The sequence below is a fragment of the Gelidimonas diazotrophica genome, assembly GCF_055694025.1.
Window position 1 is genome coordinate 3,738,887 of record NZ_CM146349.1, and the last position, 57,671, is coordinate 3,796,557.

Sequence of the window (57,671 nt, forward strand, 5' to 3'; positions counted from 1 at the left end):
CTCTGGCTCAAGCCGCGATTAAGCGGTCAAGGCGGCTTGCATCTGCTGCAGCTTTGCGCGTACTGAGGTGTCCAGCACTTCATCTCCGACCATCACCCGCACGCCGCCGATCAACGATGAATCCACCGTGACGGTCGGGCGCAGCTTGCGGCCGAACTTCTTCTCCAGCGTCGCAGTCAATTCCTGCACCTGGGCATTCGTCAATTCAAATGCACTGGTGATTTCGACGTCGGCAGTGCCTTCATCGGCGTTTTTGAGGTCATCGAATTGGACTGCAATTTCCGGCAACAGAGTCAGACGTCCGTTATCGGTCAATGCACCGATAAAATTTCTGGCTTCCTCATTAACGGGAGATTTCAGCACGGACAAGAACGTGGCAGCGATTTGTTTTGCTGAAACATTCGGGTTGTGCGCAAGAGCCTGAACATCAGCGATAGCCGCAACTTGCGCCATCTCGGAAAGACGCTCCGACCAGGCCGGCAGATTGCCGTCTTTCGCGACGCGAAACAGCGCCACTGCATAAGGACGAGCGATGGTTGCGAGTTCAGCCATGATTACAGCTCGGTTTTCAATTGGTTCAACAAATCAGCATGTACCGACGCATTAACCTCGCGCTTGAGGATTTGCTCGGCACCCTGAATCGCAAGAGTCGCAACTTGGCCGCGCAATTCTTCGCGTGCTTTCGTAGCCTGCTGGTCAGCATCAGCTTTGGCTGCCGCGATGATCCGCGCAGCTTCGTCAGAGGCAGTTTTTTTGGCTTCTTCGATGATCAGTTGGCCGCGCTTTTCTGCTTCTGAAATGCGTTTTTGGCCCTCATCACGTGCGGCAGCAAGCTCTATTTGCACATGCTTTTCTGCCGCTTGCATCTCAGCCTTGCCGCGTTCTGCAGCTGCCAAGCCGTCCGCGATTTTCTTTGCGCGCTCATCGAGCGCTTTCATCAGTGGCGGCCACACGAATTTCATCGTGAAGAACGACAGGATGAAGAAAACCACGAACTGAGCAAACAATGTTGCATTAATGTTCACGGTTAATCCCTTATCTAAATGATTCTTTCCAACAGCATGATGCTATCGGCAGGAAAAGGACGTCGGTTATTTAACGAACGGATTTGCAAAAGCGAACAACATGGCGATACCAACACCGATCAGGAACGCAGCATCGATAAGACCAGCCAGCAGGAACATTTTAGTTTGCAAAGTATTCATCAGTTCAGGTTGGCGAGCAGATGCTTCCAGATATTTACCACCCATGATGCCAATACCGATACAGGCGCCGATAGCACCCAAACCAATGATCAAACCGCAAGCCAGTGCAACCAAAGCGACGTCAGTCATGACAATTCCTTCAAAGTTAAAGTTAATTCAAAAATTTTCAAAGCGAAAAAACGGACTTACTCATTACAACAATTTCAATGTTTCTCATGCGCCTGACCGATATACACCAGCGTCAACATCATGAAAATGAAAGCCTGCAATAGAACAATCAGAATATGGAAAATAGCCCAGATCGAGCCGGCAACCACCTGCCCCAAGAAACCGAACGCAGTTGCCATTCCACCCAGCAGAGCAATCAGCAGGAACAATAATTCGCCTGCATACATGTTGCCGAACAGCCGCATGCCTAAGGATAGGAATTTGGCGGCGAACTCAATCAGATTGAGCAACAGATTGAACGGCGCCAGCCAGATACCGAACGGCGCAGCAAACAATTCGTGAATGAAGCCACCCAGGCCCTTGATTTTCAGGTTATAGAAAAGCATCAATACCAGCACGCCCAGTGCAATGCCCAAGGTCCCATTCAGGTCAGCGGTTGGCACTACACGGTGATAAGGAATGACGCTATCGAGACCGACCAACTTGAATAAACTGGAGAACAGGTCAACCGGTAGGAAATCGAGTGAATTCATCAGCAAGACCCAGACGAACACTGTCAAGGCCAGCGGCGCAATGAAGGAGCGGTCACCGTGCACGATGGCCTTGGCCTGATCGTCGACCATCTCGACCACCATTTCGACAAAGGCCTGAAAACGTCCCGGCACGCCGGAACTGGCCTTGCGTGCCGCCAGGTACATAAGCAAACTACCAGCTATGCCGGCAAATATGGACCAGAAGAGGGTATCCATATTAATGATGGAAAAATCAACGATTTTTTCTTGGTGCTGCGTGGAGAAGTGGCCCAAATGGTGGACGATGTACTCTTTTGCGGTAGGCACATGCCCTGCTTGTTCTGCTACGCTCATGGTCGATGTCTAAATAGTAGGATAAAGTAACTTTTAAGCACCACGATGAAGCCGCCTAAAAAAGCGGGCCAGTTGACATCACGGTACAACCAGACGACGGCCCCGAACAGCGCCATCGTTGAAGCAATTTTGATAAACTCGCCGATAAAGAACGCCATCGGATCTGTCCCGCCTGGTCTGCGTGCTGCCAGGAACAGGCGTAGCGCGAACAAGCCGTTTGGAACAACACAACAAATGCCACCCAATAGCGCAGAAAAAGCTGCTGAGATACCGCCCAGCAAACCCGCTATGAGTGCAACCAGGGCTGTTGCCATTATTTGCAGCATCACAATGCGCGCCATGCTTACCTCGATCCTGCCTTCACATTATGCATTTGCCGCAATGCCGAAGCAGTGAAACGGTTGGGCGCAATTGCTTCCGGTGTTATACCTTCCAAAGCCACGGAATTATAAGTGCTACTACGTAACGCGTCAAACTTTGATGGTACGGAATTGCGATTTGGTTTTATATTATTTTGGTGAATAGTGCTTTATTCACGAGGTTAATACTCAATATATTTACGTATTTTGTAGTATTTGACCCGATATATTTTGAGTATTTTTTTAAATTAATAATTCCCGCACGACAGTTGCAAATAAATAAAAATATTTTTATTATTATAAATTGGCAGGGTATATCAAATAACATCCAACTTTTCGCTTTTATCTAGTGAGCTTATATAAATACAGTTACCAGTATTAAATAATTACGGATAATGCCCGAGCCGCCAATAGCGACTACTGCTCAACTGCGCAAGCGTGCCAGCAAGCCATCCAACGCATCCAAATCGGCAAAATCGATAATAAGCTGACCGTGGTTTTTAACGCTGCTCTTGATCGTGACCGCCATCGCCAGCAGATCGGACAACTCCTCTTCCAGCCGGATAATATCACGCGATTTTTCCCGAGTTTTTCCATTCCCTTGCTGGACTTCAGATTGCGCCAATACCGTGCGTTGCACCAGTTTTTCTGCCTCTCGTACCGACATGCGCTTGGCCACGATAGCGTTTGCCAGTGTGATCTGGGTCGCAGCGTCGACTGCCAGCAAAGCGCGCGCATGGCCCATATCGATATCGCCGGCCATCAACATGGTTTGCGCCGCTTGCGCCAGATTCAACAAGCGCAACAGATTTGAAACTGCACTGCGCGAACGCCCCACCGCACCAGCCGCCTGTTCGTGGGTGAAATCGAATTCGGTAATCAGGCGATGAATTCCTTGCGCCTCTTCCAGCGGATTGAGGTCTTCGCGCTGGATGTTTTCAATCAGCGCCATAGCCGCGGCAGCCTGATCGTCGACTTCCTTGATCAGTACCGGGATGGTGTCGAGCCCGGCCAGCTGCACCGCACGAAAACGCCGTTCACCAGCGATAATTTCAAATTTTTCGGCTCCGTTTTCGCGCCCGATTCGACGCACTAAAATCGGCTGCAGAACGCCCTGCTCTCTGATCGAGGCGGCAAGTTCATCCAGTGCGCCCTCATCCATGCGAGTGCGCGGCTGATATTTTCCGACCTGCAATTGCGTTACAGATAGAACGGAAGGGATTCCGACCGCAGAGGATTGTGGATCAGGATCATTCAAGCCGCCCAGCAAGGCGTCGAGGCCCCGCCCCAAGCCTTTTTGTTTTTTCGTCGCCATAATTGCTCTTTACATTGATTTTATGCGTTCAACCAGCTCTGTGCCAAAAGCGATATACGCTTGCGCCCCTTTCGAGGCGGGATCGAAGTTGACCCCGGGCACCCCGTAGGAAGGCGCTTCAGCCAACCGTACGTTGCGCGGGATAATGCTTTTGAAAACCTTGTCGCCGAAATGCTGCTCAAGCTGGGTCGAAACCTGTTGCGACAAGGTCATGCGCGGATCGAACATCACCCGCAGCAGACCGATGATGCTGAGGTCGGGATTGAGATTTGCATGTACTTTTTTGATGGTATTAACCAAATCTGACAAGCCCTCCAGTGCATAATATTCGCACTGCATCGGGATGATCACGCCATGCGCGGCACACAGCCCGTTCAAGGTCAACATCGACAGTGCCGGCGGGCAATCGATCAGGATGAAATCATATTCTGCAGCGACCAGCGCCAGTGCAGCCTTCAGACGTTTTTCTCGGTTTTCCAGTTCGACCATTTCTACTTCGGCCCCCGCCAACTCCCGGTTGGCAGGCAGCACGTCGAATTTACCAGTTTCGGAAACCAGCCTTGCCGCAGCCACATCGGCCATGCCAAGCAGCACTTCATAGACCGAGGTGCGCAACTTGGCTTTGTTGATGCCGGCACCCATGGTTGCATTGCCCTGTGGATCGAGGTCGACCAACAACACGCGCTGACCGATTTTTGCCAGGCCGGCAGACAAATTGACCGTGGTGGTGGTTTTACCGACCCCGCCCTTTTGATTCGCGATACAGAAAATTTTTGCCATGGGGTCGCTTTAGTTAATCGTCAATTTGACGCCGAAACCGGTCAGGGCCAGAGTGGCCACGAACAGCCGCAGCACAAGGATAAAACCGGAGTATTGCGTTACGCCGCACATAAATCTTTTAATCCAGTATTTTTGGGGACGGCCCTGCAATGCCAGCTCAATCGGTACTGCGCTCAATAAAAACCAGATGCCGCTGCGCCTGCAAGCTTGGCACGGTCAGTGCACGCACTTCCCGCACTACCCAACCGACCGGCAAACGCGACAATTCCTGTTGCGGATTTACGCCTTTCATAGCGATGAAACGGCCGCCCGGCGCCAGTAAGTGGCTCGACCAGTTGATGAAGTCAGCCAACTCGGCGAAGGCGCGTGAAGTGATTACCTCGAATTTGTGCGCCACCTGTAGTTGCTCCACCCTTGCAGTATGAACGGTTACGTTGTCTAAACCGAGTTCAACCTTGGCTTGCGTCAGGAAAGCGGTTTTTTTGTGTACTGTATCGATCAGTGCGACCTGCATGTCGGGGCGCACAATTGCCAGCACCATGCCCGGCAGGCCGCCGCCGGCGCCAACATCCAGAACATTTTTTACGCCGTCAAAAGCTGCAACGGCAGCGAGCGAATCAAGCACATGCTGGATCACCATCTGAGCGGGGTCGCGCACCGCAGTCAGGTTATAGACGGCATTCCATTTGATTAATAGCGCCAGATAATCCATCAGCAAGTCGATTTGTCGCTCGCTCAAGTCACATTGCAGGGTAGCCGCTCCTTGGGATAGCGTCTTTGTCAAGGCGATACGATTGAATACTTGCATGCCGTCCTCAAGCGCCTGGCTGGATATCTGTTGCCAGTGCGGCAAACTGGTTGTGGCCGCGCTTTTTCAGATGGACTAGCAACAGCGATATCGCGGCCGGCGTGATGCCGGAAATACGCGAAGCCTGGCCTAGTGTTTCCGGGCGCTGCTGATTGAGTTTTTGTTTGACTTCGATCGACAATCCATTGACTTCCAGATAATCGAATTGTGGTGGCAAGATTAAATGCTCAAAATGGGCGTGACGCGTCACCTCTTTGGCTTGACGTTCGATATAGCCGGCATACTTGAGCTGAATTTCAACCTGTTCCTTGAGTTCTGCCTGATCTTCCTGCAGCGCCCCGAGCGCAGCCAAGCCCTGCCCTTCCAGCCCGACCAGAGTCATCAACCTGTCGTAGCTAATGTCTGGGCGTCGCAGCAGGTCGGCCAGCGAATATTCGCGCTCTATCACCTTGCCAATTACGCGCACGGCTTCTTCATCGGCCAGCATGCGTGGGCTGATCCAGGTTGACTTCAGCCTTTGCAATTCCCGCGTGATTGTTTCGCGTTTTTGTTCAAACTGCGCCCATTGGGCGTCGCTGACGCAACCCAGCGTGCGACCGATTTCCGTCAAACGCATGTCGGCGTTATCCTCGCGCAAGCTCAGGCGATATTCGGCACGACTGGTAAACATCCGGTATGGCTCTTGCACGCCCTTGGTAATCAGGTCGTCCACCAGAACACCCAGGTAAGCTTGATCGCGGCCCGGAGTCCAGGCTGCTTTTTCCTGCACTTGCAAGGCAGCATTCAAGCCGGCCAACATGCCTTGCGCTGCGGCCTCTTCGTAGCCGGTGGTGCCATTGATCTGGCCGGCAAAGAACAAACCTTGAATCAACTTGGTTTCCAGCGAGGCCTTCAGGCCGCGCGGATCAAAATAATCGTATTCAATTGCATAGCCGGGACGCAGGATGTGGGCGTTTTCCATTCCGCGCATCGATTGCACCAGCGCTAGCTGGACGTCAAATGGCAGGCTGGTTGAAATACCGTTTGGATAAAACTCGTTGGTGGTCAAGCCTTCCGGCTCCAGAAAAATTTGGTGCGATGTCTTGTCGGCGAAGCGATGTATCTTGTCTTCGATCGAGGGACAATAACGCGGTCCGACGCCTTCGATAACGCCGGTATACATCGGACTGCGGTCCAGCCCGGCACGGACGATGTCATGCGTGCGCTCGTTGGTGTGTGTAATCCAGCACGACAATTGGGCCGGATGCATGGCAACTGCACCCATCACGGAAAAAACCGGGATCGGATTCAAATCACCAGCCTGTTCCTGCATCATGGAAAAATCGATGGTACGGCCATCAATGCGCGGCGGCGTGCCGGTTTTCAGACGCCCTTGCGGCAGTTTCAATTCTTTCAGCCGGGCCGACAGCGAAATTGCCGGCGGGTCACCGGCACGCCCGGCCGCATAATTATTCAGCCCAACGTGAATTTTCCCGTCCAGGAAAGTGCCTGCGGTCAGCACCACAGCACGGCTACGGAAGCGGATGCCAATCTGCGTTACTGCGCCAACCACGCGATCACCCTCCACCATCAAGTCGTCAACCGCTTGCTGGAACAGCCACAAATTGGGCTGATTCTCCAGTCTGGAGCGAATTGCCTGCTTGTATAAAATCCGGTCGGCCTGAGCTCGGGTGGCTCTAACTGCCGGGCCTTTGGATGAATTCAGGATGCGAAACTGGATACCGGCCTCATCGGTTGCGATCGCCATCGCACCGCCCATCGCATCGATTTCGCGCACCAGATGGCCCTTGCCAATGCCGCCAATGGATGGATTACAAGACATCTGACCCAGGGTTTCGATATTATGGGTCAGCAATAATGTCTTTTGCCCCATGCGGGCCGAGGCAAGCGCCGCCTCGGTGCCGGCATGACCACCACCGACGACAATGACATCAAATTCTTTGGGAAAATACATAATGCACTTCAAGGAGACGTGAGCAGAAGCAGAATTATAAGGTTTTTCAGTCACCAGCATTACCGCATTTAAATTTTTTACAGAAATTGGCATATCCTGTTTCACGTGGAACAATGTATATCTGCTTGTGATATTGATTGATGGTATGTTTCACGTGGAACGAAGCACCTGTTTATATCTTGTCGGATCAATGCTTAAGAAGAGGCATTGCGCAATTAAACCAATAATGGGGATTAAATTATGTCTTTCGAATTTAGCACCGTACCGCACATCATCAGCGAACTGGGTGCCGCCACACGGCTCGGTGCCATCGTGGCCGAATATTTCCCGCAGGTGCGGCACGCTTTAATTGTTACCGATGCAGGCTTTGCCCGCACTGGCCTGATTGATGCACCGGCAGCCAGCTTACGTGACGCAAATATTTCAGTGCAGCTATACACCGATGTGTTGGCCGATCCACCGGAAGCGTTGATCTTACAAGCGGTAGCGCAGGTGCAGCAGCACCCGGTCGACATCGTCATCGGCTTGGGCGGCGGCAGTTCGATGGATGTCGCCAAACTGATTGCGGCGCTGTACTGCGGCGAGCAAGCTCTGTCCGGCATGTATGGGATTGGCAACATCAAATCCAGGCGTCTGCCTTTGATTCAAATACCGACCACTGCCGGCACTGGTTCGGAAGTCACCCCGATCTCGATCGTCACTACCGGCGCAACCACCAAGATGGGCGTCGTCTCGCCCATCCTGTATGCAGATCTGGCTATCCTGGATGCGACATTAACGGTGGGATTACCGGCCAAGGCAACCGCCGCCACCGGAATAGACGCAATGGTGCATGCGATAGAAGCCTATACCAGCAAGCACAAGAAGAATCCCCTGTCGGATATGCTGGCACGCCAGGCACTGGCCTTGTTGTCACGCAATATCATTGCCGCCTGCACCAACGGCAATAATCTGGCCGCGAGGCAGAACATGTTGTTGGGTGCGATGCTGGCCGGACAAGCGTTCGCCAACGCGCCGGTAGCTGCCGTACATGCATTGGCATATCCGATTGGCGGCATCTTTCACGTACCACACGGACTGTCCAACGCGCTGGTTTTGCCGCATGTACTGCGCTTCAATGCAGCCGCAGCAGCGGCCGAATATGCGGAACTGGCTGACATCGTCACGCCGGGAATACAAGGCAGCCAGCAAGCGCGCGCGCAAGGCCTGATTGCTGCGATGCAGCAAATTGCTTCCGGCACCGGTATCGAGACCCGCCTGCAACAGGTCGGCATCAGTAAAAATGATCTCGATCGGCTGGCCGATGACGCGATGCTGCAAACCCGCCTGCTGTTGAACAATCCGCGCGAAGTTACGCGGCAGGATGCCTACGCAATTTATTCGGCCGCCTTCTGAATCCGTATAAGCGATAAAAAAAGGGGCTTGCGCCCCTTTTTGGTAGTCATTAGACAAAAATATCAGGATGCAGGGGAACGGCCGAAACGGGCCAATATTTCACCCACAATGCCACGCCGGAACGCCAGCACGCAAATGATGAAAATCAGGCCGGTGACAATCGTCACCGAATCGCCGAGCGTCTGAAACCATTCGATCCCGGTTACCGATGACAAGTAATAACCCAGGCTGCCGAGCTTGTTTTCCAGTGCAATGATGATGATGGCGCCCACGATCGGTCCGATAATGGTGCCCAGGCCGCCCACCAGAGTCATCAGAACCACCAGCCCGGACATGGTCCAATGGACATTGGTCAGGGTTTCAAAGCCCAGCACCATGGTCTTGGTGGCGCCGGCCAGACCGGCCAGTGCTGCCGACAATACGAATGCCAGCAGTTTGTAGCGATCCACATCGTAACCGAGTGAAATCGCCCGCGGCTCATTTTCCTTGATGGCCCGCAGCACCTGGCCGAAAGGCGAATGGACGATCCTGACGATCAACGCAAAGCCGGCAATCGAAATGGCCAGAACCACGTAATACAGAATCAGATCGTTACCAAGGTCCAGCAAGCCCAGCAAAGAGCCGCGTGGCACTCCCTGCAAGCCATCTTCGCCGCCGGTAAAAGGTGCTTGCAGATAGAAAAAATAAAACATCTGCGCCAGCGCCAGCGTAATCATCGTGAAATAAATACCCTGGCGACGAATCGCCAGCGCACCCATCAGCAAGCCGGTTGCGGCCGCTACCAGTACGCCGAACAGTATTCCTAACTCCATCGGTAAACCCCACACCTTTAACGCGTAGCCGGCGGCATAACCGGCCCCGCCGAAAAATGCCGCATGGCCAAAGGACAGCAGCCCCGTATAGCCAACCAACAAATTGAAGGCACAGGCAAATAGTGCAAAACACAACACCTTCATCAGGAAGATCGGATACAGCACCAGCGGTGCGATACACGCCAGGACCAGCACTATTCCATAGCCAATTTTTTTGTTCATATCATTTCTCTTTCCCGAACAGTCCAGCAGGGCGAATCACCAGCACGATAGCCATAATTACAAACACCACGGTGGCAGAAGCTTCCGGATAAAACACCCGCGTCATGCCTTCGATCACACCCAGGCCCAAGCCGGTCAGAATGGAGCCGAGGATGGAACCCATGCCGCCGATCACCACCACGGCAAACACGATGATGATCAGGTTGGAGCCCATCAGCGGCGAGACCTGTATCACCGGCGCCGCCAACACCCCGGCAAAGGCCGCCAGAGCGACGCCAAAGCCGTAAGTAAGCGTTACCATCAGAGGCACGTTGATGCCAAAAGCTTCCACCAGCTTGGGGTTTTCAGTACCGGCGCGCAAATAAGCGCCGAGCTTGGTCTTTTCGATCACAAACCAGGTCGCAAAGCATACGACCAGCGAAGCCAGCACCACCCAGGCCCGGTAATTCGGCAAGTACATGAAGCCCAGGTCAGTGCCGCCAGCCAGCGCGTCCGGCACCGGATACGACTGGCCGGAAACACCGTAAAACGACCGAAAAATCCCTTCTGCCAGCAGCGTGATGCCAAACGTCAGCAACAGGCCGTACAGATGATCGAGCTGGTACAGCCAGCGCAGCATGGTGCGCTCGATTACGATGCCGATTGCACCCACCAGCAATGGTGACAGCACCAGCATCAGCCAGTAATTCAGGCCAAAATAAGTCATCCCCATCCAGGCGAAAAATGCTCCCATCATGTACAGGGCGCCGTGGGCAAAATTGATTACATTGAGCAAACCGAAAATGACTGCCAGACCGAGTGACAGCATCGCGTAAAACGAACCATTGACCAAGCCTAACAACAGCTGGCTCAACATCGCCTGCATGGGAATGCCAAAAATATCCATGTCAATAGAAAATAAAAGTCATCCCGAGGGATAGTGGAAGAAAAACGGCGCACCAGACCACCATGCGCCGTCCGAATTACAACTACATCACACTGCGTTAGGAGTTATTTCCAGAGCGCGCACTTCGATTCGGCCTTGGTGGTGAAAGCCTGGTCGCCAGGAATGGTTTGCGCAACCTTGTAATAATCCCACGGATATTTCGATTCGGCCGTGGTTTTGACTTGCATCAGGAACATGTCATGCACCATCCGTCCATCCGGGCGGATGGTGCCGTTTTTGGCATACATGTCATTGACCTTGGTGGCCTTCATTTTAGCGATCACCTTGTCGGCGTCGTCGGTGCCGGCAGCTTTTACCGCATTCAAATATTGCATCGCCACCGAGTAGTCGCCAGCCTGCAGGCTGGATGGCATTTTCTTCATTTTTTCGAAATAGCGCTTGGCCCATTTGCGCGACTCAGGACTTTGATCCCAATACCAGCTATCGGTCAAATACATGCCCTGCGTCAGATTCAGGCCCAGTGAATGGACATCGTTGATGAACATCAGCAAGCCGGCCAGCTTCATGGTTTTGTTGATGCCAAACTCGTTGGCGGCCTTGATCGCATTGATGGTATCGCCGCCGGCGTTAGCCAAACCGAGAATTTGTGCTTTCGAGGTTTGCGCCTGCAGCAGGAACGATGAAAAATCGGAGGCTGACAGCGGATGCCTGACCGCGCCAGATACCGTGCCGCCGGATGCCTTGACGACATTGGCAGTGTCGCTTTCCAGCGAATGGCCGAACGCGTAATCGGCGGTCAGGAAGAACCAGGACTTGCCGCCCTGCTTGACGACGGCCGAACCGGTGCCCTTGGCCAGCGCCACGGTGTCGTAAGCGTAATGTATGGTGTACGGCGAACATGCTTCATTGGTCAAACGCGCGCTGCCGGCGCCAATTGCCAGGAACGGCTTTTTCTTTTCCTGCGCGATCTTCGCCATCGCCAGGCTGGTGCCTGAATTGGTGCCGCCGATCAGCGCATCGACGCCTTGCTGGTCGAACCACTCGCGCGCCTTGCTGGCTGCAATATCCGCCTTGTTTTGATGATCTGCGCTCACCAATTCGATTTTTTTGCCGAGCACCGTGCCGCCGAAGTCGGCAATCGCCATCTTGATCGCTTCCACGCCGCCATTGCCGTCGATGTCGGAATACAGGCCGGAAATGTCGGTAATAAAACCAATCTTGACAGTGTCGCCTGACACCTGCGCGCTGGCGCTGCCAGCAAAACCAACTGTCATGACTGCTGAAACTGCCAGTGCTAACGTTTTAATTTTAATTTTCATGTCTTCTCCAGTGATTAAAAACTACTACCATCAAACCAACATAACAACCTTTCAACCTGCCAACCTACACTCCCAGCAACGCGTTCAGTACAGGCATTTTCGCGCTCAATTCGCTGGCGGCAAAAGCCTCGACAATCTGGCCATGTTCCACCACATAAAACCGATCGGCCAGCGGCGCGGCGAAACGGAAGTTCTGTTCCACCATCACGATCGTATAGCCTTTCGATTTCAGCATCTTGATCATGCGCGCCAAGGCCTGCACGATAACCGGTGCCAATCCTTCGGAAATCTCGTCGAGCAGCAGCAAGCGCGCGCCGGTGCGCAAAATCCTCGCCACCGCCAGCATTTGCTGCTCGCCGCCCGACAGCCGCGTTCCTTGGCTGGACTTGCGTTCTTCCAGATTTGGGAACATTGCGTAAATCTCACCCAGCGACATGGCTTGCTCGGTTTTCGAGAGCAGCGGCGGCAGCAGCAGATTTTCCTCGGCCGACAGGGAAGAAAAAATCCCGCGCTCTTCCGGGCAATAACCGATGCCGCAGTGCGCGATGCGATGGGTCGGCATGCCGATAGTTTCAACCCCGCCGACTTTGATCGAGCCTTTTCGCGTGCCGGTCAAGCCCATGATCGCGCGCAGAGTGGTGGTGCGGCCGGCGCCGTTGCGCCCGAGTAAGGTGACCACTTCACCCTGCTGGACCGATAAATTGATGTCGTGCAAAATGTGCGATTCGCCATACCAGGCGTGCAAGCCGGTGATTTCCAGTGCGCTTTGGCTCATCAGTGCGCTCCCGCCAACTCTTCGCTGTCTGAACCCATGTAGGCCTCCATTACTTCAGGATTGTTCGATACCTCGGCATACGTCCCTTCGGCCAGAATCGCGCCGCGCTGCAGCACCGAAATCCGGTCGCAAATACCGGACACCACATTCATATTGTGTTCGACCATCAGGATGGTGCGGCCGCTGGAAACTTTCTTGATCAGTTCGGTGACGCGGCTGACATCTTCGTGCCCCATGCCCTGGGTCGGCTCATCGAGCAGCATCAACTCCGGTTCCATCGCCAGCGTGGTGGCGATTTCAAGCGCACGCTTGCGGCCGTAAGGCAAATCGACCGTCACGGTAGCGGCGAATTCGCCCAGATCGACCTGTTCCAGCAAGGCCATCGCCCGTTCATTGAGTTGTGCCAGACTGGCTTGGCTTTTCCAGAAATAATAGGAAGTGCCAAGCTCGCGCTGCAGGCCGATGCGCACGTTTTCCAGCACCGTCAGATGCGGAAATACTGCGGAAATCTGGAACGAGCGGATGATGCCCTGACGCGCAATCTGGGCCGGCCTGGCGGCCGTGATGTCGCGTCCATTGAACAGAATATGTCCGGTGGTCGGAATCAGAAATTTGGTCAGCAAATTGAAACAGGTGGTCTTGCCGGCGCCGTTCGGCCCGATCAGCGCATGGATATGGCCGCGCTGCACCTGCAGATTCACATTATCAACGGCAGTAAAGCCCTTGAACTCCTTGGTCAAGCCTCTCGTTTCCAAGATAACGTCGCCCATTTTGTCTCCTCGCTGCCGGGTTTTTCCGGCTTTATTTGTATACTTTTTTTAATATACAACATTATTTGGCGTGCGGTAATACCGTATAAATACGTATCAAGATCGATCAAGGGTTACGGCTGGCGCGTATCCACGCTGCTGCTTTTTCGGCAATCATGATGGTGGGAGAATTGGTATTGCCGGAGGTGATGGTCGGCATCACCGAAGCGTCCGCTACCCGCAACCCGGCGATGCCCCGAACCCGTAACTGACTGTCGACCACGGCCAGCGGATCATCGCTGCGGCCCATCTTGCAGGTGCCGACTGGATGGAAGATGGTGGTGCCGATATCACCGGCTGCACGCGCCAGCTCTTCTTCGCTGCGAAACTGCGCGCCGGGCTTCAATTCTTCTGGCGCGTATTTACGCAGTGCCGGTGCGGAGACGATATTACGCGTCAACGTCAGCGAATTTGCCGCTATCTTGCGGTCTTCCGGCGTATTCAGGTAATTCGGAGAAATTTTTGGGGCATCCTGTGCCAGGCCGGACGCGATGCGCACATGGCCGCGTGAAGTCGGACGCAGATTGCACACGCTGGCAGTAAAGGCCGGAAACGGATGCAAGGGTTCGCCGAATTTTTCCAGCGACAGCGGCTGCACGTGGTATTCCAGATTGGCGCTGGGCTGCGCTGGATCGGACTTGGTAAATGCGCCCAGTTGCGACGGCGCCATCGACATTGGGCCACGCTGGAACAGCGCATATTCGAGGCCGATTTTCATCTTGCCGAACCAGTTGCCGGCCATTATGTTCAGCGTTTTCGCGCCCTGTATCCTAAAAGCGGTGCGGATCTGCAAATGGTCTTGCAAGTTTTCGCCGACGCCCGGCAGGTCCAGCACCAGCGGCACATCATGCTGCTGCAGCAAAGCGGCTGGGCCAATCCCCGACAGTTGCAGTATCTGCGGGCTGCCGATAGCGCCGGCGGCCAGAATCGTTTCGCCAGCGGATTCGGCAAACCATTCGCGGCCGCCGCCGACGAATTCCACCCCGCTGCACACCACGCCCTGCGGCCCGTTATGAGTGCGCAAGCGGCGCACCTGGCAGCCGGTCATGATTTCCAGATTGGGACGACCGGCAGCCGGTTTCAGGAAGGCTTTCGCGGTATTCCAGCGCACCCCGCGCTTTTGATTGACGTCGAAATAGCCGCAACCGGCATTGTCGCCGCGGTTGAAATCGTCGGTATTGGGAATTCCGCATTCCAGGGCGGCAGCCCGGAATGCATCCAGGATTTCCCACGACAAGCGCTGCTTTTCAACCCGCCATTCACCGCCGGCGCCGTGCGACAGATCGGCGCCCTTGTAATGGTCTTCACTTTTCTTGAAAAACGGCAAGACATTGTCCCAGCGCCAACTCTCGTCCCCGGTCAAATCAGCCCAGTGCTCGTAATCGCGGGCCTGCCCGCGCATGTAAATCATGCCGTTGATCGAGGAACAGCCGCCCAGCACCTTGCCGCGCGGATAAATCAGGCTGCGCCCGTTCAGGCCGGCATCCGGTTCGGTGCGGTACATCCAGTCGGTGCGCGGATTATTGATGCAATACAGATAGCCGACCGGAATATGAATCCACAGATAATCATCCTTGCCGCCAGCCTCGATCAGCAACACTGAATTTTGACTGTCGGCACTGAGCCGGTTGGCCAGCACGCAACCGGCCGAGCCGGCGCCGATGATGATGTAATCGTATTTACCTGCAGACTCCATGGCATGCCCCGCTTTAGTGTTTGATCAAATACTATCTATTGTATTTTTTAATACCGCTTATGAATAATGCGGTAAAGCATTGCTTTTACAGCATACCCCCTAATAAATAATTATCCAAAAACAATGCAAACAACGTTATTGGGTCGCTGCCGATACCGTTCGGATTGCGCTGCGCGAAGCCCGCGCGCACTGCATTGTAATTGCCCGCGCAGTCGCGCTGGAGCCCGAACTGTCGTTGATTGCCAGCACCAAACGCCGGCAAAAACCTGTCATCACAACGCTTTTTGCACTACAGCATGAAATCTGAAAAAATTAAAAAATCAGGCAGTATGCTAAAAAACATATTATTTTCTGCATACAAGTAAAGCGGATTTAAAAATACTGATTATCAGTATAAATAAGTATGAATAAATAGTAAGTTTCTGCCAATTGTGGATAAGTCTGTGGATATCTGGCCTATCCATTGTGTGTAAGCGCATCCGGCGCAATCGACATTTTTCTTATCCAGAATCCATCCTGTTAACATACCGCGCTTATGCAGACTTTATGAAATCGCCAATCGCTTGAAATCATTCGGTTTTACGCACTTATCCACAGGCAAGTGCGACCGTTAACTATTACTACTATTTATATATATAAAACATTAAATAAAACCGAAAAAAAAATCAAAACCATCTTCGCCAGCAGCGTGATATCAAAAACCGCCTTGCCCAACTTTTCAAATAATGCAGGATTGCCTTGCCGAATAAGCCAGGCGCTTTGCCTTTGCAGTCGCCATCAATGACGAAACGTAAATGACCATGTCATGGCGCTACTTTCGCAGCCACTTTTACGGAAAGTAATGCTGCACGTTTTTTGCAAGCTTTATTTAAAAATCGATTTTTCCGGCAACTTCAAATTTTTCCAGCGCAAATGCGACTGCCATAAACGCATGAATGCCGCTACAAAGCCTTGAATCCATCGCTGAAGACGCTGGCAGACGATTTAGCGAAGGCAGGGGCCAAAAGTATTTTTAAGCTCGCCAGCCCGCCTGAAAATACTTTTGCAGCTTAAATAAAAATCGAAAATGTGGATAACCCAGGCAAAAATAGGCAAAAAATTGCTAAAACAGATATTTTTTACGCTTTACCCTGTGGATAACCTTAGGGATATCCACAGGGTGTTTTTGTGCATAAGTGATGTATACACGTGCGGCTAAAATCTTGTCCAGAATCTATCCTGTATACATACCGCGTTTATGCAGACTTTATGAAATCGCCAACTGCTTGAAATCATTCGGTTTTAATACCTTATCCACAGATTAGACCGACCGTTAACTATTACTACTATTTATATATATAAACAAAGTATTAAAAACCCAGTAAACGCCCGGCAACCAGATCAAGGCAGGCAATGACAGACAAAAAAATCCGTTTGGGGCTTATCAGCGCCCTGCATCAAGAACAAACCGGCTTGATAGATCAAATGCAGCGCAAACACAGCATTCAGCGCGGCATGCGCGACTACACCAGCGGTTCCTTATGGGGAATTGACTGCGTTTGCGTTTTATCCAGAATTGGAAAGGTTGCTGCTGCGGCAACGGCAGCGACGTTGATTGAACGTTTTAACGTGACCCATATCGTGTTTACCGGTGTGGCCGGCAGCGCTGCGCACCAGGTGCAGGTTGGCGATATCGTGCTGGCGGAGAATCTGGTGCAGCACGATATGGATGCAACGCCGCTGGCACCGCGTTTCGAAGTTCCGCTGACGGGCATCAGCGCTTTTGCTTCCGATGTGGATTTAAGCGCCCTGGTCGGCCAGGCCGCTTACGATTTTCTGGGCTTGGATTGGGGCGATGCGATTGAAAGCCAGGATAAGGCTGCGTTCAGGCTGAAAACGCCGCGCCTGCATCGCGGCCTGGTTGCCAGCGGCGACGAATTCATCACTAGCAGCGCTAAAATCACCGCCTTGAAACTGGCGCTGCCGGAAGTGCTGGCAGTCGAAATGGAAGGTGCGGCGGTGGCGCAAGTCTGCTTCGAATTCGGCATCCCGTTTGCGGTGGTGCGGACCATTTCAGACAAGGCGAATGAAAACGCCAGCATCGACTTCAACAGTTTTTTGGAGCGGGTGGCGCAGCGTTACGCGTTCAATATAGTGAAGAGAATATGCGCCGGAATGCATGCGCAAGATAGTCATTCAATACTGTAAATTACATTAATGTCTTTTAATTGCTGTTAAATTACATTATTTAACAGCAATCAAAAAATCATGAAACACCAAATGATTGCATTTTTTCGTGCTTTTCTGCCTTTCGTGGACCAGATTTTCTCTGGAAAAACGCCTGTTCAATGTGAAAAAAAGCCACCGGATAAGATGCAACCCGGTGGCTTTTTTTAAGGAAAAACTGTCTGAATTAGCCTGGCAATTACCCTTCCAGCGTCATCAAACTGGCATTGCCGCCGGCAGCCGTGGTGTTGATGCAGAGTGCGCGTTCGGCCACCAGCCGCCATAAGGCAATCGCGCCGGTTTCAGTGGTTTCCACGGTGGCAATCAATGCACCTTCGCGGGCGGCCAGCAGCGGCAATAGCTGCGCCATTTGCGCGCCATCCACCAAGGCAATCGCGAAACCGGCATCCTGCGCCGGATTGTCGATGACATGGATCTGCGCGCGCACCTGCTTTGGCAAGCCGGATGGAATCAGGTTGGCGGATTGCGCGGCGACCAGCACCGTATTGCCGGTGGCCAGCGCAGCAGCGATCTGATTCAGCAAAGCGCTGGTGCCGGAGGCGGCGCACAGCACGCCGCCGCGCGGCGCAAAACTGAGGGTATTGCGCTCGCCGGTCGGGCCCGGCAAGACCAGCGTGGTGCCCAGCGGCGTCGTGTGTGCATATTGCTCGCCCAATGCGGCGATGCGTTCGTGGCCGTGGGTTTTGGCCCAAATCAACAGGTTGCTGAAAGCGTCGGTAGCCGCCAGCGCGGCCGGTTCATGGATCGTGTGTGCGCCTAGCGCGTTATCCGGATTGTGCTGCAGGCGCTTGATGTACAAAGGTCCGCCGGCCTTGGGGCCGGTGCCGGACTTGCCTTCGCCGCCGAACGGTTGCACCCCGACCACTGCGCCGACGATATTGCGGTTGACGTAAATATTGCCGACATGGGCGCGGCTGGCGATGAAATCGATGGTTTCATCGATGCGCGAATGCACGCCCAAGGTCAAGCCGTAGCCGGTGGCATTGATCGCATCGATCAATTGCGGCAGCGCGCTGCGCTGATAACGCAATACGTGCAATACCGGCCCGAACACTTCATTGTGCAATTCGGACAGGGAAGCAATTTCGATCACGGTCGGCGCCACGAAAGTGCCGTGCTGGCACTGTGCCGGCAACGGCAATTGATAAAAATCTTTCGCGCTAACTTTCATTTTAGCGATATGCGCCAGCAGGTTTTGCTGCGCTTCGGGATCGATCACCGGGCCGATGTCGGTTGCCAGCCGATCCGGATTACCCACGCGCAATTCCTGCATCGCGCCTTTCAGCATCGCGATGGTGTTGTCGGCGATATCGGCTTGCAGGCACAGTACGCGCAATGCCGAGCAGCGCTGGCCGGCGCTGTCGAAGGCGGACGCGATGGCGTCTTGCACCACTTGTTCCGGCAGCGATGAAGAATCGACGATCAACACATTCTGGCCGCCGGTTTCCGCGATCAATGGGATATCGCAGGCTTCGGCGACAGAGCGCTGCGCCAGCGTGCGGTTGATCAGCTGCGCCACATCGGTGGAACCGGTAAAAATCACGCCGCGGGTGCGGGCATCGGCGGTCAGCGTGGCGCCGACGGTTTCGCCGCGACCCGGCAGGAATTGCAATGCTCCACGTGGAACACCGGCTTCATGCAATAGTTGCACTGCGCGGTGCGCGATCAACGGGGTTTGTTCCGCCGCTTTCGCCAGCACCACGTTGCCGGCCGCAAGTGCAGCGCTGACTTGGCCGATAAAAATTGCCAATGGGAAGTTCCACGGGCTGATGCAGACTACCGGCCCGAGCGCCAAGCTGTTGACGCTGGTGGAAACCTGGGTGCCGTAATAACGCAGAAAGTCGACCGCTTCGCGCACTTCGGCAATCGCGTTCGGCAACGATTTTCCGGCTTCACGGATCGCTAGCGCCATCAGTTCGAGGTGATGGGTTTCCAGTAAATCGGCGGCTCGCCACAACACGGCGGCGCGCTCGGATGGCGGCACGGTTTGCCAGTCCAGCGCAAAGGCGCTGGCTGCCGCCAATGCGGTTTCAACATCGTCAACATTGGCTTCGATTACAGTGCCGACGGCGTCGCGATGATCGGCCGGATTCAAGATCGCTTGCGCCTGCGTGGCCGCGACCGCGCATGCCAGCAGCGGCGCTGCTTGCCATTTACTGTTGCCAAATTGAGCTAGTGTTGCGCTAATCTCGCGCAGTACGTTTTCATCGCTGAAATCGATGCCGGCGGAATTTTTGCGCGCAGAGCCAAACAATTCCAGCGGCAATCCGATCTTCGGATGGGGCGCGCCGGCTAATTGTTGCGACAGCGCCAGCGGGTCGGTGATGAGCGAATCGATCGATACTTTTTCGTCCACGATTTGATTGACGAACGATGAATTCGCGCCATTTTCCAGCAGGCGGCGCACCAGATACGCGAGCAAGGTTTCGTGCGAGCCGACCGGCGCGTAAATGCGGCACGGCTGGTCCAGATACTCTTTGCCGACCACTTGGTCGTACAGCGTTTCGCCCATGCCGTGCAGGCACTGGAATTCGTAATCGGTGACGTTTTGTTCCTGGGCCCAGGTGTAGATGGTGGCGAGTGAGAGTGCATTGTGGGTCGCGAATTGCGGGTACACCACATCGGCTGCTGTCAGCAAACGCTGCGCGCACGCCAGGTAGGAAACATCGGTGTACACCTTGCGGGTATATACCGGATAGCCATGCATGCCATCGACTTGCGCGCGCTTGATTTCGGCGTCCCAGTACGCGCCCTTGACCAGACGCACCATGAATTTGCGGCCGCTGCGGCGCGCCAGATCGACCAGATAATCAATCACGAACGGGCAGCGTTTTTGGTACGCCTGCACCACGTAACCCAAGCCGTCAAAATCCGCTAGATCGGGGTCGAACGCCAGCGCTTCCATCAAGTCCAGCGACAGTTCCAGCCGATCGGTTTCTTCGGCGTCGATGTTCAGGCCGATATCGTATTTTTTCGCCAGCAGCAGCAGGCTTTTCAGGCGCGGCAACAGTTCAAGCATGGTGCGTTCGCGCTGGGCGCGCGCATAACGTGGATGCAGCGCCGACAGTTTGACCGAGATGCCGGGGCCGTCCTTGATGCCGCGGCCGTTCGAGGCGCGGCCGATGGCGTGAATCGCGGTTTCGTAGGAAACGTAATAAGCGGCCGCGTCTTTTTCAGTCAAGGCCGCTTCGCCCAGCATGTCGTAGGAATAGCGGTAGCCGCGCTTTTCATTGTCGCGACCGTTTTTCAGTGCTTCTTCTATGGTTTGGCCGGTGACGAACTGGTTGCCCAGCATGCGCATCGCCAGATCGACGCCCTTGCGAATCAACGGCTCGCCGCCTTTGGTAATCAGTTTGGTCAGGGCGGAACCGAGACCCTGCTCGCTGCTGGTGCCGACCAGTTTGCCGGTCACCAGCAAGCCCCAGGTGGCGGCATTGACGAACAGCGACGGCGATTCGCCCAGATGGCGGCGCCAGTCGCCTTTGCTGATCTTGTCGGCGATCAGGCGGTCGGCGGTGTGGCTGTCGGGAATGCGCAATAGCGCTTCGGCCAGGCACATCAGCGCCACACCCTCTTCCGACGACAGCGAAAATTCATGCATCAGTGCATCTACGCCGGAGGCGCGGGTACGTTTTTCACGCACCGATTGCACCAGTGTGCGCGCCAGCGTTTGCACCTTGGCCTGCGTTTCATTGCTGATATGCACTTGCGACAACAGCCATTGCACAGCGGCGCTTTCCTCTTTGCGGTAAGCGGCCGTAATGGCGGCGCGCAGCGGCGTTGGATCGCGCAGAATTTCATTCTGCAATGCGGTAAAGGGAGCGGCAGTGGAAGGGGATAAATTGGTCATATTCTGGCGCAATCGAATAAGGGAAAGATGGAAGCCGTCAGCCGGAGGCAGCGGCTACGGAAGTTAATTTGATTGTAGGTGGGATTGACATGCATTTATTCTGGTAATTGTCGTCACTATCAAAATTATCTATTTGATGGGAAAATTAAACCGAATAAAATTTATCCACGGATGATTGGGAACGTGCGCGAAATAATGTGCGCATTGGTTCCGCGTCCAAATCCTCAACTTATTCCTTACACGTTTCTTATGCTCGACAAAATCAGTAAAAAAATTCTATCAGAATTGCAAAATGACGGCCGCATCAGTAATGTTGAATTGGCATCAAAGATCAACTTGTCGCCGGCAGCCTGTCTGGAACGCGTGCGCAAGCTGCAGGAAACCGGTTATATCCTCGGTTACACCGCGCAACTCAATCCTGAATTGCTCGATGTGGCGCTGTTGGTGTTCATTGAAGTGGTGCTGGACCGCACCACGCCGGACGTGTTTGAAGCCTTCAAGCGCGGGGTGCAAGTGATACCGGAAGTGCAGGAATGCCACATGGTCGCCGGCGGTTTCGATTACCTGGTCAAGGTGCGCGTCAAGGATATGAACGCTTACCGCGACTTTCTCGGCAAATCGTTATTGCAGCTCAAGGGCGTGCGGGAAACCCATACCTATGCGGTCATGGAAGAAGTCAAAAACTCCACCAAGCTTCCTATAAAATAAGTGGAGTATTTTTTAAATAGCGCTGAATAAGTGCGGGAATACTTGTTTTTTAATTCATACTAATCCTGAGTATCGATGCAGTACCGGCGCCCGGCCGGCACTGCTGCCACTATTTCAGATTGCCGGAATTGAATGCATGCCGGCTCATGGTGGTCAAGTGTTCACGCAACCATTTATGCGCCAGATTGCGCGCATCGCGTTCGTGCCACAGCATGTCGACGTGGACCGCCGGGGTTTCGATCGGCAAATCCTTGGTAATCAGCTCGTTGCCCATCCCGGTCGACACCACCAGGTGGCGCGGCAGCACCGTGATCAGGTCGGAATTGGCAACGATCCGGCCGGCCGTGAAAAACTGATTTACCGTCAGCAAAATATGCCGTTTGCGTCCAATTTTGGTCAGCTCTTCATCAATCAAGCCGTGTGCGCGGCCGGAAAAACTCACTAGCAAGTGGTTGGCCGCGCAGTAAGCGTCCAGCGTCAGTTCGGATTTTGCCAGCGGATGGTCGCGCCGCATCACACAGACGTAGGAGCCGGAATGCAGGCGCTGGTGCAAAATCGGCGAGTCGCTGCCCTGCCCGCCTTCCAATTGCGCCACCACACCGGGAAAAAATCCCACTGCCAGATCGATATCGCCGCGCATCAGCATCGGGCGCGGCTCGCGCGTCGTCAGCGGCACCATGCGGGCGCTCAAACCGGGCGCCTCGCGCTCGAACGAGCGCACCAGAGACGGCAGCCAGAGCGCCGCCGTCGCATCGGCCATCGCCATGTGGAAAGTCTGGTGCGCGGTCTTGACGTCGAATGCTTCCGGAATCAGCGCTGCTTCCAGGTCCGATAAGGCGCGCCGCACCGCCGGCCACAGCGCTTCGGCACGCGGCGTCGGCTTGACGCCGTACGCGGTACGAATCAGCAAATCATCGCCGACGGTTTCGCGCAGGCGCTTGAGGGCATTCGACACCGCCGGCTGCGTGACCGACAGCCGGTTGGCGGCGCGGGTCAGGTTCTGCTCGGTCATCACCACATCGAAGACGCGCAACAAATTCAGATCCAGAGAGAGAAAGCGCATGATTTTTTAAAGGTACCGTAAGTGAATCGGCGCCGGATAAAAATCCGGCGTCTTGCAATCAGCCTTGGCCTGATTGTTATTTAACTAATAAATATAGTAACTATTGGCCATTCAGTAAAAGTATAACTGATATGAGAATTTGAAATTTGATTTATATATTGCAGCGCAATATAGTGCGCTTAAGAAAAAATTTCATATACATTGATTTGGAACAAAACATGTCCCTCGTTTCCCTACTACAAATTTTAGTCAGTTTCGCTCTGTTGGCTGCTTTGGCAATCATATTCAAGCCTTTGCTGACAGGCATTTACCGCGCGCTGAAAATGGTGGTCAAGCCTAACATGAGCAGGGAGCAACGTCTTGCACGTGCTTATTATCGCAATGCAATGACTTTGCATTCGATGACCAGTTCAAGCGATGCACTGCCGCCTAACCTGGTGGCTGAATTACGCGCCCTTTCGTGCCGCAGCTAATTTCATTAAAAAATAACCAGCAGTTTCGTAACCAAGAATGACCATCATGCATAACAACACCAGCGCCTACAACGACCATATGGCGCCTGCGGCTGCGTACTACCTCAATTGCACGCCGGTTGCGACCACTCCCCGTTCGCGAACCGCGCGCAAAGCGCCGCGGCGTTCGAACAGTCTGGCGTCGATGTTGCCATCGTTATTGATGACGGGTCTGATCACCCTGGTGATGGCGGCGGTTCTGCGCCTGGTTTGGGTCGGCTTTTCGCCTGATTTCATGGCTGCCTGGATGGAAGCCTGGCTGACTTCCTGGCCGATCGTATTTCCGTTTGCGTATTTGCTGAGTGCGCCGGTTTCCCGTCTGGCCGCGCTGATCGCCGCTCCGGCTGTGACGCTTGATGCCGGTCGCGACGCCAGTCTGTCGCTGGCGCACATCGCCGATGCATCGGCGAACGCCACCGTAATAAACGGTCTTTCTGTGCAACGTCAATCGCACGTCGCCAGCTAACGCGCAACACTCTATATCGGATGTCTCCCCCTTCCCGTTCGGGAAGGGTTCAAACCTCGTCAGGCGCTGCCTACGGGGTTTTTTTTATTTGTTGCAGTGCAAAAAAACGGCCGAATTATTGATTTTTTATGGCCGTGCTGCATCGCGTCAAATTAAAATCAGGTTGACAGAGCCTGTTCCAGCGCGATCCTGTTTGCCTCCAGTTCCTTTGGCAAATGGTATTGCAGTTTTTCGAACAGTTGCGCGTGCAGCTTGAGTTCCTCGCGCCAGGCATTCTTGTCGATCGAGGTAATGGTGTCGAACTGGGCTTGCGTGAAGTCGAGTCCATCCCATTGCAGATCGGTAAAACGCGGGCTGATGCCGAACAGGTGATCGATGCCGCCGCTGACGCCATTCTTGTCCTCGATGCGCTCCAGTATCCATTTCAGCACCCGCATGTTGTCGCCGAATCCGGGCCAGACGAATTTGCCGTCGGCATCGGTGCGGAACCAGTTGACGCAGTAAATTTTGGGTAATTGCGCCGCGCCGTTGCCAGATGACGCGGCAATCCTTTGGCCGATATCCAGCCAGTGCTGGAAATAGTCGCTCATGTTGTAACCGGCAAATGGCAGCATGGCGAACGGATCGCGCCGCACCACGCCCATCTGGCCGGCGGCGGCGGCGGTGGTTTCGGAGCCCATGGTGGCCGCCATGTACACGCCTTCGACCCAGTTGCGCGCCTCGGTCACCAGCGGCACCGTGGTGGAGCGGCGTCCGCCGAAGATGAAGGCGGAAATCGGCACTCCGGCCGGATCGTCCCAGGCGGTGTCGAAGACCGGATTTTGCGTTGCGGCGACGGTGAAACGCGCGTTCGGATGCGCGGCCTTGGCGCCGGTGTCACGGGCGATTTCCGGCGTCCAGTCGTGGCCTTGCCAGTCGATCAGATGCGCCGGCGCGACCGAACTCAAGCCCTCCCACCAGACATCGCCATCATCGGTCAATGCGACGTTGGTGAAAATGGTGTTTTCGCGCATCGAGGCCATGCAGTTGTAATTGGTCTTTTCATTGGTGCCGGGCGCCACGCCGAAATAGCCGGCTTCCGGATTGATCGCGTACAGACGGACGTCGCCGGTTTTTGCGTCAACCTGCGGCTTGATCCAGGCGATATCGTCGCCGACGGTGGTGACTTTCCAGCCCTCGAAACCGGCCGGCGGAATCATCATCGCGAAGTTGGTCTTGCCGCAGGCCGACGGGAACGCCGCCGCCACGTAATGTTTTTTGCCGGCAGGCGATTCGACGCCCAGGATCAGCATGTGTTCGGCCAGCCAGCCCGGGCCATCAGAGGGCCCCTGCGCTGCCTCGCGTCCCATGGTGGAAGCGATCCGTAGCGCAAAGCATTTCTTGCCCAGCAGCGCATTGCCGCCATAGCCGGAACCATACGACCAGATTTCGCGGCTTTGCGGGAAGTGGACGATATATTTGGTCTGGTTGCAAGGCCACGCAGCATCCTGCTGGCCGGTTGCCAGCGGCGCACCGACGCTATGCACGCAAGGCACGAACTCGCCATCGGTGCCGAGCACGTCATACACCGCGCGCCCCATGCGGGTCATGATGCGCATGTTGACCACCACATACGGCGAATCGGACAATTCGACCCCGATATGCGCGATCGGCGAGCCTAACGGACCCATCGAAAACGGCACCACATACATGGTGCGGCCCTGCATGCAGCCGTCGAACAGGGCGGACAGCGTATTGCGCATTTCGGCCGGTTCCATCCAGTTGTTGGTGGGGCCGGCATCTTCCTTGCTGGCCGAACAAATGAAGGTGCGGTCTTCGACCCGCGCCACGTCGGAAGGGTCCGAACACGCCAGAAAGCTGTTCGGGCGCTTGGCCGGATTGAGTTTTTTCAGGGTGCCGGCGGCGACCATGGCTTCGCACAGACGGTCATACTCTTGTTGCGAACCGTCGCACCAGACGATATTGGCAGGTTTGGTCAGAGCCGCGATTTCGGCCACCCAGTTTATGAGTTTTTGCTGGTGCACAAAAGCGGGCGCATTGACTGCAGCTACGCCTTTCATGATGGGTTGATTCATCAAAACATCCTCCAAAGAGTAAATGGAATTAATTGTGCCGCGTTTCGGCGCATTAGGGGTATCGTCAGCTTGATGCTTGCGCTGGATCAGTTGAAGCCAAAACGCGCACTGACGCCGGTGCGAGGAAGGCCGTTGGTACGGCCTTCGAACCCGTGAAATATTATAAATGTTACATAGGGGCCAACGGCGCTCACGAAGTGTAAAAGAGCAATGGTGCGGCTTGTTTGTGATTTTCCATAAAACGTAAAACGCTGCAAAAACCCCGTTTAAAAGGCGAAATTTGATGAAAATTGCCATCCTCGATGATTACCAGGATTGTGTACGCAAGCTCGATTGCTTCGCATTGCTAGCCGGCCATGAGGTCAAGGTATTCAACAATAGTGCGCGCGGCGCCGGACAACTGGCGGCGCGTCTGGCGCCTTTCGACGCGCTGGTATTGATTCGAGAACGTACTGGATTCAACCAAGCGTTGCTGGCCCGGCTGCCGAACCTGAAGCTGATCTCGCAAACTGGAAAAGTCAGCGGCCATATCGATGTCGCCGCCGCCACCGCGTGCGGCATTGTCATCGCGGAAGGCGTGGGCGATCCGAGTGCGCCGGCTGAACTGACGTGGGCTTTGATCATGGCGGCACGCCGCAAGATTCCCCAATACGCATCCCATCTGAAAGCCGGCAGATGGCAGACCGCAGCGCTAACGCCGCAATACAATCGGCTCGGCATGTTGCTGCAGGGGCAGACTCTGGGTATTTGGGGCTATGGCAAAATCGGGCGTCGGATCGCGGCCTATGGCAAGGCATTCGGCATGACGGTGCAAATTTGGGGCCGTGCCGCCAGCCGCCTCGGCGCCGTCCAGGACGGCTATCTGGCGGCCGAATCAAAAGAAGCCTTTTTCGCCTCCTCCGACGTCATCAGCCTGCATCTGCGCTTGAATGATGCAACCGTAGCCTGTGTTTCCGAAGCCGATCTGGCGCTGATGCAGCCCGACGCCCTATTCGTCAACACCAGCCGCGCCGAACTGGTCGCGCCCGGTGCGTTGCTGGCAGCCCTGCAGGCGGGGCGGCCCGGCGCGGCTGCACTGGATGTATTTGAAAGCGAGCCGCTGCCGCCCGACTCGCCGTTGCTGCGAATGGAAAACGTACTGGCCACGCCGCATCTCGGTTATGTCGAACAGAACAGTTATGAGTTGTACTTCCGCGCCGCGTTTCAGAATCTGGCCGATTTCGCCCAGGGCAAGCCGAACAACCTCATCAATCCGCAAGCGCTGATCCTGCAAAATTCATTTGAATCACACAGAACTCCATGAAAAAAATATCCATAATCGACTCCCACACCGGCGGCGAACCTACCCGTCTGGTGCTGGCCGGCGGCCCCGACCTGGGTGTCGGCCCCTTATTCGAACGTTTGGCGCGCTTCCAGCGCAGTCATGACCAGTTGCGCTCGGCCGTGGTGTGCGAACCGCGCGGCTCGGACGTGATGGTGGGTGCATTATTCTGCGCGCCGCACGACAGCAGTTGCGCGGCGGGCGTGATCTTCTTCAATAACGTCGGCTATCTGGGCATGTGCGGTCACGGCATGATCGGCTTCATCGTGTCGCTGGCGCATCTGGGGCGGATTCAGCCTGGCCGCCACCGGATCGAAACGCCGGTCGGCGTCGTCGAAACAGAATTGCACGCCGACGGCAGCGTCACCGTTCATAACGTGCCCGCGTATCGGGCCCGGAAAGCGCTTGCCATCGAGGTGGAAGGATACGGCCGCGTTTATGGCGACGTGGCCTGGGGCGGCAACTGGTTTTTCCTGGTCGGCGAGCACGGCTTGCAACTGACGCTGCAGAATATCGAAGCCCTGACCGATTTTGCCTGGCGGGTGCGTCAGGCGCTGGAGCGCGAAGGCGTCACCAGCAGCGACGGCGCGGCAATCGACCATATCGAATTATTCGCGCCCTCCGCCACTGCCGGCATCGACAGCCGCAACTTCGTGCTATGCCCGGGCAAAGCCTACGACCGCTCGCCGTGCGGCACCGGCACCAGCGCCAAAGTCGCCTGTCTGGCGGCAGACCGCGCATTGGCGGAAGGCGCAATCTGGCGTCAGGAAAGCATCATCGGCAGCGTGTTTGAAGCGTCTTACCGGATCGAAGACGGGCAGATCCGGCCCAGCATTCGGGGCCGCGCTTATGTGAATGCCGAAGCCACTTTGCTGCTGGATGAAAGCGATCCTTTGGTCTGGGGCATTCGGGTTTGACGGCAGGTTTGCGCGTGGCTCGTATATTCGTCAAAAAGAACGCGCTCAAGATACTCCTGTGTAAATTTTAAAAATAGGGCAATTGCCGCATGTATTCATTGCGGTAAGTAAATATACCTGATTCAGTATGTTGAATTTTAAATAGTGCCGGCGCGCAGGCCGGCACTATTTACATCATTTCGCGGCCTGTTTCCGGCCGCTTTCGCGGCGCCGGCATGGCCCGATTACGGGCCTTCGCAACATCGATTGGATATATTGTAAATATATTAGCCGAATGGTATTCTCGCTTTTCAGAAAAGCCGGGCATCGCAATTTGATGCGCATTCCAGGCGCATTGCAGTGCCGGTTGATGGCGTGCAGTGCATCGGGTATAACTGCGCATGCATGCATCAGTTTTGCATCTGGAACCAGAGACGGCGCAGACCGTAGCGTATGGCAGGTCAATTGCGTATCACTTAATCACTGCTGTTCAATTCGCTGCTATTCAATTTAATTTACCGCTGTTCAATTCTCAAGAGGATGACAATATGCAATTCAAACTAAAAATGATTCCAATCGCAGGCGCGATTGCTTTGGCTTTGGCCGGCAGCGCTTTCGCCCAGCAGCAAGTGGTCAAGATCGGCCACACCGGTCCGCTCTCGGGCGCCAATGCTTTTGCCGGCAAGGACGATGAAAACGGGGTGCGCCTGGCGGTGGAAGAATTGAACGCCAGAAAATTGACGATAGGCGGCAAGCAGATCAAATTCGAACTGCAATCCGAAGACGACCAGTGCGACCCCAAATCCGGCGTCAACGCGGCCCAGAAGCTGGTCGATGGCGGCGCCAAGTTTGTGCTCGGCCCGTATTGTTCCGGCGTCGCCATTCCAGCATCGCGCATTTATAACGAGGCTGGCGTGATGATGTCGACGGTGGGCACCAATCCCAAAGTCACCGAGGGCGGCTACAAGAACCTGTTTCGCATCGTCGCCAGCGATTCTCAAATCGGCTCCAGCATGGCGGTCTATGCTGCCAAAATACTCAAGGTCAAGACCGTTGGCGTGATCGATGATCGCACCGCGTTCGGCCAGGGTTTGTCTCAGGAATTCATCAAGGAAGCGAAGAAATCGGGCCTCAAAGTAGTCGGGCAGGAGTACACCACCGACAAGGCGACCGACTTCGCCACCATCCTGACCAACATGAAAGCCAAGAACGCCGATGTGATCTTCTTCGGCGGCTATGCCCCGCAAGGCGCTCCGATGGCGCGCCAGATGAAGCAGCTTGGGCTCAAGGCGAAATTGCTGGGCGGCGATACGCTGTGCAGCCCGGAGATGGGGAAACTTGGCGGCGATGCAGTAAACGATGTCGTGCTCTGCGCGCAAGGCGGAGCGATTCTGGGTAAAGTCGCGGATGGCCCGGCATTCAAGGCCAAATACAAGAAACGCTTTAACCGCGACGCCGATGTCTATGCCGCTTCGTTTTATGACCAGACCATGTTCATAGCCCAGGCGATGCAAAAATCCAACTCGGTAGATCCGGTCAAAGTCGGCGCAGAGATGTACAAATCCAGCTACAAAGGCGTTGCCGGCACCTATTCGTATGACGAAAAAGGGAATATGAAACAGGCTCCGGTCACCGTGTTTTCCTTCAAGAATGGCGCGCCGGTTGCTCTGGCCAGTTATTAATCCAATCTCGCTTTAATTGTCTGAAATGAAAAATGGAGCGATGCGAATTGCTCCATTTTTTGTAACTATGCAGCTTGCCAGGTGAGGACTGTTTGCGTCCCCTCGCCCGGCATGACTTTTCCTGGTGCCCGAATCGCCATGCGATTCGCTTGCGGGAGAGGGTTAGGGAGAGGGCCTTGGCAAATGTTTCGGCCGCATTATGTGGCAATGCAATCGAAATTGCGCCTTGGTTGGCCCGCTTTGGTCATTGCGAGTAACCTCTCCCCAGCCCTCTCCCACAAGTGGGAGAGGGAGTTATCCATAGCGGGCTGAACCGCTCCCCATTCTTTTCGCTGGCGCAATTTGATATGTAATCTCGCCGGCAGCGTCTGCTGCCGGCCTATTTACGAGGCACTCTTCCATGACTGAATCAAGCACTCTCCCCGCGCTCTATCCACCGATCGAACCCTACCGCAGCGGCATGCTGGCGGTGGATGCATTGCATACTTTGTACTGGGAAGAATGCGGCAATCCCGACGGGGTGCCGGTGCTGTTCCTGCACGGTGGGCCGGGCGCCGGCTTGTCGCCCAAGCATCGCCAGTTCTTCGATCCCGCACATTACCGCATCGTGCTGTTCGACCAGCGCGGCGCAGGCAAATCGACTCCGTTGGGCGAATACCGCAACAACACGACCCAGCTGCTGATCGCCGATATCGAACGCCTGCGACAGATGCTGGAAATTGAACAATGGCTGGTGTTCGGCGGCTCCTGGGGTTCGACGCTGGCGCTGGCCTATGGCGAAGCCCATCCGGAATGCTGCACCGGCTTCGTGTTGCGCGGCATTTTCCTGTGCACCAGGCCTGAAATCGACTGGTTCCTGAACGGCGTCAAATGGTTTTTTCCGCAAGCGCATGCGCAGTTCGTCGCGCAGATTCCCGAATCCGAGCGTGGCGATTTGCTGCAGGCTTTTGAGAAGCGCCTGTTCTGCGACGACCCGGTCGTGTACTCGGAAGCGGCGCGCAGTTGGGGCCGTTATGAAGGCAGTTGCCTGCATCTGTTGCCGCATCCGGAAGTCGCCGAAGAGTTCGGCTCGGAAGCAGTCGGCATCGGTGTAGGACGGCTGGAAGCGCACTATTTCCTTAATGACGCCTTTCTGACGGACGACCAGTTGATCCGCAACGTCGGGCGCATCCGGCACCTGCCGGCCATCATTATCCAGGGCCGCTACGACGTGGTATGCCCGCCGTTGTCGGCGTACCGTTTGCACCAGGCGTGGCCGCAAGCGCACATCAACATGATCGAGGATGCCGGTCACGCAGCATTTGAACCGGGCATTGCCAGTGCGCTGGTTGCTGCCACCGAGCAGTTCAAGCGGCAGCGCGGTTTTGATAAACAATGACAGCAACAGATTCAGCCGCAGTTTCAGCGAATAAACCCGTCGGGACCAAGCAGCGCGCGGCCGATATCGCCTACAACGTGCTGGAAAGCATGATCGTCACCCTGCAGCTCAAGCCGGGGATGCCGATTGTCGAAGCCGAACTGGTGGATGCGACCGGCCTGGGACGCACGCCGCTGCGCGAAGCGCTGATGCGGATGTCGGCCAACGGCTTGATTGTCCAGTTGCCGCGGCGCGGCCTGATCGTCAGCGACATCGAACTGGCCGCGCATTTGACCTTGATCGAAACCCGCCGCGTGCTGGAGCGCCTGATCGCCGCCAGCGCAGCACGCCGCGCCACGCCGCAGCAGCGCAAGGATATCCTGACGCACGCCAGGAAAATGGTCGCCGCCGCCAAAAAGAACGACTTGAAAACCTATATGCAGGCCGATCAGGCGCTCGACACTGTCAGTCACCAGGCCTGCCGCAATCCATCCGCCGTTACTGCCGTCATCCCGCAAGTGATGCAGTGCCGCCGCTTCTGGTACGCGTTTCAGCACGAGGGCGATATCGAGGCCGACGCCCAATGCCACATGATGCTGGCCACCGCAATCGCCAACGGCGACCCCGATGCCGCAGTCAGCGGCGCTGAAGCCTTGATGGATTACCTGGATTCGTTTGCGCGCAAGGTTATCGATAAATGATGGCGGCACTCCTGTGTTCGCTTGCCGGCCAGAATTAGCGCTAGGTATATGCGGCGGCACTACCGTAAAATTTTAGAACGAAGCCCCCGGCAGTCTTGCGCTATCCCATCATGAAGGGGGTGGCCGCGGCCAGCTTATCAGGCTGACCGCGGGCAGACACATGCACCGGAGTCACATGTGAAGCATTCTTTCCTACTCACTATTGGAGAATTATCTTGCCCTACGTAGCAGACACCATCGCAAAATTAAAGCGCACCGGCCCCGCCGAAATCGAATATTACCAAGCAGTCGAAGAAGTCCTGATGTCGCTGCGGCCATTGCTGGACAAGGATTCCAGATACAAAAAGCACAACATCATCGATCGTATCGTCGAACCGGAGCGCCAGATCATGTTCCGCGTCGCGTGGATCGATGACCTGGGCCAGGTACAGGTCAACAAGGGTTACCGGATCGAATTCAATTCGGCGCTGGGGCCGTACAAGGGCGGCATTCGCCTGCACCCGAGCGTGTATGCGGGGATCATCAAGTTTCTCGGTTTCGAGCAGGTTTTCAAGAATGCGCTGACCGGCTTGTCCATCGGCGGCGCCAAGGGCGGCAGCGACTTCGACCCGAAGGGCAAGTCGGATAATGAAGTGATGCGCTTTTGCCAGTCGTTCATGAACGAGTTGTACCGCCATATCGGCCCCACCACCGACATTCCGGCCGGCGACATCGGCGTTGGCGCACGCGAAATCGGCTACATGTTCGGTCAGTACAAACGCTTGACCGGCCGCTACGACGGCGTGTTTACCGGCAAGAAAATCAGCTGGGGCGGTTCGCTGGCGCGCAAGGAAGCAACCGGCTACGGCTCCGTGTATTTCGCCCAAAACATGCTGGCAGCAATCGGCCAGACGCTCGAAGGCAAAACCTGCCTGGTGTCAGGTTCCGGCAACGTCGCCATTTACACAGTCGAAAAGCTGTATCAGGTCGGCGCCACACCGGTCACCGTGAGCGACTCGCGCGGCATGATCCATCATCCGCAAGGCATCAACCTGGAAACCCTGAAGCAACTCAAGGAAGTCGAAGGAGTTTCGCTGGCCGCCTATGCCGAACATCACCCCGAGGCCCGCTACACTGCCGCATCGGACTATCCAGCCGGCCGCAATCCGCTCTGGTCGGTGCCTTGCGACGCCGCCTTCCCCAGCGCCACCCAAAACGAGCTGAATGAAGCCGATGCGGTAGCGCTGCTGAAAAACGGTTGCCGCTGCGTATCGGAAGGGGCCAACATGCCATCGACCCAGGGCGCAATCGACAAGTTCCTGGCCGCTGGCATCAGCTACGGTCCGGGCAAGGCCGCCAACGCCGGCGGCGTCGCCACCAGCCAGCTGGAAATGGCGCAAAACGCCAGCATGCAGCAATGGACTTTCGAAGAAGTCGACAGCCGCCTGCACGCCATCATGAACAATATCTACCAGACCGTCAGCACCACCGCGGCCGAGTTCGGCCAGAACGGCAACCTGGTGCTGGGCGCGAATATCGCCGGTTTCCGCAAAGTGGCCGACGCGATGATCGATCAGGGCGTGGTGTAAGCGCTGCACGATTTCCGCATCAAAAACGCCCGCAACCGGTCATCGATTGCGGGCGTTTTCGCCTGTACGGCGGTCCGTGGATGAAATACATACAACGCACTGTATTTATGAATGCCGCATGTTTTTATTGCGCGAAGTACTGGGTTATTGCCCATACTCCTATGTTTATTCAGAGTAAGGGGGCTGTTCAGCCGGCCTGCCCGTCAAGGGCGATGTGCTTTGCTGCTGCCGAATTTACTTTTCACTGGTTAATGCGACGCAACCCGATGACTCGCGTTACTTCCAGCAGGTGTCGCGCAGGGTCGAGCCGCCGGCAGTGCCGCCGACCAAGACTCCGCGCACGCCGGTTGACGTCAGGGTAAAGGTTCCACAAGAGTCATTGATCATCGATCCTCCGGCAACGGGAACCATGCGCAGAACATAGCTGGCAGAAGTTAGCGTAGCAGTTGGAATGGAAAGGTTATAGATTGCGGTGCTGTCTGCGGGCGACTGCTTCAGGCTCCCGGGAATTTGGTCGATCACATCGTGGTCGGCGCGATCTTTGGTAAAGGTGTCATTGGCGGCATAAAAACGCTGCATGAATTGGGCTACCTGCAGCAGCTGGGTTCGGGCATCCGCCCGCTTTGCTCTCGCTACGTAGCTGGTATAGGCAGGCAGGGCTATGCTGGCCAAAATTGCCACAATTGCCACCGTGACCATGAGTTCGATCAACGTGAACCCGAAGCTCCGGGCTGATGGTTTGTGGGCGGTGAAATAACAACGCATGCGGCGTACTCCTGATTGAATGCTTACTGATATTTCATGCTAGCGCATGAAAAGTTGACGCCACTGGCGCGATATGATTTTGAGGGTTACTAATGGGGGCGGGCCCTTAGGACACTCCGAGCTATTCGGAGTGTCGCCGACAGTTGCACTAGGCGCCACTGTCCTAGCTCCGGCGCCATTGAAGATGAGTGCGCCGTCGACGTTACTCGCACTACCGACGCTGATGGCGCCGGCGTTGGTTACGAGATTGCCGCCGACATCTGTGTTACTTCCCACTGTGATGGCGCCGGCTTTACCGGTGCAAACCGAATCCTTGATCTTTGCGTGATTCTCCACTGTGATGGCACCTGCGTCGGTGCCGAGACCGCCGCCGACCTCTGTGGAATTTCCTACGGTAATGGCGCCGTCTTTGGTGGTGACATCGCCGCCGACCTCGCTATTAGAGCCAATAGTGATGGCGCCGGCGCCGACTGCACTGCCGTGGTAGGTGGTGGCGACATCGCCCGTGACTTTTACGTGATTTCCCAGTGTGATAGCGCCGGCGATACTGGTGATGATCGAGCCATCGACCGTGCTGCTATCACCGACGTTGACGGCGCCGGAGGCAGTTTTGATATTGCCGACGACTATGCTGTTAGTGCCGATGGTGACCACGCCAGCGATCGTGGTGGTGATCGCGCCGGTGACGGTGCTGTGATTACCGACGTTGATGGCGGCGGAGTCGGTTTTGATCTTGCCGACGACTGTGTTGTTATTGCCGATGTTGACGACGCCGGCGATAGTAGTGATATTGCCTACGATGTCGCTGTTAACATCGGTGGTGACGGTGCCGCCGCCGGTCAAGTTTGCGGTCAGAAAGGTGCCTGTGCCCAAATAGGTTTTCCCGCTAACCATAAGGGTCAGGTTGGAAGCAGAGCCCCCTTCATTGATTTTGCTGCCGGCGCCAGTTGTGAAATCGCCTTTGATGGTGATTGTGGCCGGTGATGTGATGGTGATCGTGTCGCCGGCGGCGAGCGATAGTGCACCGCAAGTGTAGGTGCCGCTGTTGCCGCTGCAGCCTGGGGGCAGATTGTTTGGAAAGTTGTAGTTTTCCGCCGCCTGCGCCGGTAGCCAGGCCAGCAGCAGCGGCAGCGCAGCAAGCCGAAACATCCATCGACGCGCATCGGCGCCCCATGACGATGTGTAACAACAAAATCCCAGGCACAGTAGCCGCCATGGTTTCCGATGGCCGAATCGGATGATGGACAAGGTGGCGCGGAAGCGGTTAATCATGAGGGATTCTCATCTAGTATTGAAATGTGGGATTGGAGCCAGACTTCGCTGCCAACGGGGCGGCTGCGGCTCGCATCAGCTTCCTCTACTTCAGGGCCAAACCCGCGGGCGGTGACTACATAGTAGAAAGTTTTACTGCCAGTACCGGGAGCACCGGCAGGAGCAAGGTCCGAGAGCTCGACCATGCACTCGGGCGGCCGCTTGTAGGTTTTGTCGGTCATCCCGGCCTGGTTGACCAGATTCAATGGGAGCACGAAAGCCGGAGTGGCGGCGATATCCCAATTGTCCGCCGCGTCTTGCCATTTCGGAGGGGTACTCGTCGGCAAAATATTAGATTCAATAAAAGTGGTTGCATAGGTAGACGGGTTGCCACTGGCAACTGTCAAGACATCTAAAACAGAAGATTCGCAATGACGCAAAGCAATTTCAGCGGCCTGGGTAGCCAACTCAGTGGTTCGCACATTGCCTGCCACACTTGCTGTGGAACCGGCATTGCGGATACTGGCGACAGCCAGCAGCGAGATCACGACCAACAAGATCAGTGCAATGATCAGCACCACGCCGCGCTGGGTTTGCAGCAAACGAGAGCGTGGCAAGCCCCTTCGGTGTGCAGATTGGGTTGGTATTTTCATAGCAAGGTTTTCAGTAATTTCTAAATCCGCCGATTTCGCAATACAACTGTGGTGGAGTAAGCGCGCCGCAGCCGCAGGTCTGGTGGGGCAGTTTCCAGAGTGCCGTCACACTTGATGTAACGCGCTGACGCTGCGTCGGATACAACCGGAGCCTCGCTACGCACCAGCACGCAGATGCGAACCGTTATGACTTTTGCCCATTGCTTTGCGGGATCGCCCAAGGCTGCGAGGTCGGGATGAGTGATTACTTTTTCAGCGCTCAAATAGCCGGCCACCCGCGCTGTGATGACTGCAGCGTCTTCGGTTAAAGCCCTGACTGTGCCATAGGTGAACTGCATGTCCTCGATATTTTCAACCAGTGGTTGGGTGTTGCCGCCATTACCTTTGCAATACAGGCTGGGTATGGAGGAGGATGTGTCGACATAAAACCGGTTGTCTGCCACGTAATAAGTATCTGGTGTAGCACCCGGCGGGAATGTGACCTCGATCGGATTCAATTTTTGCCCGAGGCAGTCGGTTGGTTTACCGCCGGTGGTGGGCACGGTATTGAAGGTATCCGCTTCGTAACTGACCGCAATGGAGTCCGGTTTGGTGGTATCGGGCACGCAGGTAAGGTCGTTGAGGTAGGTTTTGGTGATGTCACTGAACTGCCCGTCACAGCCAAGGATGCTGTAGACGCTGGTTGGGTACGACCCCGTCAGAGAGGATTCCGAGCCGTAGACGGGAGAATATGCCGTCGGGCCATAGACTGGATTGTGGCGACTGGAAAGTGTGGGATCGAGATTGTCGATACGGTTGGCCTGATCGGGGTTGTTACCCGCCATCCGTAGCTGTTGGGTCAGAATGGTCAGTGCCGCCTGGGCATCTTCGTTCATGCGCCCCTGCGCTTCGGCCATTTTACCGGCTCCCGCTGCGCCCATATACGCGGAAAAAACCGCGACTGTAATGATCAGCCCTATGGTCAGGGAGATCATCAGTTCGATCAACGAAAATCCTTTAAGGTATCGCGAGCCTGACGAGAGCCGATGGCGTGTCATATTTTGAATCTCACATAAAGGCAACGCGGCTTGGGATTGGTGTCGGTATTCGTTACTTCGGGAGGGCAATTGTCAGAGGATGATGAATCGACGATCGCCGCATAAGTGTCGGGTTCTTGCCAGATAATCCACAGGTTGCCGACGGTGTTGCTGCTGCTGGTTATGCCGCTGATATTGTCGTCGCGCGACATGAGAATATCGCCAGCAGGCAGTTCCGCACGCACTGCGACTTTCGTCTCTTCAAGATCCATAGTGGCCAGGGAGACATGGTTGCAGTTAGGATAGTCGCAGATTTTTGACTGGTTTTTTGTGAGTTTGGTCTGTGAATTGTCGTAACTGCTTTTGTTGTAGTGGCCGTTGTTGAACCCTTCTGGATTGGCCCGCATGCGCTCAATATAATTGGAGGCCAGGTTGACGGCTGTCGCACGGTAGCCCGATAACTTGGGCATCTGTACGGCGAAAGACAGCGTTGCAGCGAGAGACAGCATCCCGAAAGATAGCAACAGCAGGGCGACCAGCACCTCGATTAGCGAGGCGCCGGCTTGATGGTGACGATTCATAGGCGATGGCTTCATGGGTTATTAGTTCGGGCAATCGGCGAAGCCGTCGCCGGCAATTCGGGCGCGGCCGCCAAGGCTGACGCATACCGTGCGTTGAACCTCGTTGGCGAACATGTCGTTGCCACCAAAGGTCAGCGTTGTGGCCGAATTTAAGTTGAGAAAGCGTCCGGTGGCCGTGAAGCGGAATTTGGTGGATGATGCGCCGCCCGCTTCCACAATGGAATTTATCGAGGTGATGGGCGACTGCACCCGCAGCAGTGGCTCGGTTGCGGTTTTTGCTCCATTGTTGTTCAAGTCGTGAAAAATAATCCAGCCGCTGACCCACCCATTTTGACCTGGGCCGGAACCGCTGCCGCAAGTCGGATTGGCTGCTTCGGGAGAATTGCTGCGACACATGACAACCCCGCCGCCGCGCCGAATCGATTCACTGCGCGCATAGCGCATGTCGGCCAGAAAGGTGTTCACGTTGCTCGATATCGTAGTCGACTGGATCAGCCGCTGGAGCGATGGGGCAGCAATCGCGCTGAGGATGGCGACAATAGCCACCACAACCATCAATTCGATCAAAGTAAATCCGTGTGATTTGTGCATAGCACAAGAGTTTAAGCGAACCGCTGAGGTTTTTGCGGCTATGGTTGATAGAAGGCAACTTTGAGTTGACTAGTGGCGTTGGCTTCTACCGTACCCATCCTGCTGGCCAAATTACTTCGAAAGTAAACTCTTGAATTTCCCCGTTTTCGCGGGGATGGCGGAAGAACTTCCGCCGGTTGTTGTTTTGCGCGTTTCTTACTCGTACTCGCCAATCGGCACGCAACCGCAGAACAGCTTGCGGTCGCCATAGACGTTGTCGGCGCGCCCCACCGTCGGCCAGTATTTTTGCTGGCGTAGCGCAGCCACCGGATAAGCTGCAATTTCACGGTTGTACGCATGTTCCCAGACGTCGGCGCAGACCACTTGCGCGGTATGCGGCGCATGTTTCAACGGATTGTCGGCGCGGTCAAATTCGCCGCTGGCGACCTTGGCGATTTCTTGCCGGATCGCGATCATCGCGTCGATGAAGCGGTCGATCTCGGCCTGCGATTCGCTTTCGGTCGGCTCGATCATCAGCGTGCCCGGCACCGGGAAGCTCATGGTCGGCGCGTGGAAGCCGAAATCCATCAGGCGCTTGGCGACGTCTTCGTTGCTGATGCCGGTGGCGGCGGTCAGCGGGCGCAGATCGAGGATGCATTCGTGCGCTACCAATCCGTCGTGGCCCGAATACAGCACCGGATAGTGCGGCGTCAGACGGCGCGCAATGTAATTGGCGGCCAGAATCGCCACTTCGGTGGCGGCGGTCAATCCTGCCGCGCCCATCATCGCGATATACATCCACGAAATCGGCAAAATGCTGGCCGAGCCGAACGGGGCCGCCGCAATTGCGCCGATGCCGGCAGCGTCGCGCTGGTAGCCGGCGCTGCGCAGATTCGGCAGGAATTGGGCCAGATGCGCGCCGACCGCAACCGGGCCGACGCCGGGGCCGCCACCGCCGTGCGGAATGCAGAAAGTCTTGTGCAGATTCAGGTGGCTGACGTCGCCGCCGAACTGGCCCGGCGCGGCGACGCCGACCAAGGCATTCATGTTGGCGCCGTCGATATAGACCTGGCCGCCGTGCGCGTGGACGATTTCGCACAATTGCTGCACGCCTTCCTCGAACACGCCGTGGGTCGACGGATAAGTCACCATCGCCGCCGCCAAGTTGTTGCTATGGAGTTCGGCCTTGGCTTGCAGATCGGCCAGATCGACATTGCCGCGGGCGTCGCAGGCGACCACCACCACCTGCATTCCGGCCATCGTGGCCGAGGCTGGATTGGTGCCGTGCGCCGAGGATGGAATCAGGCAGACATTGCGATGCGCTTCGCCGCGCGACGCGTGATACGCGTGGATCACCAGCAGGCCGGTGTATTCGCCTTGCGAGCCGGCGTTCGGCTGCAAGGATACGGCGGCGTAACCGGTGGCCGCGCACAACATTTCTTCCAGTTGGTCGATCATTTCGCGGTAGCCGATGGTCTGGCCGGTCGGCGCATACGGATGGATGCTGGAGAATTCAGGCCAGCTGACCGGCAGCATTTCGCTGGTGGCGTTGAGCTTCATGGTGCAGGAACCGAGCGGAATCATGCTGCGGTCGAGCGCCAGATCCTTGTCGGCCAGACTGCGCAGGTAGCGCAGCATTTCGTGTTCGGCGTGATAGCGGTTGAAGACCGGATGCGTCAGAAAGCCGCTGCGGCGCGCCAGCGCAGCCGGGAACGCATCGCTGACCGTGGCTTCGATCGCGTCGAAATCGAGCGCCTGTGCCTGTCCCGGCACTTCCTGCGCAAAAATTGACCACAGCAATTGCACGTCGCCACGTTCGGTGGTTTCATCGAGCGCAATGCCGACATGATGATCGTCGATCCGTCGCAAATTTACGCCCTGCGCCTGGGCCGCCGCGTGCAATTTGTCGGCCAGCTTGACTTGTACCGTCAGCGTGTCGAAAAAGGCCTGGTTGGCGATGCCGTAACCGAGTCTGCGCAAGCCTGTCGCCAGCACGCCGGTGATGCGGTGCACGCGCTGCGCAATGCGACGGATGCCGTGCGGGCCGTGATACACCGCATACATCGACGCCATCACCGCCAGCAAGACTTGCGCGGTGCAAATGTTGGAAGTGGCTTTCTCGCGCCGGATATGCTGTTCGCGGGTTTGCAGTGCCAGCCGGTACGCGTTATTGCCCTGCGCATCGACCGTCACGCCGACCAGACGGCCCGGCATGCTGCGCTTGAATGCTTCGCGGGTAGCCAGGTAACCGGCGTGCGGGCCGCCGAAACCGAGCGGCACGCCGAAGCGCTGGCTATTGCCGACCACCACATCTGCGCCCCACTCGCCCGGCGGCGTCAGCAGCGCCAGCGCCAGCAAATCGGCGGCGACGATCACCAGCGCGCCCTTGGCGTGCATCGCTTTGACGTACTCGCGGTAATCGCGCACTTCGCCATTCACGCCCGGATATTGCAGCAGCACGCCGAAACAATCGTTGTGCAGCGCGCTGTCGACCATTCCGTCCTTGGTATCACTCGCAAAGCTGCAGGTGCGCACTTCGATGCCGATGGGCCGGGCGCGGGTTTCGATGATTTCGCGGGTTTGCGGCAGCACGTCGTCGGCCACATAAAATACGTTCGAATGGGACTTGCCGACGCGCTGGATCAGTGTCATCGCTTCGGCGCTGGCAGTGCCTTCGTCCAGCATCGACGCGTTGGCAATCGCCATCCCGGTCATGTCGATGATCATTTGCTGGAAGTTCAGAATTGCTTCCAACCGGCCTTGGGATATTTCCGGCTGATACGGCGTGTAAGCGGTGTACCAGGCCGGATTTTCAAACAGGTTGCGCAGGATTACGCCCGGCGTGTAAGTGTTGTAATAGCCCTGACCGATCATCGACTTGAAGACGCGATTCTTGGCAGCCAGACCTTTTAGCTTGGCCAGAGCCGCCTGCTCCGGCAGCGGCTGGGTGAACTGGCCGAGCGGCAGCGCATCCTTGCGGCGGATGTTGGGCGGCACGATGGCGTCGATCAGCGCGCTGCGGCTCGGGTAGCCGAGGACAGTCAGCATCGCCTGTTGTTCAGATTCGGACGGGCCGATATGGCGCGCGATGAAAGCGTCGCGTGCTTCAAGTTGGGACAGGCTGGCGCGGGTCATGATCTGGAGTTGTTGTGGAAAGATCAGGCGTCGATTTTGGTGCGGTAGGCCGCCGCATCGAGCAGGCTATCCAAGTCGCCGGGCTTGGCCGGCTTCAGTTTGAACAGCCAGGCTGCATAAGCGTTCTGGTTGATTTGCTCGGGTTCGTCGCCCAGTGCATCATTGACCGCCACCACTTCGCCGCTGACCGGCGCATAAATGTCGCTGGCCGCCTTGACCGATTCCACCACCGCGCAATCTTTGCCGGCTGTCAGCTGCTGGCCGATTATCGGCAATTCGACAAACACGATGTCGCCCAGCGCATCCTGCGCATATTCGGTGATGCCGACGCTGATCGTGCCATCGGTTTCGGCGCGCGCCCATTCGTGGGATTCGCTGTATTTGAGTTCGGCGGGAATGTTCATTTTTTAACTCCAGAAATAGAAAATTTTTTAGTACTGGTGCGTATGATGCACTTTACTGATCACTACATATACTCATAGATGCTGCATCGGTTACCGCATATGAACAATAATAAGTTTGCATATACTCCATGTTTTTTCTATTGAATAACGCGACATGTGGAGATCAGGAAATCAGAATTTTGCCGTGGCGTACAAACGGTAGTTTGACCACCGCCGCTGTCAGTTGCTTGTCGCGGATTTCAACTTGCACTGTGTCGCCAGGCACCACGCCCAGCGGCAAACGTGCCAGCGCAATCGCTTGCTGCAGGGTTGGGCTGAAAGTGCCGCTGGTGATTTCGCCCTGCCCTTTGTCGGTGGCGACTTTCTGGTGGGCGCGCAGCACGCCGCCTTTTTCACGCAGGATCAGACCGAGAAATTGCGCCTGTTGCCCTTTGGCCAGCAGCGCTGCCTTGCCGACAAAATCGCGTGCGCTGACCAGATCGATAGTCCAGGCCAGACCGGCGTCGAGCGGGTTGACGGTGTCATCCATGTCCTGACCGTACAAATTCATGCCGGCTTCCAGCCGCAGCGTGTCGCGTGCGCCCAGACCGGCGGGTTTGACGCCGGCCGCTGCCAGCGCATTCCACAACGCTTCGGCTTGCGTGGCCGGAAAGGCCAGTTCGAAGCCATCTTCGCCGGTGTAACCGGTGCGCGCCAGCATCACTTCGCCGAACGGCGCGTCGGCCACCACGACTGCATTGAACGGTTTTAATTGCGCGCTGGCGGTTTGCGTTTGCGGCAAGACCTGCCATACCTTGGCGCGTGCATTCGGTCCCTGCACCGCAATCAGCGCCAGCGCGTCAGCGCCGCTGCGGCGTTGGGTGATGACGAGGCCGCTGCCGGTTTTGTTATTCTGGGCCGAAATCCAGGCCAGGTCTTTTTCAGCGGTGCCGGCATTGACCACCAGCCGGAACCAGTTTTCGCTGAAGAAATAAATGATCAGATCGTCGATTACACCGCCGTCGGTATTCAGCATGCAGGAATACAGCGCCTTGCCGGGTATTTGCAATTTATCGACATTGTTGGCGACCAGGCCGCGCAGAAAAGCGCGTGCATTGGCGCCCTGCAGATCGACCACGCACATGTGCGAAACGTCGAACATGCCGCAATCGTTGCGCACCGCGAGGTGCTCCTCGATTTGTGAGCCGTAGTTGACCGGCATGTCCCAACCGCCGAAATCGACCATGCGGGCGCCAGCGGCACGGTGCGCAGCGTTAAGGGGAGTCGCTTGAAGCGTCATGGAAACCTCGCGTCGTTTCGGCAGCAGCATGGCTGCCCTGTTCCAATCAAGAATTCAAAATATATGCGCAGCAGTCGCAGGTGTCAAATTTTGGACGGTGTCCGCCTGAAGCGGGCCGACACCGGTTCATACCGCCATGTAACGGCCGGGGCGATGGTTCAGCATGATGACCAGATTCAGCGCCACCGCACCCAGAATCGAAGCCAGCAACGCAGTCAGGTTGACCACCAGCAGCGAAGCCAGCACGATGACGACATCGACGACCATTTGCAATTTGCCGGCACGAATCCCGTATTTGTCTTGCAGGTAGAGCGAGAGGATGTTGACGCCGCCCAGGCTGGCCTGATGGCGAAACAGCACGATGAAGCCGGTTCCCATCAGAAATCCACCCATCAACGCGACATAGAACGGCGTCAAGGCGCTGAAATGCACAAACTGCGGGTGCAAGCTGGAAAACACCGACACCAACGCCACCGCACAAAAAGTCCTGATGGTGAAACGCCAGCCCATGCGCCGCACCGCGAGGAAATAAAACGGCAGATTGATGACGAAAAATACCGTGCCGAACGGAATCTGGGTGGTGTAATGGATCAGAAACGCGAGGCCAGCAGTACCGCCGGTGATCAACCCTGCCTGGTTGAACATGGCGATGCCGAGCGAGACAAACAGAGTGCCGATCAGGAGCGCCAGAATGTCTTCAAACAGGCTGTGGGTGGGAGGAAGGACGGGAGGAATAATGGCGACGGGTGTCATCAGGATGGCGCGATCAGAATGGATGCAAGAATCCGTGAAAGAGGATTCTCCGGCAAGGAAAATCCGACATTAACGCACAAAACCGCACATCGTGATAGATGCCGATGTGATTGGAATCCATCACGGCAGTACGTAATTATTACCAATGAAAGCGCTGCTTTTCAGAAGACTTCAAGCTCCGCGCAACAGGCACTCGGCGCCACTTTTGAGGGAAGGAAAAATGTTGTGCGGCCGATTCAGATGCTGCAAGCCGGGCGCCAACGGCAATGCAGCGCCACTGTAAGCAGGCCATCCCTGACGCACCGGCATGACCTGCAGCGCTGCGCCGGCCAGGCTGGCAGATGCCGCTGCGGCATTCGGCGCTTCCCAGCCAAAGCTGTAAGCATAATCCGGCAGCAAGGCGTCGCAGATAGCGGCAAACCATGCGCTGTGATCGGCATCATGGCCGAGCGCATGCGCCAGGCCTTCCGGATCGAATTGCGCCAAAGCCTGAATCAATTCCGCAGTCGATGCTCCCGGCGCATCACTCCAGCCCAGCACCGGATTAAAGATGTAATCGGCCCCGGAGCCGGACCAGCCGGCGCGCAGCGGCCGCGCGTTCCAGTTGCGCGCACCGGTAAACAGGTGCCAATGCCAATGCAAGCCGGACGGTTTCGGCCACGAATACAGATACAGCCGCTGATAACCGGCACCGTGCAGGGCGCGCACCATCGCCATCAGACGCGCATGCGGCATGCGCTCGGGCGGATTACGGCGAAACAGGATCGGCTCGCCATCTGCCTGCTGCAACTGGTCGGACGACAGGCACAGATCGAGCGTGTGCGATTCCTGGCCGAAGCGCACCGATACCCAGCCTGACAGCAAATTTACCGCAGTCAGAACCCCATATCCGCGAAAACGGTGAAAAACGACGGTGCCGGGAGCGATCGGTTGCATGCTAAAGCAGTTTCAATATTAGATAAATAGTGGGAGTATAAGTAATAAATGTGCATTTCCCGCATGTATTTAAAGCGTGAATAAAAATACAGTAAGCAGTACATATTACTTCGTAGAGCTGCGACAAATGCCGGAATAGAAGTTGGAAATAGCCCGCTGCAGCTGTGTTGTCGAGTTCAGAGCCCGATTGTAACGCGTTGCAGCACCGGTTTCTGGTGTCAATGGCAATTCACCCTGCGTAAAAAACATGCAAAAGCATGTCGATTGGATCTGCTGCGGAAATATTGCGTAATGAGATAAAAATGATGGGAAATGAGTTTGTTTTTATCTATTTAAGATTTTATAAATTTATTTGCCTGAAATTGCAATTTATAGGAGTTGTGATCGCTAACAATGATTTATGACGATATCAAAATTAATTTATCTTTGATAAATATGAAATTTATTAAATGTCATTATGATTTATTTGTTGAGATAAAAGAATCTAATTCGAATCATTTTCCAGAAAAAACAATATGTGAATTGCATGTTCGTAGTCGTTCAAGCTTTCTTTCTCTATTTCTTATGCAATTTTGCGTGCAGCCCATCTAGTGTTGAACCACTTTGCAAGATGCCCTGTAGCCGGTAGACTCTCGCCTCAATGTAATTCCGATGAGTTTAAGTGCATCAGTAGAATAAAAAAGGATCAAAATGATGCGAAGACGAGCAGCGTTGAATGAAATCGTGGAAGCCTCCGGACTGAGTCGTGCCACGGTCGACCGCGTGATCAACAACCGACCTGGGGTTCACCCGCGCACCCGCGACTTGGTCGCACGGGTCATTGTAGAGCTGGAAAAAACCGCCACCGACGCTAGCGTATCCAGCCCTGCGGCACCGGTTGCAAGCAGATATTTCCAGTTTTGCGTACAAGGCAGCGATGCATTTGCCGACGCCTTGGAAGCGGCGCTGGCCGATTCCACAGAGATATTTCGATTACGCGGTTGCAAGCTTGGCGTGGTGCGGTTTTCCGCGAATGAAGATGAAAAATTGAGTGACTACCTGGCGACTATCGGAGAGAAATGCGATGGCGTGGCGATTTCTGCCAGAAATACCGAACTGGTCGGCAACCGCCTGCGCGTTCTCAAGCGACGCCAGATTCCGGTTGTGAGTTTTAATACCGATGTCGACGCTGATGCGCGTCATTGTCATGTCGGGATTGATAATCGCGCCGCAGGGCAAACAGCGGCTTTTCTAATAGGCAGTCACCTGAAACACTTGCCTGTCGCCAATGTGGCACTGGTGGTGAATAGCGTCTCTTACCGCAGCCATGAAGATAGGGAAATCGGCTGCCGCGCCTTATTGCGGCAACGCCACCCGCAGATAAATCTTTTTGAGATTGTCAAAGGTGAGGATGATGCAGAGGATACGTATCAGGCCTTGTGCGAGGTGCTGTCGGGGCGGTCCGATATCAGTGCGCTATATGATTTGAGTGGCGACAACCGCAGCTTGGCCAAGGCCGTACAGGATTGCGGCCGCAGTAATCTGCTGTATATAGCGCACGAATTTAATTCTGAGAGCAGTAATTTGCTCAAGGATGAGGTAATCGATTACCTGATTGCGCAGCACATACCGACCCTGTTGAGTTCGGTCGTGGATGCGTTGCTGCAGATTAACGCAGGAAAGCAGCTCGCCGATATCACTTCGATGCCGATACAACTGCTCTGTAAATACGCGATCTGAATACGTCGCTGATGGTGTAATGGAAGACATTACGTTGTTGCGACGCGCCAGCAGATGTCTCTGGCGCGCTTAAGAGTGTACGCAATTAACTATTACTGTATTACTGGCCGGGCGCCGGATTAGCGTCGACATCTGGCTGCACTTCACCTTCGCTGGAAGTGTCCTCATCTGCAGCATCGGTCTTCGGTATCGACTTGCGCTGTAATTTTTCTTCTTTCTTGCGTTTTTTTGCAAGGTCTTTTTGACGCTTTTCGAATTGGTAATTAGGCTTGGCCAATGGAGAGTCCCGGGTCTGTGTTGAAATTAGGGGGCGGCCGATACTGTAGATTCTGCCGCTTTATATATAGAGTACGCGATAACTGGCATGACACCAAATGGTGTGCAAAAAATATCATGTAAGTAATTAGTTCAGATGCGATTGATGCGGGCCTGGTTCGCCACTTCCGACCAAAAGGAAGGGATGCATGCATTTTTAGAAAAGCGCTTGCCAAAGTTCCGCAACGTTTGATATAGTTCGGCTCCCGCTGAGAGGCGGGGTAAAGGCAGGAAGAGAAGTGGCAGCGGAAGTTGACGGAATTGGACGAAACGCGGAGTGCAGGGAGTTGGAGTTTGCGCGGTGCGGGACGGAAAAGAAATGTTGACTGAGTAAGAAAAACGCTGCATAATCTGCCCTCTTCAGTGCTGCAAACAAAACGCTTTGCAGTCTGGTTGGCCCGGGTGAAGATACCAGAGCTGACGGAGAAAAGAAAGATCTTTAACAACTAACAGTCGATAAGTGTGGGCACTTGATGAAGGCGCCACGTCAGACGCGCAAGCGTTTGGGGTGAACTTAAAATATCAAATGCTCGCACAGAAGAAGAATAGGATTTTTTTGGAGGCAACTTCAGGAAGAGCCTGTCAGTATTTTGAGTGAGCGACCGGTCTGGTAAAACGGACCATGTCAGCAATGACATAAAACAGAGATTAAACTGAAGAGTTTGATCCTGGCTCAGATTGAACGCTGGCGGCATGCCTTACACATGCAAGTCGAACGGCAGCACGGAGCTTGCTCTGGTGGCGAGTGGCGAACGGGTGAGTAATATATCGGAACGTACCCTCGAGTGGGGGATAACGCAGCGAAAGTTGCGCTAATACCGCATACGATCTACGGAGGAAAGCAGGGGATTCGCAAGGACCTTGTGCTCGTGGAGCGGCCGATATCTGATTAGCTAGTTGGTAGGGTAAAAGCCTACCAAGGCCACGATCAGTAGCTGGTCTGAGAGGACGACCAGCCACACTGGAACTGAGACACGGTCCAGACTCCTACGGGAGGCAGCAGTGGGGAATTTTGGACAATGGGGGCAACCCTGATCCAGCAATGCCGCGTGAGTGAAGAAGGCCTTCGGGTTGTAAAGCTCTTTTGTCAGGGAAGAAACGGTGGCTCCTAATAAGGGTTACTAATGACGGTACCTGAAGAATAAGCACCGGCTAACTACGTGCCAGCAGCCGCGGTAATACGTAGGGTGCAAGCGTTAATCGGAATTACTGGGCGTAAAGCGTGCGCAGGCGGTTATGTAAGACAGATGTGAAATGCCCGGGCTCAACCTGGGAACTGCATTTGTGACTGCATGGCTAGAGTGTGTCAGAGGGGGGTAGAATTCCACGTGTAGCAGTGAAATGCGTAGATATGTGGAGGAATACCGATGGCGAAGGCAGCCCCCTGGGATAACACTGACGCTCATGCACGAAAGCGTGGGGAGCAAACAGGATTAGATACCCTGGTAGTCCACGCCCTAAACGATGTCTACTAGTTGTTGGGTCTTAATTGACTTAGTAACGCAGCTAACGCGTGAAGTAGACCGCCTGGGGAGTACGGTCGCAAGATTAAAACTCAAAGGAATTGACGGGGACCCGCACAAGCGGTGGATGATGTGGATTAATTCGATGCAACGCGAAAAACCTTACCTACCCTTGACATGTACGGAACCTTTGAGAGATCAGAGGGTGCTCGAAAGAGAGCCGTAACACAGGTGCTGCATGGCTGTCGTCAGCTCGTGTCGTGAGATGTTGGGTTAAGTCCCGCAACGAGCGCAACCCTTGTCATTAGTTGCTACGAAAGGGCACTCTAATGAGACTGCCGGTGACAAGCCGGAGGAAGGTGGGGATGACGTCAAGTCCTCATGGCCCTTATGGGTAGGGCTTCACACGTCATACAATGGTACATACAGAGGGCCGCCAACCCGCGAGGGGGAGCTAATCCCAGAAAGTGTATCGTAGTCCGGATTGTAGTCTGCAACTCGACTACATGAAGTTGGAATCGCTAGTAATCGCGGATCAGCATGTCGCGGTGAATACGTTCCCGGGTCTTGTACACACCGCCCGTCACACCATGGGAGCGGGTTTCACCAGAAGTAGGTAGCTTAACCGCAAGGAGGGCGCTTACCACGGTGGGATTCGTGACTGGGGTGAAGTCGTAACAAGGTAGCCGTATCGGAAGGTGCGGCTGGATCACCTCCTTTCTAGAGTATGTGCCCAAGTCAAGTGTTCACACTTATCGACTGTTATGAAAAAGAAGAGCAGCAATGAACAGTAATTGGACTGCCGGCGTGTGCGTTGTGCAAGAAAGGCCGCACAGGCAACAGCGCAGAGCTGACCAAGCACTGATCCAAGCGGGTCTGTAGCTCAGCTGGTTAGAGCACTGTGTTGATAACGCAGGGGTCGTTGGTTCGAGTCCAACCAGACCTACCATACGACAAAGATTATGTGTTGATTGTAAGTGCGCATATCTGGGGGGTTTAGCTCAGCTGGGAGAGCACCTGCTTTGCAAGCAGGGGGTCGTCGGTTCGATCCCGTCAACCTCCACCACGTAATTGATCAAGAATACAAACCTGAGTCACCCATGCGAAAGTAAGAAGTGCATGAAAAATTCAGGTTTGGTTTCTTAAGCCATTAGCTGTTTCGTTCTTTAAAAATTTGGAAGAAGTAAAGATTTATCAAGGAGTATGGATAAATCGATGCGCACGTTGATAGCAATATCGCGGCAGCAATGCCAGACGTGCACATGGATAGACCTGTATGACTTGATGGGTTGTGATTGTATCAAATCAAAAAAGTATTAAAAGTGAGTTTGTTAAGATGTTTTAAATACAAATTCCTTGCAATACGGCAAACGCTAAAGTAATACTCATAGAAATATCCTATAACCGGTTTTTAATCCGTGCATGAACAGCACTATCGGGTTAGAAGCCAACGTTATAGGGACAAGTGAATAAGTGCACATGGTGGATGCCTTGGCGATATCAGGCGATGAAGGACGTAGTAGCTTGCGATAAGCTGCGGGGAGCGAGCAAACACGCTTTGATCCGCAGATTTCCGAATGGGGAAACCCGGCCGAAAGGTCATTGCACACTGAATACATAGGTGTGCAAAGCGAACGTGGCGAACTGAAACATCTAAGTAGCTACAGGAAAAGAAATCAACCGAGATTCCCAAAGTAGCGGCGAGCGAAATGGGAAGAGCCTGCAAGCAATAGCAGTAGACATAGTGGAAAGCTTTGGAAAAGGCTGCCATAGAGGGTGATAGCCCCGTACACGAAATGTTTATTGTGGTACTAAGCTTGCGACAAGTAGGGCGGGACACGAGAAATCCTGTCTGAACATGGGGGGACCATCCTCCAAGGCTAAATACTCGATATCGACCGATAGTGAACCAGTACCGTGAGGGAAAGGCGAAAAGAACCCCGGAAGGGGAGTGAAATAGATCCTGAAACCGTGTGCATACAAACAGTAGGAGCGGACTTGTTCCGTGACTGCGTACCTTTTGTATAATGGGTCAGCGACTTACATTCAGTGGCAAGGTTAACCGCATAGGGAAGCCGTAGAGAAATCGAGTCCGAATAGGGCGATTTAGTCGCTGGGTGTAGACCCGAAACCAAGTGATCTACTCATGGCCAGGATGAAGGTGCGGTAACACGCACTGGAGGTCCGAACCCACTAATGTTGAAAAATTAGGGGATGAGCTGTGGGTAGGGGTGAAAGGCTAAACAAACTTGGAAATAGCTGGTTCTCTCCGAAAACTATTTAGGTAGTGCCTCACGTATCACCATCGGGGGTAGAGCACTGTTATGGCTAGGGGGTCATCGCGACTTACCAAACCATTGCAAACTCCGAATACCGATGAGTGCGAGCGTGGGAGACAGACGTCGGGTGCTAACGTCCGGCGTCAAGAGGGAAACAACCCAGACCGCCAGCTAAGGTCCCCAAGATTGGCTAAGTGGAAAACGAAGTGGGAAGGCTAAAACAGTCAGGAGGTTGGCTTAGAAGCAGCCATCCTTTAAAGAAAGCGTAATAGCTCACTGATCGAGTCGTCCTGCGCGGAAGATGTAACGGGGCTAAGCCAGTCACCGAAGCTGCGGATATCCGTAAGGATATGGTAGGAGAGCGTTCTGTAAGCCTGCGAAGGTGTCTTGTAAAGGATGCTGGAGGTATCAGAAGTGCGAATGCTGACATGAGTAGCGATAATGGGGGTGAAAAGCCTCCACGCCGTAAGCCCAAGGTTTCCTGTTCAACGTTCATCGGAGCAGGGTGAGTCGGCCCCTAAGGCGAGGCAGAGATGCGTAGCTGATGGGAAGCAGGTTAATATTCCTGCACCGTCGTATGATGCGATGGGGGGACGGATCACAGAAGGTTGTCCGGCGGTTGGAAGTGCCGGTTCTTGACTTGTAGAAGGCTGTTAGGCAAATCCGGCAGCGTAATTCAAGGGGTTGAGACGAGCGGACTTGTTCGCGAAGCAATTGGAAGTGGTTCCAAGAAAAGCCTCTAAGCTTCAGTCATACGAGACCGTACCGCAAACCGACACAGGTGGGCGAGATGAGTATTCTAAGGCGCTTGAGAGAACTCGGGAGAAGGAACTCGGCAAATTGGTACCGTAACTTCGGGATAAGGTACGCCCTGGTAGTTTGACCCCCCTGCGGGGGAAGGATGAAAGGGTTGCAATAAACTGGTGGCTGCGACTGTTTAATAAAAACACAGCACTATGCAAACACGAAAGTGGACGTATATGGTGTGACTCCTGCCCGGTGCTGGAAGATTAAATGATGGGGTGCAAGCTCTTGATTGAAGTCCCAGTAAACGGCGGCCGTAACTATAACGGTCCTAAGGTAGCGAAATTCCTTGTCGGGTAAGTTCCGACCTGCACGAATGGAGTAACGATGGCCACACTGTCTCCTCCCGAGACTCAGCGAAGTTGAAGTGGTTGTGATGATGCAATCTACCCGCGGCTAGACGGAAAGACCCCATGAACCTTTACTGTAGCTTTGCATTGAATTTTGAACCAATCTGTGTAGGATAGGTGGGAGGCTTTGAAGCGTGAACGCTAGTTTGCGTGGAGCCAACCTTGAAATACCACCCTGGTTTGTTTGAGATTCTAACCTTGGTCCGTTATCCGGATCGGGGACAGTGCATGGTAGGCAGTTTGACTGGGGCGGTCTCCTCCCAAAGTGTAACGGAGGAGTTCGAAGGTACGCTAGGTACGGTCGGACATCGTGCTGTTAGTGCAATGGCATAAGCGTGCTTAACTGCGAGACTGACAAGTCGAGCAGGTACGAAAGTAGGACATAGTGATCCGGTGGTTCTGTATGGAAGGGCCATCGCTCAACGGATAAAAGGTACTCTGGGGATAACAGGCTGATTCCTCCCAAGAGTTCATATCGACGGGGGAGTTTGGCACCTCGATGTCGGCTCATCACATCCTGGGGCTGTAGCCGGTCCCAAGGGTATGGCTGTTCGCCATTTAAAGTGGTACGTGAGCTGGGTTTAAAACGTCGTGAGACAGTTTGGTCCCTATCTGCCGTGGGCGTTGGAAATTTGAAGGGGGCTGCTCCTAGTACGAGAGGACCGGAGTGGACGAACCTCTGGTGTACCGGTTGTCACGCCAGTGGCATTGCCGGGTAGCTAAGTTCGGAAGAGATAACCGCTGAAAGCATCTAAGCGGGAAACTTGCCTTAAGATGAGATTTCCCTGGAGCCCTGAGCTCCTTGAAGGGTCGTTCGAGACCAGGACGTTGATAGGCTGGGTGTGGAAGCGCAGTAATGCGTTAAGCTAACCAGTACTAATTGCCCGTAAGGCTTGTCCCTATAACCTTGGCAGGTTATAGAAATCAATGTGTAACACTTGTGTTTGCCAACTTTGGTAGTCACAACCCAAAAAATAATATACCTTTACTTCTTCCAGATTGCGTCGCTTGCTGACATGCACACTCGTAGAAATACGATATACGCAGTAGCAAACGATGTTACAAGTTATGCCTGATGACCATAGCAAGTCGGTACCACCCCTTCCCATCCCGAACAGGACCGTGAAACGACTTCGCGCCGATGATAGTGCGTCAACACGTGTGAAAGTAGGTCATCGTCAGGCTGTTATTCCTAAAACCCCCGTACTCATCGTATGGGGGTTTTTTTATGCGCACCCACGCGTAAATACCCTTCAGTATTCAACGCCGCTTGCTCAACTACCGCACTAAACCCCCGCAGCATGACTCCGCATCCGCTTTCAGAAAATAGGCAATACGCCCGCACAAGCAGGGCGATTGCATGAAGGGTCCGTTGTTTAACCCAGTAACTTGCCAAGGTAATTAACCTTCCAGCCAGCTTTCTGTTGCTTGTTGCTGATGCCGCGTTTCGTGGTGGTGTCGCTTTTGAACAGGTTGAGCGCATTACGGCGCAATACGGCGCAGGATGGTGAAGGTCAGAATGCAGTGCCACCTGATCCGGTGCGATGCATTCCCGTGCGCAAATATCGCGCATGACTACGCCGGCCAACTCACTGCTTTCTATGTCATAGATCTGCCAACCAACTATTTTTTGGCTAAAAATATCCATGAACAAATACAGGTAAAAATAGATGCCCTTGACCTGCGTCGGCAGATACGTGATGTCCCAGCTGATATGGAAGGAGTTGGTGCTCTGCATAGACAGTAAAAGTTATTAATGCCAGCGCCAAAAATCTCGCCAAGACGACGGGTCCGCCTGCCTTAGCGACGGGCTAACAGAGGAATTTAAGTTGATTTATGGGCGCTTGCGGATACACATTCCGTACCTGTTATTATGCGCGTGGCGCTCAAGCTGAAACAGCAGCAAGCGTCGATTTCGGCTTTGCTGGGCAATCCGTGCGAACAAGTCAGTGCCGCGGAAAAATTCTGAGCATTCGTTAAAAATACGCTCAAAAAAAGCCGGAGCAGCGCAAGGTACGCTGTTCCGGCTTTTTTAACGCGGAGAATCAGGCGTTAGGATTCTGCCGGTGCCGACGAGCGGATCAAATAATCAAACGCGCTGAGTGCAGCCTTGGAACCATCGCCCGCTGCAATCACGATTTGCTTGAACGGCACGATGGTGGCATCGCCGGCAGCGAAGACGCCGGGAATCGAGGTCTGGCCGCGTGCATCGACTTCGATCTCGCCATGCCGTGTCAACGCAACCGTGCCTTTGAGCCACTCGGTATTCGGCACCAGGCCAATTTGCACGAAAATGCCTTCCAGTTCGACCGACTTGAGCGCGTCGGCGGTCAAATCCTTGTAGCTCAGACTGGTGACTTTTTTACCGTCGCCATGCACTTCAGTGGTCTGGGCGCTGGTGATGACGGTGACATTCGGCAGGCTATGCAACTTGCGTTGCAATACCGCATCGGCGCGCAATTCAGCGCCGAATTCCAGTAATGTCACATGGCTGACCAATCCAGCCAAGTCGATCGCTGCTTCGACGCCGGAATTGCCGCCGCCGATGACCGATACCCGCTTGCCTTTGAATAAGGGGCCATCGCAATGTGGACAGTACGCCACGCCGCGGTTCAGGTATTCCTGCTCGCCGGGCACGTTAATTTTGCGCCAGCGGGCACCGGTAGCGAGTACCACTGACCGGGCTTTGAGCACTGCGCCGCTGACCAATTTGATTTCGATCAGATCGCCTGCCACCAGTTTTTCGGCGCGCTGCAAATTGATGATATCGACATCGTAACTACGTACATGACGTTCCAGGTCGGCGGCAAAGCGCGGGCCTTCGGTTTCCGGCACCGAGATGTAATTTTCGATAGCCATTGTGTCCAGCACTTGACCGCCAAAACGTTCCGCCACCACGCCAGTGCGGATACCTTTACGCGCCGCATAGACTGCAGCAGCAGCGCCGGCCGGCCCACCGCCGACGATCAACATGTCAAACGGTTCTTTGGCGTTGATTTTTTCAGCATCGCGGCTGGCCGAGCCGGTATCGAGTTTGGCGAGGATTTCTTCCACGCCAAGACGGCCTTGATCGAAGACTTTGCCATTCAGGTAAATCGTCGGCACTGCCATGATTTCGCGCTTCTCGACTTCATCCTGGAACAAGGCGCCGTCGATCACCACGGAACGCACACGCGGGTTCAGCACCGCCATCAGGTTCAGCGATTGCACAACTTCCGGGCAGTTCTGGCAGGTCAGCGAAACATAAGTCTCAAACTGATAATCGCCATCGAGCTCTTTAATGCGTTCAATGACATCGGCCTCGACTTTGGGCGGATGGCCGCCAGCCTGCAGCAATGCCAATACCAGGGAGGTAAATTCGTGCCCCATCGGAATGGCGGCAAAGCGGATGCCAATGTTGGCACCGGCGCGGTTGATCGAAAACGACGGCTTGCGCTCGGCGTCATCAAAACGTTCGATCAAGCTGATTTTGTCGGATAAAGTAGTAATTTCTTGCAACAACGACTGCATTTCACGTGCGGTATCGCTGGTATCAAGGGAGGCAACCAGTTCGATTGGCTGCGTCACTTTTTCCAGATAAGTCTTCAACTGGGTTTTGAGATTGTTCTCTAGCATGATTGCCTCATATTTCACAACGGTGATTCGGGGTGATGCTTCATTGCTACCGGGTATTTTAAAATACGCACAATATATATGCGGTAAATGGCATGTTTTTAATCATACTCGGGCATATATTTTTAACAGCTGCGTAGCGTGGGCACGTTTTTTGTGCCCACGCGAACGGTCGAACGATGTTGGCAGGCGAGCGCGAGGCTCGCCTCTACGGCTTAAATCTTGCCGATCAAATCCAGCGATGGTGTCAATGTTGCGGCACCTGGTGTCCATTTTGCAGGGCACACTTCATTTGGATGGGCAGCAACGTATTGTGCGGCTTGCACTTTACGCAGCAATTCTTTAGCGTCACGGCCGATGCCGTTGTCATGCACTTCCATGACTTTGATCTGGCCTTCTGGATTCACAACGAAAGTACCGCGCAAGGCCAAGCCTTCTTCTTCGATCAGCACTTCAAAATTGCGTGCCAGTGCCAAGGTTGGGTCGCCCAGCATCGGGTAGGTGATCTTGCCGATGGTGTCGGAAGTATCGTGCCAGGCTTTGTGCGCGAAGTGCGTGTCAGTGGAAACGCTGTAAATTTCAACGCCCATCTTCTGGAATTCTGCATAGTTGTCAGCCAAGTCGCCCAATTCAGTTGGGCAAACAAATGTGAAGTCGGCTGGATAAAACACAAATACCGACCATTTTCCCTTCAGATCTTCATTGGTTACTGGAACGAATTTGCCATTATGAAAAGCAGTTGCTTTGAACGGTTTAACTTCAGTATTGATTAAAGACATGGTGGTTTCCTTTGCGGGTTGAAGTAATGAGTGATCATAATAAGACGATCCTTATTATTTGTAAAATTAATTAAATATATAGTATTGATTGTCTATGCCTATCATACGGAAGATCAACTACCGCGATAAGTCGAATACGCCCACGGCGACACCAGCAGCGGTACGTGGTAATTCTGATCAGGGTCGGCGATGCCAAAAGCGATGCAAACCCGGTCAATGAATTTCGGGTTCGGCAATGACACGCCTTGCAGATCGAAATAATCGCCGGCGAAAAACACCAGTTCATATTGGCCGATATGCAGCGCGCCGCCTTCCAGCAGCGCCGTATCGCAGCGGCCATCCTGATTGGTGGCAACGGTTTTAAGCAGGATTCTGTCGCTATTCTGTAATCCATACAATTCGATCCTGACCCCGACGCCGGGCTTGCCTTGCGCGACATCCAGCACATGCGTGGTGAGCTTTCCCATCGTGACTCCCTATCTCGGAACGGTTGTGCGGCAAATGAAAAGCATTGTCCACGAAAGGCACGAAAATCACGAAAGAATGCAAACGCATTTTTTGCCCGTGGCAGAGAAAGTTTTTCGTGTCTTTCGTGCTTTTCGTGGACTGCATTTTTTGTGCTTAACATCATTTACTATATCAACATGCTGGTTACAACCCGAGAGGTAACGCATGACCGACACTGACGCAAACTATCCCCGCGACCTGACCGGTTACGGCCACGCGCCGCCGCACCCGCAATGGCCGAACGGTGCGCGGCTGGCGCTGCAATTCGTGCTGAATTATGAAGAAGGTTCGGAAAACTGCGTGCTGCATGGCGATACGGCGTCCGAGACTTTCCTGTCCGAAATCATCGGCGCGCAAGCATTCGCGATGCGCCACATGAGCATGGAATCGCTGTACGAATACGGTTCGCGCGCCGGCTTGTGGCGGGTATTGCGCTTGTTTGAAGAACGCACACTGCCATTGACAATTTTTGGCGTGGCAATGGCGCTGCAGCGCAATCCGGAAGCCGTCGCGGCGTTCCAGTCGCTCGGCCACGAGATCGCCTGCCACGGCCTGCGCTGGATCAGCTACCAGCAGATGGATGAAGCGACCGAACGCGCCCACATGCAGGAAGCAGTGCAGATCATCACCGAATTGACCGGTGCCGCGCCAGCCGGCTGGTACACCGGACGCGATTCGCCCAATACCCGCAAACTGGTGGTAGAGC

The 57,671-nt window shown here is 54.8% G+C and carries 47 protein-coding genes, 2 tRNA genes and 3 rRNA genes (1 of these 52 cut by a window edge); 18 read left to right on the forward strand and 34 right to left on the reverse strand.

The window, feature by feature from the left end; translation table 11 throughout:
- Nucleotides 1–18: 18 nt before the first annotated feature.
- From KGFNPO_RS17325 to mnmG, 9 genes are all read right to left on the reverse strand, one after another.
- Entirely contained in the window at nucleotides 19–552 is a 534-nt protein-coding gene (locus tag KGFNPO_RS17325) for a F0F1 ATP synthase subunit delta (protein ID WP_472632464.1), read from the reverse strand.
- A gap of 2 nt (nucleotides 553–554) precedes the next feature.
- Nucleotides 555–1,025: a F0F1 ATP synthase subunit B gene (locus KGFNPO_RS17330; protein ID WP_472632465.1), complete on the reverse strand. Its 471-nt coding sequence runs from the start codon at nucleotides 1,023–1,025 to the stop codon at nucleotides 555–557.
- Between the two features lie 66 nt (nucleotides 1,026–1,091).
- A complete protein-coding gene (atpE, locus tag KGFNPO_RS17335) occupies nucleotides 1,092–1,334 on the reverse strand; it encodes a F0F1 ATP synthase subunit C (RefSeq protein WP_472614168.1) in 243 nt (80 codons plus the stop codon).
- 74 nt (nucleotides 1,335–1,408) lie between these two features.
- Complete coding sequence (gene atpB / locus KGFNPO_RS17340) at nucleotides 1,409–2,239, reverse strand: F0F1 ATP synthase subunit A (protein WP_472632466.1); 831 nt, start codon at nucleotides 2,237–2,239, stop codon at nucleotides 1,409–1,411.
- A complete protein-coding gene (locus tag KGFNPO_RS17345) occupies nucleotides 2,236–2,580 on the reverse strand; it encodes an ATP synthase subunit I (protein WP_472632467.1) in 345 nt (114 codons plus the stop codon). The genes atpB and KGFNPO_RS17345 overlap by 4 nt, the downstream gene beginning before the upstream one ends.
- A 442-nt stretch (nucleotides 2,581–3,022) precedes the next feature.
- On the reverse strand, nucleotides 3,023–3,913 hold the full coding sequence (locus KGFNPO_RS17350; RefSeq protein ID WP_472632468.1) for a ParB/RepB/Spo0J family partition protein: 891 nt from the start codon (nucleotides 3,911–3,913) through the stop codon (nucleotides 3,023–3,025).
- A gap of 9 nt (nucleotides 3,914–3,922) precedes the next feature.
- Nucleotides 3,923–4,693 carry a ParA family protein gene (locus KGFNPO_RS17355; protein ID WP_472632469.1) on the reverse strand — a complete coding sequence of 257 codons (771 nt, stop codon included), beginning with the start codon at nucleotides 4,691–4,693 and terminating at the stop codon, nucleotides 3,923–3,925.
- 157 nt (nucleotides 4,694–4,850) lie between these two features.
- Nucleotides 4,851–5,501: a 16S rRNA (guanine(527)-N(7))-methyltransferase RsmG gene (gene rsmG / locus KGFNPO_RS17360; RefSeq protein WP_472632470.1), complete on the reverse strand. Its 651-nt coding sequence runs from the start codon at nucleotides 5,499–5,501 to the stop codon at nucleotides 4,851–4,853.
- A 7-nt stretch (nucleotides 5,502–5,508) separates the two neighbouring features.
- Nucleotides 5,509–7,455, reverse strand: coding sequence for a tRNA uridine-5-carboxymethylaminomethyl(34) synthesis enzyme MnmG (gene mnmG / locus KGFNPO_RS17365; RefSeq protein ID WP_472632471.1), 1,947 nt, complete (start codon nucleotides 7,453–7,455; stop codon nucleotides 5,509–5,511).
- Between the two features lie 237 nt (nucleotides 7,456–7,692).
- Here mnmG and KGFNPO_RS17370 point away from each other — a divergent pair, with 237 nt between their 5' ends.
- A complete protein-coding gene (locus KGFNPO_RS17370) occupies nucleotides 7,693–8,850 on the forward strand; it encodes an iron-containing alcohol dehydrogenase (RefSeq protein WP_472634523.1) in 1,158 nt (385 codons plus the stop codon).
- 62 nt (nucleotides 8,851–8,912) lie between these two features.
- Here the strand turns inward: KGFNPO_RS17370 and KGFNPO_RS17375 are convergent, their stop codons facing one another.
- The 6 genes from KGFNPO_RS17375 to KGFNPO_RS17400 all read right to left on the reverse strand — a co-directional run bounded on the left by KGFNPO_RS17375 (nucleotide 8,913) and on the right by KGFNPO_RS17400 (nucleotide 15,369).
- Nucleotides 8,913–9,884, reverse strand: coding sequence for a branched-chain amino acid ABC transporter permease (locus KGFNPO_RS17375; RefSeq protein ID WP_472632472.1), 972 nt, complete (start codon nucleotides 9,882–9,884; stop codon nucleotides 8,913–8,915).
- 1 nt (nucleotide 9,885) lies between these two features.
- Nucleotides 9,886–10,770 (reverse strand): branched-chain amino acid ABC transporter permease, encoded by an 885-nt coding sequence (locus KGFNPO_RS17380; protein ID WP_472614160.1) that lies wholly within the window; start codon nucleotides 10,768–10,770, stop codon nucleotides 9,886–9,888.
- 104 nt (nucleotides 10,771–10,874) lie between these two features.
- Entirely contained in the window at nucleotides 10,875–12,089 is a 1,215-nt protein-coding gene (locus tag KGFNPO_RS17385; protein WP_472632473.1) for an ABC transporter substrate-binding protein, read from the reverse strand.
- A gap of 64 nt (nucleotides 12,090–12,153) precedes the next feature.
- Nucleotides 12,154–12,864 carry an ABC transporter ATP-binding protein gene (locus tag KGFNPO_RS17390; RefSeq protein ID WP_472614158.1) on the reverse strand — a complete coding sequence of 237 codons (711 nt, stop codon included), beginning with the start codon at nucleotides 12,862–12,864 and terminating at the stop codon, nucleotides 12,154–12,156.
- Entirely contained in the window at nucleotides 12,864–13,634 is a 771-nt protein-coding gene (locus tag KGFNPO_RS17395) for an ABC transporter ATP-binding protein (protein ID WP_472632474.1), read from the reverse strand. Before KGFNPO_RS17395 ends, KGFNPO_RS17390 begins: the two co-directional genes overlap by 1 nt.
- Nucleotides 13,635–13,740: 106 nt before the next feature.
- The gene (locus tag KGFNPO_RS17400; protein ID WP_472632475.1) at nucleotides 13,741–15,369 is read right to left on the reverse strand and encodes a GMC family oxidoreductase; all 1,629 of its coding nucleotides are present in this window, start codon (nucleotides 15,367–15,369) and stop codon (nucleotides 13,741–13,743) included.
- A 1,392-nt stretch (nucleotides 15,370–16,761) separates the two neighbouring features.
- Between KGFNPO_RS17400 and KGFNPO_RS17405 the strand changes: the two genes are divergently transcribed.
- Entirely contained in the window at nucleotides 16,762–17,556 is a 795-nt protein-coding gene (locus KGFNPO_RS17405; protein WP_472632476.1) for a 5'-methylthioadenosine/adenosylhomocysteine nucleosidase, read from the forward strand.
- Between the two features lie 217 nt (nucleotides 17,557–17,773).
- Here KGFNPO_RS17405 and putA read toward each other — a convergent pair whose 3' ends face one another.
- Nucleotides 17,774–21,445 carry a trifunctional transcriptional regulator/proline dehydrogenase/L-glutamate gamma-semialdehyde dehydrogenase gene (gene putA / locus KGFNPO_RS17410; RefSeq protein WP_472632477.1) on the reverse strand — a complete coding sequence of 1,224 codons (3,672 nt, stop codon included), beginning with the start codon at nucleotides 21,443–21,445 and terminating at the stop codon, nucleotides 17,774–17,776.
- A 249-nt stretch (nucleotides 21,446–21,694) separates the two neighbouring features.
- Between putA and KGFNPO_RS17415 the strand changes: the two genes are divergently transcribed.
- Nucleotides 21,695–22,153, forward strand: a complete 459-nt coding sequence (locus KGFNPO_RS17415) for an Lrp/AsnC ligand binding domain-containing protein (RefSeq protein WP_472632478.1) — start codon at nucleotides 21,695–21,697, stop codon at nucleotides 22,151–22,153.
- Between the two features lie 109 nt (nucleotides 22,154–22,262).
- Here KGFNPO_RS17415 and KGFNPO_RS17420 read toward each other — a convergent pair whose 3' ends face one another.
- A complete protein-coding gene (locus tag KGFNPO_RS17420) occupies nucleotides 22,263–23,216 on the reverse strand; it encodes a LysR family transcriptional regulator (protein ID WP_472632479.1) in 954 nt (317 codons plus the stop codon).
- A 218-nt stretch (nucleotides 23,217–23,434) separates the two neighbouring features.
- Between KGFNPO_RS17420 and KGFNPO_RS17425 the strand changes: the two genes are divergently transcribed.
- Nucleotides 23,435–23,689, forward strand: coding sequence for a hypothetical protein (locus tag KGFNPO_RS17425; protein ID WP_472632480.1), 255 nt, complete (start codon nucleotides 23,435–23,437; stop codon nucleotides 23,687–23,689).
- 46 nt (nucleotides 23,690–23,735) lie between these two features.
- A complete protein-coding gene (locus tag KGFNPO_RS17430; RefSeq protein ID WP_472632481.1) occupies nucleotides 23,736–24,194 on the forward strand; it encodes a DUF2798 domain-containing protein in 459 nt (152 codons plus the stop codon).
- Between the two features lie 158 nt (nucleotides 24,195–24,352).
- Here the strand turns inward: KGFNPO_RS17430 and KGFNPO_RS17435 are convergent, their stop codons facing one another.
- Nucleotides 24,353–26,269, reverse strand: a complete 1,917-nt coding sequence (locus tag KGFNPO_RS17435) for a phosphoenolpyruvate carboxykinase (GTP) (protein ID WP_472632482.1) — start codon at nucleotides 26,267–26,269, stop codon at nucleotides 24,353–24,355.
- A gap of 283 nt (nucleotides 26,270–26,552) precedes the next feature.
- Here KGFNPO_RS17435 and KGFNPO_RS17440 point away from each other — a divergent pair, with 283 nt between their 5' ends.
- The 6 genes from KGFNPO_RS17440 (at nucleotide 26,553) to gdhA (ending at nucleotide 33,794) form a co-directional block, all read left to right on the forward strand.
- On the forward strand, nucleotides 26,553–27,572 hold the full coding sequence (locus tag KGFNPO_RS17440) for a D-2-hydroxyacid dehydrogenase family protein (protein ID WP_472632483.1): 1,020 nt from the start codon (nucleotides 26,553–26,555) through the stop codon (nucleotides 27,570–27,572).
- Complete coding sequence (locus KGFNPO_RS17445; protein WP_472632484.1) at nucleotides 27,569–28,507, forward strand: 4-hydroxyproline epimerase; 939 nt, start codon at nucleotides 27,569–27,571, stop codon at nucleotides 28,505–28,507. Before KGFNPO_RS17440 ends, KGFNPO_RS17445 begins: the two co-directional genes overlap by 4 nt.
- Before the next feature lie 527 nt (nucleotides 28,508–29,034).
- On the forward strand, nucleotides 29,035–30,168 hold the full coding sequence (locus KGFNPO_RS17450) for a branched-chain amino acid ABC transporter substrate-binding protein (protein ID WP_472632485.1): 1,134 nt from the start codon (nucleotides 29,035–29,037) through the stop codon (nucleotides 30,166–30,168).
- 400 nt (nucleotides 30,169–30,568) lie between these two features.
- Nucleotides 30,569–31,546, forward strand: a complete 978-nt coding sequence (gene pip, locus KGFNPO_RS17455; RefSeq protein WP_472632486.1) for a prolyl aminopeptidase — start codon at nucleotides 30,569–30,571, stop codon at nucleotides 31,544–31,546.
- Nucleotides 31,543–32,226, forward strand: a complete 684-nt coding sequence (locus KGFNPO_RS17460) for a GntR family transcriptional regulator (RefSeq protein ID WP_472632487.1) — start codon at nucleotides 31,543–31,545, stop codon at nucleotides 32,224–32,226. Before pip ends, KGFNPO_RS17460 begins: the two co-directional genes overlap by 4 nt.
- Before the next feature lie 215 nt (nucleotides 32,227–32,441).
- Entirely contained in the window at nucleotides 32,442–33,794 is a 1,353-nt protein-coding gene (gene gdhA, locus KGFNPO_RS17465; RefSeq protein WP_472632488.1) for an NADP-specific glutamate dehydrogenase, read from the forward strand.
- A 276-nt stretch (nucleotides 33,795–34,070) separates the two neighbouring features.
- Here the strand turns inward: gdhA and KGFNPO_RS17470 are convergent, their stop codons facing one another.
- The 11 genes from KGFNPO_RS17470 to KGFNPO_RS17520 all read right to left on the reverse strand — a co-directional run bounded on the left by KGFNPO_RS17470 (nucleotide 34,071) and on the right by KGFNPO_RS17520 (nucleotide 45,137).
- Nucleotides 34,071–34,559, reverse strand: coding sequence for a type IV pilin protein (locus KGFNPO_RS17470; RefSeq protein ID WP_472632489.1), 489 nt, complete (start codon nucleotides 34,557–34,559; stop codon nucleotides 34,071–34,073).
- A 39-nt stretch (nucleotides 34,560–34,598) separates the two neighbouring features.
- Nucleotides 34,599–35,831 (reverse strand): hypothetical protein, encoded by a 1,233-nt coding sequence (locus KGFNPO_RS17475; RefSeq protein WP_472632490.1) that lies wholly within the window; start codon nucleotides 35,829–35,831, stop codon nucleotides 34,599–34,601.
- Nucleotides 35,828–36,463 (reverse strand): pilus assembly PilX family protein, encoded by a 636-nt coding sequence (locus tag KGFNPO_RS17480; protein WP_472632491.1) that lies wholly within the window; start codon nucleotides 36,461–36,463, stop codon nucleotides 35,828–35,830. The genes KGFNPO_RS17475 and KGFNPO_RS17480 overlap by 4 nt, the downstream gene beginning before the upstream one ends.
- Before the next feature lie 20 nt (nucleotides 36,464–36,483).
- A complete protein-coding gene (locus KGFNPO_RS17485) occupies nucleotides 36,484–37,500 on the reverse strand; it encodes a PilW family protein (RefSeq protein ID WP_472632492.1) in 1,017 nt (338 codons plus the stop codon).
- Nucleotides 37,497–38,060: a type IV pilus modification protein PilV gene (gene pilV, locus KGFNPO_RS17490; RefSeq protein WP_472632493.1), complete on the reverse strand. Its 564-nt coding sequence runs from the start codon at nucleotides 38,058–38,060 to the stop codon at nucleotides 37,497–37,499. Before pilV ends, KGFNPO_RS17485 begins: the two co-directional genes overlap by 4 nt.
- Nucleotides 38,061–38,081: 21 nt before the next feature.
- On the reverse strand, nucleotides 38,082–38,651 hold the full coding sequence (locus KGFNPO_RS17495; RefSeq protein WP_472632494.1) for a GspH/FimT family pseudopilin: 570 nt from the start codon (nucleotides 38,649–38,651) through the stop codon (nucleotides 38,082–38,084).
- A 195-nt stretch (nucleotides 38,652–38,846) separates the two neighbouring features.
- Nucleotides 38,847–41,765, reverse strand: a complete 2,919-nt coding sequence (gcvP, locus tag KGFNPO_RS17500; RefSeq protein ID WP_472632495.1) for an aminomethyl-transferring glycine dehydrogenase — start codon at nucleotides 41,763–41,765, stop codon at nucleotides 38,847–38,849.
- Nucleotides 41,766–41,788: 23 nt separating this feature from the next.
- Nucleotides 41,789–42,169: a glycine cleavage system protein GcvH gene (gene gcvH / locus KGFNPO_RS17505; protein ID WP_472632496.1), complete on the reverse strand. Its 381-nt coding sequence runs from the start codon at nucleotides 42,167–42,169 to the stop codon at nucleotides 41,789–41,791.
- A 163-nt stretch (nucleotides 42,170–42,332) separates the two neighbouring features.
- On the reverse strand, nucleotides 42,333–43,448 hold the full coding sequence (gene gcvT, locus KGFNPO_RS17510) for a glycine cleavage system aminomethyltransferase GcvT (RefSeq protein ID WP_472632497.1): 1,116 nt from the start codon (nucleotides 43,446–43,448) through the stop codon (nucleotides 42,333–42,335).
- Nucleotides 43,449–43,574: 126 nt separating this feature from the next.
- Nucleotides 43,575–44,201 (reverse strand): YitT family protein, encoded by a 627-nt coding sequence (locus KGFNPO_RS17515; RefSeq protein ID WP_472632498.1) that lies wholly within the window; start codon nucleotides 44,199–44,201, stop codon nucleotides 43,575–43,577.
- 171 nt (nucleotides 44,202–44,372) lie between these two features.
- Entirely contained in the window at nucleotides 44,373–45,137 is a 765-nt protein-coding gene (locus KGFNPO_RS17520) for an L-asparaginase (protein WP_472632499.1), read from the reverse strand.
- Between the two features lie 690 nt (nucleotides 45,138–45,827).
- Here KGFNPO_RS17520 and KGFNPO_RS17525 point away from each other — a divergent pair.
- A complete protein-coding gene (locus KGFNPO_RS17525; protein ID WP_472632500.1) occupies nucleotides 45,828–46,856 on the forward strand; it encodes a LacI family DNA-binding transcriptional regulator in 1,029 nt (342 codons plus the stop codon).
- A gap of 100 nt (nucleotides 46,857–46,956) precedes the next feature.
- Here the strand turns inward: KGFNPO_RS17525 and KGFNPO_RS17530 are convergent, their stop codons facing one another.
- A complete protein-coding gene (locus tag KGFNPO_RS17530) occupies nucleotides 46,957–47,133 on the reverse strand; it encodes a hypothetical protein (RefSeq protein ID WP_472632501.1) in 177 nt (58 codons plus the stop codon).
- 688 nt (nucleotides 47,134–47,821) lie between these two features.
- Between KGFNPO_RS17530 and KGFNPO_RS17535 the strand changes: the two genes are divergently transcribed.
- The 5 genes from KGFNPO_RS17535 to rrf all read left to right on the forward strand — a co-directional run bounded on the left by KGFNPO_RS17535 (nucleotide 47,822) and on the right by rrf (nucleotide 53,251).
- Nucleotides 47,822–49,354, forward strand: a 16S ribosomal RNA gene (locus KGFNPO_RS17535).
- Between the two features lie 152 nt (nucleotides 49,355–49,506).
- Nucleotides 49,507–49,583: transfer RNA gene (locus KGFNPO_RS17540), tRNA-Ile, on the forward strand.
- Between the two features lie 41 nt (nucleotides 49,584–49,624).
- Nucleotides 49,625–49,700: transfer RNA gene (locus KGFNPO_RS17545), tRNA-Ala, on the forward strand.
- A 393-nt stretch (nucleotides 49,701–50,093) separates the two neighbouring features.
- Nucleotides 50,094–52,968 (forward strand): 23S ribosomal RNA (locus KGFNPO_RS17550).
- Nucleotides 52,969–53,138: 170 nt separating this feature from the next.
- Nucleotides 53,139–53,251 (forward strand): 5S ribosomal RNA (gene rrf, locus KGFNPO_RS17555).
- Together the 16S, 23S and 5S rRNA genes with 2 tRNA genes alongside form the textbook arrangement of a ribosomal RNA operon.
- A 23-nt stretch (nucleotides 53,252–53,274) precedes the next feature.
- Here the strand turns inward: rrf and KGFNPO_RS17560 are convergent.
- The 4 genes from KGFNPO_RS17560 to uraH form a co-directional block, all read right to left on the reverse strand.
- On the reverse strand, nucleotides 53,275–53,805 hold the full coding sequence (locus KGFNPO_RS17560) for a hypothetical protein (protein ID WP_472634555.1): 531 nt from the start codon (nucleotides 53,803–53,805) through the stop codon (nucleotides 53,275–53,277).
- A gap of 314 nt (nucleotides 53,806–54,119) precedes the next feature.
- The gene (ahpF, locus tag KGFNPO_RS17565) at nucleotides 54,120–55,682 is read right to left on the reverse strand and encodes an alkyl hydroperoxide reductase subunit F (protein ID WP_472632502.1); all 1,563 of its coding nucleotides are present in this window, start codon (nucleotides 55,680–55,682) and stop codon (nucleotides 54,120–54,122) included.
- A gap of 212 nt (nucleotides 55,683–55,894) precedes the next feature.
- Nucleotides 55,895–56,458 (reverse strand): alkyl hydroperoxide reductase subunit C, encoded by a 564-nt coding sequence (gene ahpC, locus KGFNPO_RS17570; protein WP_472614180.1) that lies wholly within the window; start codon nucleotides 56,456–56,458, stop codon nucleotides 55,895–55,897.
- Between the two features lie 113 nt (nucleotides 56,459–56,571).
- Nucleotides 56,572–56,925, reverse strand: coding sequence for a hydroxyisourate hydrolase (gene uraH / locus KGFNPO_RS17575; RefSeq protein WP_472632503.1), 354 nt, complete (start codon nucleotides 56,923–56,925; stop codon nucleotides 56,572–56,574).
- A gap of 205 nt (nucleotides 56,926–57,130) precedes the next feature.
- Between uraH and puuE the strand changes: the two genes are divergently transcribed.
- A protein-coding gene (puuE, locus tag KGFNPO_RS17580; RefSeq protein WP_472632504.1) for an allantoinase PuuE crosses the window boundary here: on the forward strand, nucleotides 57,131–57,671 show its 5' portion. The gene runs 428 nt beyond the window's last position; only the first 541 of its 969 coding nucleotides appear in the window; its start codon is at nucleotides 57,131–57,133; the stop codon falls past the right edge of the window.

Coding starts and splice junctions, on each gene's coding strand:
- KGFNPO_RS17325 (WP_472632464.1), bottom strand. CDS start 552: ATGGCTGAACTCGCAACCATCGCTCGTCCTTATGCAGTGGCGCTGTTT.
- atpE (WP_472614168.1), bottom strand. CDS start 1,334: ATGACTGACGTCGCTTTGGTTGCACTGGCTTGCGGTTTGATCATTGGT.
- atpB (WP_472632466.1), bottom strand. CDS start 2,239: ATGAGCGTAGCAGAACAAGCAGGGCATGTGCCTACCGCAAAAGAGTAC.
- KGFNPO_RS17345 (WP_472632467.1), bottom strand. CDS start 2,580: ATGGCGCGCATTGTGATGCTGCAAATAATGGCAACAGCCCTGGTTGCA.
- KGFNPO_RS17350 (WP_472632468.1), bottom strand. CDS start 3,913: ATGGCGACGAAAAAACAAAAAGGCTTGGGGCGGGGCCTCGACGCCTTG.
- KGFNPO_RS17355 (WP_472632469.1), bottom strand. CDS start 4,693: ATGGCAAAAATTTTCTGTATCGCGAATCAAAAGGGCGGGGTCGGTAAA.
- rsmG (WP_472632470.1), bottom strand. CDS start 5,501: ATGCAAGTATTCAATCGTATCGCCTTGACAAAGACGCTATCCCAAGGA.
- mnmG (WP_472632471.1), bottom strand. CDS start 7,455: ATGTATTTTCCCAAAGAATTTGATGTCATTGTCGTCGGTGGTGGTCAT.
- KGFNPO_RS17375 (WP_472632472.1), bottom strand. CDS start 9,884: ATGAACAAAAAAATTGGCTATGGAATAGTGCTGGTCCTGGCGTGTATC.
- KGFNPO_RS17380 (WP_472614160.1), bottom strand. CDS start 10,770: ATGGATATTTTTGGCATTCCCATGCAGGCGATGTTGAGCCAGCTGTTG.
- KGFNPO_RS17385 (WP_472632473.1), bottom strand. CDS start 12,089: ATGAAAATTAAAATTAAAACGTTAGCACTGGCAGTTTCAGCAGTCATG.
- KGFNPO_RS17390 (WP_472614158.1), bottom strand. CDS start 12,864: ATGAGCCAAAGCGCACTGGAAATCACCGGCTTGCACGCCTGGTATGGC.
- KGFNPO_RS17395 (WP_472632474.1), bottom strand. CDS start 13,634: ATGGGCGACGTTATCTTGGAAACGAGAGGCTTGACCAAGGAGTTCAAG.
- KGFNPO_RS17400 (WP_472632475.1), bottom strand. CDS start 15,369: ATGGAGTCTGCAGGTAAATACGATTACATCATCATCGGCGCCGGCTCG.
- KGFNPO_RS17405 (WP_472632476.1), top strand. CDS start 16,762: ATGACAGACAAAAAAATCCGTTTGGGGCTTATCAGCGCCCTGCATCAA.
- putA (WP_472632477.1), bottom strand. CDS start 21,445: ATGACCAATTTATCCCCTTCCACTGCCGCTCCCTTTACCGCATTGCAG.
- KGFNPO_RS17415 (WP_472632478.1), top strand. CDS start 21,695: ATGCTCGACAAAATCAGTAAAAAAATTCTATCAGAATTGCAAAATGAC.
- KGFNPO_RS17420 (WP_472632479.1), bottom strand. CDS start 23,216: ATGCGCTTTCTCTCTCTGGATCTGAATTTGTTGCGCGTCTTCGATGTG.
- KGFNPO_RS17425 (WP_472632480.1), top strand. CDS start 23,435: ATGTCCCTCGTTTCCCTACTACAAATTTTAGTCAGTTTCGCTCTGTTG.
- KGFNPO_RS17430 (WP_472632481.1), top strand. CDS start 23,736: ATGCATAACAACACCAGCGCCTACAACGACCATATGGCGCCTGCGGCT.
- KGFNPO_RS17435 (WP_472632482.1), bottom strand. CDS start 26,269: ATGAATCAACCCATCATGAAAGGCGTAGCTGCAGTCAATGCGCCCGCT.
- KGFNPO_RS17440 (WP_472632483.1), top strand. CDS start 26,553: ATGAAAATTGCCATCCTCGATGATTACCAGGATTGTGTACGCAAGCTC.
- KGFNPO_RS17445 (WP_472632484.1), top strand. CDS start 27,569: ATGAAAAAAATATCCATAATCGACTCCCACACCGGCGGCGAACCTACC.
- KGFNPO_RS17450 (WP_472632485.1), top strand. CDS start 29,035: ATGCAATTCAAACTAAAAATGATTCCAATCGCAGGCGCGATTGCTTTG.
- pip (WP_472632486.1), top strand. CDS start 30,569: ATGACTGAATCAAGCACTCTCCCCGCGCTCTATCCACCGATCGAACCC.
- KGFNPO_RS17460 (WP_472632487.1), top strand. CDS start 31,543: ATGACAGCAACAGATTCAGCCGCAGTTTCAGCGAATAAACCCGTCGGG.
- KGFNPO_RS17470 (WP_472632489.1), bottom strand. CDS start 34,559: ATGCGTTGTTATTTCACCGCCCACAAACCATCAGCCCGGAGCTTCGGG.
- KGFNPO_RS17475 (WP_472632490.1), bottom strand. CDS start 35,831: ATGATTAACCGCTTCCGCGCCACCTTGTCCATCATCCGATTCGGCCAT.
- KGFNPO_RS17480 (WP_472632491.1), bottom strand. CDS start 36,463: ATGAAAATACCAACCCAATCTGCACACCGAAGGGGCTTGCCACGCTCT.
- KGFNPO_RS17485 (WP_472632492.1), bottom strand. CDS start 37,500: ATGACACGCCATCGGCTCTCGTCAGGCTCGCGATACCTTAAAGGATTT.
- pilV (WP_472632493.1), bottom strand. CDS start 38,060: ATGAATCGTCACCATCAAGCCGGCGCCTCGCTAATCGAGGTGCTGGTC.
- KGFNPO_RS17495 (WP_472632494.1), bottom strand. CDS start 38,651: ATGCACAAATCACACGGATTTACTTTGATCGAATTGATGGTTGTGGTG.
- gcvP (WP_472632495.1), bottom strand. CDS start 41,765: ATGACCCGCGCCAGCCTGTCCCAACTTGAAGCACGCGACGCTTTCATC.
- gcvH (WP_472632496.1), bottom strand. CDS start 42,169: ATGAACATTCCCGCCGAACTCAAATACAGCGAATCCCACGAATGGGCG.
- gcvT (WP_472632497.1), bottom strand. CDS start 43,448: ATGACGCTTCAAGCGACTCCCCTTAACGCTGCGCACCGTGCCGCTGGC.
- KGFNPO_RS17515 (WP_472632498.1), bottom strand. CDS start 44,201: ATGACACCCGTCGCCATTATTCCTCCCGTCCTTCCTCCCACCCACAGC.
- KGFNPO_RS17520 (WP_472632499.1), bottom strand. CDS start 45,137: ATGCAACCGATCGCTCCCGGCACCGTCGTTTTTCACCGTTTTCGCGGA.
- KGFNPO_RS17525 (WP_472632500.1), top strand. CDS start 45,828: ATGATGCGAAGACGAGCAGCGTTGAATGAAATCGTGGAAGCCTCCGGA.
- KGFNPO_RS17560 (WP_472634555.1), bottom strand. CDS start 53,805: ATGCAGAGCACCAACTCCTTCCATATCAGCTGGGACATCACGTATCTG.
- ahpF (WP_472632502.1), bottom strand. CDS start 55,682: ATGCTAGAGAACAATCTCAAAACCCAGTTGAAGACTTATCTGGAAAAA.
- ahpC (WP_472614180.1), bottom strand. CDS start 56,458: ATGTCTTTAATCAATACTGAAGTTAAACCGTTCAAAGCAACTGCTTTT.
- uraH (WP_472632503.1), bottom strand. CDS start 56,925: ATGGGAAAGCTCACCACGCATGTGCTGGATGTCGCGCAAGGCAAGCCC.